Annotated in this window: 43 protein-coding genes (1 of these 43 running past the window's edge); 26 read left to right on the forward strand and 17 right to left on the reverse strand. The window is 41.3% G+C overall.

Going from position 1 to position 57671, the window contains the following annotated elements; genetic code table 11:
• Positions 1–117: the start of a hypothetical protein gene (locus NSTC745_RS25585; protein WP_445633484.1), read on the reverse strand. The gene continues 489 nt to the left of window position 1, outside the view; only the first 117 of its 606 coding nucleotides appear in the window; it begins with the start codon at positions 115–117; the stop codon falls past the left edge of the window.
• Between the two features lie 479 nt (positions 118–596).
• On the opposite strand from NSTC745_RS25585, the gene NSTC745_RS25590 reads away from it, so the two are divergent.
• The 8 genes from NSTC745_RS25590 (at position 597) to NSTC745_RS25625 (ending at position 14160) form a co-directional block, all read left to right on the forward strand.
• A complete protein-coding gene (locus NSTC745_RS25590) occupies positions 597–1730 on the forward strand; it encodes a substrate-binding domain-containing protein (RefSeq protein WP_445633485.1) in 1134 nt (377 codons plus the stop codon).
• 419 nt (positions 1731–2149) lie between these two features.
• Complete coding sequence (nifH, locus tag NSTC745_RS25595; protein WP_445633486.1) at positions 2150–3118, forward strand: nitrogenase iron protein; 969 nt, start codon at positions 2150–2152, stop codon at positions 3116–3118.
• 403 nt (positions 3119–3521) lie between these two features.
• The gene (gene nifE, locus NSTC745_RS25600; protein WP_445633487.1) at positions 3522–4904 is read left to right on the forward strand and encodes a nitrogenase iron-molybdenum cofactor biosynthesis protein NifE; all 1383 of its coding nucleotides are present in this window, start codon (positions 3522–3524) and stop codon (positions 4902–4904) included.
• On the forward strand, positions 4904–6199 hold the full coding sequence (gene nifN, locus NSTC745_RS25605; RefSeq protein WP_445633488.1) for a nitrogenase iron-molybdenum cofactor biosynthesis protein NifN: 1296 nt from the start codon (positions 4904–4906) through the stop codon (positions 6197–6199). Before nifE ends, nifN begins: the two co-directional genes overlap by 1 nt.
• The gene (locus NSTC745_RS25610; RefSeq protein WP_445633489.1) at positions 6192–6326 is read left to right on the forward strand and encodes a hypothetical protein; all 135 of its coding nucleotides are present in this window, start codon (positions 6192–6194) and stop codon (positions 6324–6326) included. The genes nifN and NSTC745_RS25610 overlap by 8 nt, the downstream gene beginning before the upstream one ends.
• A gap of 447 nt (positions 6327–6773) precedes the next feature.
• Positions 6774–9149 (forward strand): two-partner secretion domain-containing protein, encoded by a 2376-nt coding sequence (locus NSTC745_RS25615; RefSeq protein ID WP_445633490.1) that lies wholly within the window; start codon positions 6774–6776, stop codon positions 9147–9149.
• Between the two features lie 86 nt (positions 9150–9235).
• Positions 9236–11728, forward strand: coding sequence for a CHAT domain-containing protein (locus NSTC745_RS25620; RefSeq protein WP_445633491.1), 2493 nt, complete (start codon positions 9236–9238; stop codon positions 11726–11728).
• 278 nt (positions 11729–12006) lie between these two features.
• Positions 12007–14160, forward strand: coding sequence for a beta strand repeat-containing protein (locus NSTC745_RS25625; RefSeq protein WP_445633492.1), 2154 nt, complete (start codon positions 12007–12009; stop codon positions 14158–14160).
• A gap of 592 nt (positions 14161–14752) precedes the next feature.
• On the opposite strand, the gene NSTC745_RS25630 is transcribed toward NSTC745_RS25625, so the two are convergent.
• The 4 genes from NSTC745_RS25630 to NSTC745_RS25645 all read right to left on the reverse strand — a co-directional run bounded on the left by NSTC745_RS25630 (position 14753) and on the right by NSTC745_RS25645 (position 20460).
• Complete coding sequence (locus NSTC745_RS25630) at positions 14753–15535, reverse strand: DUF928 domain-containing protein (RefSeq protein WP_445633493.1); 783 nt, start codon at positions 15533–15535, stop codon at positions 14753–14755.
• Positions 15536–15626: 91 nt separating this feature from the next.
• The gene (locus NSTC745_RS25635; protein ID WP_445633494.1) at positions 15627–17963 is read right to left on the reverse strand and encodes a CHASE2 domain-containing protein; all 2337 of its coding nucleotides are present in this window, start codon (positions 17961–17963) and stop codon (positions 15627–15629) included.
• A 137-nt stretch (positions 17964–18100) separates the two neighbouring features.
• Complete coding sequence (locus tag NSTC745_RS25640; RefSeq protein WP_445633495.1) at positions 18101–19240, reverse strand: DUF1822 family protein; 1140 nt, start codon at positions 19238–19240, stop codon at positions 18101–18103.
• A 2-nt stretch (positions 19241–19242) separates the two neighbouring features.
• Positions 19243–20460 (reverse strand): sigma-70 family RNA polymerase sigma factor, encoded by a 1218-nt coding sequence (locus tag NSTC745_RS25645; protein ID WP_445633496.1) that lies wholly within the window; start codon positions 20458–20460, stop codon positions 19243–19245.
• A gap of 293 nt (positions 20461–20753) precedes the next feature.
• On the opposite strand from NSTC745_RS25645, the gene NSTC745_RS25650 reads away from it, so the two are divergent.
• The gene (locus tag NSTC745_RS25650) at positions 20754–21338 is read left to right on the forward strand and encodes an endonuclease dU (RefSeq protein ID WP_445633497.1); all 585 of its coding nucleotides are present in this window, start codon (positions 20754–20756) and stop codon (positions 21336–21338) included.
• Between the two features lie 161 nt (positions 21339–21499).
• Here NSTC745_RS25650 and NSTC745_RS25655 read toward each other — a convergent pair whose 3' ends face one another.
• The 5 genes from NSTC745_RS25655 to NSTC745_RS25675 all read right to left on the reverse strand — a co-directional run bounded on the left by NSTC745_RS25655 (position 21500) and on the right by NSTC745_RS25675 (position 28957).
• Positions 21500–23116 carry an ABC transporter ATP-binding protein gene (locus NSTC745_RS25655; RefSeq protein ID WP_445633498.1) on the reverse strand — a complete coding sequence of 539 codons (1617 nt, stop codon included), beginning with the start codon at positions 23114–23116 and terminating at the stop codon, positions 21500–21502.
• A gap of 276 nt (positions 23117–23392) precedes the next feature.
• Positions 23393–23647, reverse strand: coding sequence for a hypothetical protein (locus tag NSTC745_RS25660; protein WP_445633499.1), 255 nt, complete (start codon positions 23645–23647; stop codon positions 23393–23395).
• 34 nt (positions 23648–23681) lie between these two features.
• Entirely contained in the window at positions 23682–23960 is a 279-nt protein-coding gene (locus NSTC745_RS25665; protein WP_445633500.1) for a hypothetical protein, read from the reverse strand.
• Between the two features lie 477 nt (positions 23961–24437).
• Positions 24438–27632, reverse strand: coding sequence for an efflux RND transporter permease subunit (locus NSTC745_RS25670; RefSeq protein ID WP_445633501.1), 3195 nt, complete (start codon positions 27630–27632; stop codon positions 24438–24440).
• A gap of 17 nt (positions 27633–27649) precedes the next feature.
• Positions 27650–28957 (reverse strand): efflux RND transporter periplasmic adaptor subunit, encoded by a 1308-nt coding sequence (locus NSTC745_RS25675; RefSeq protein ID WP_445633502.1) that lies wholly within the window; start codon positions 28955–28957, stop codon positions 27650–27652.
• 928 nt (positions 28958–29885) lie between these two features.
• Here NSTC745_RS25675 and NSTC745_RS25680 point away from each other — a divergent pair.
• From NSTC745_RS25680 to NSTC745_RS25725, 10 genes are all read left to right on the forward strand, one after another.
• On the forward strand, positions 29886–30398 hold the full coding sequence (locus NSTC745_RS25680) for a hypothetical protein (RefSeq protein WP_445633503.1): 513 nt from the start codon (positions 29886–29888) through the stop codon (positions 30396–30398).
• A 621-nt stretch (positions 30399–31019) separates the two neighbouring features.
• The gene (locus tag NSTC745_RS25685) at positions 31020–31439 is read left to right on the forward strand and encodes a COG3650 family protein (protein ID WP_445633504.1); all 420 of its coding nucleotides are present in this window, start codon (positions 31020–31022) and stop codon (positions 31437–31439) included.
• A gap of 1060 nt (positions 31440–32499) precedes the next feature.
• Positions 32500–32697: a hypothetical protein gene (locus NSTC745_RS25690; RefSeq protein WP_341529309.1), complete on the forward strand. Its 198-nt coding sequence runs from the start codon at positions 32500–32502 to the stop codon at positions 32695–32697.
• Between the two features lie 70 nt (positions 32698–32767).
• Positions 32768–32965, forward strand: coding sequence for a hypothetical protein (locus NSTC745_RS25695; protein ID WP_341529309.1), 198 nt, complete (start codon positions 32768–32770; stop codon positions 32963–32965).
• Between the two features lie 70 nt (positions 32966–33035).
• Positions 33036–33233, forward strand: a complete 198-nt coding sequence (locus NSTC745_RS25700; RefSeq protein ID WP_341529310.1) for a hypothetical protein — start codon at positions 33036–33038, stop codon at positions 33231–33233.
• Between the two features lie 70 nt (positions 33234–33303).
• Positions 33304–33501, forward strand: a complete 198-nt coding sequence (locus tag NSTC745_RS25705) for a hypothetical protein (protein ID WP_445633505.1) — start codon at positions 33304–33306, stop codon at positions 33499–33501.
• A gap of 353 nt (positions 33502–33854) precedes the next feature.
• Positions 33855–35018 carry a phosphotransferase gene (locus NSTC745_RS25710; protein ID WP_445633506.1) on the forward strand — a complete coding sequence of 388 codons (1164 nt, stop codon included), beginning with the start codon at positions 33855–33857 and terminating at the stop codon, positions 35016–35018.
• Positions 35019–35083: 65 nt separating this feature from the next.
• Positions 35084–36184, forward strand: a complete 1101-nt coding sequence (locus NSTC745_RS25715) for a T3SS effector HopA1 family protein (protein WP_445633507.1) — start codon at positions 35084–35086, stop codon at positions 36182–36184.
• The gene (locus tag NSTC745_RS25720) at positions 36181–37218 is read left to right on the forward strand and encodes an aldo/keto reductase (RefSeq protein ID WP_445633508.1); all 1038 of its coding nucleotides are present in this window, start codon (positions 36181–36183) and stop codon (positions 37216–37218) included. Before NSTC745_RS25715 ends, NSTC745_RS25720 begins: the two co-directional genes overlap by 4 nt.
• Before the next feature lie 263 nt (positions 37219–37481).
• Entirely contained in the window at positions 37482–38264 is a 783-nt protein-coding gene (locus NSTC745_RS25725; RefSeq protein WP_445633509.1) for a peptidylprolyl isomerase, read from the forward strand.
• A gap of 146 nt (positions 38265–38410) precedes the next feature.
• Here the strand turns inward: NSTC745_RS25725 and NSTC745_RS25730 are convergent, their stop codons facing one another.
• The 5 genes from NSTC745_RS25730 to NSTC745_RS25750 form a co-directional block, all read right to left on the reverse strand.
• A complete protein-coding gene (locus NSTC745_RS25730) occupies positions 38411–39199 on the reverse strand; it encodes a peptidylprolyl isomerase (RefSeq protein WP_445633510.1) in 789 nt (262 codons plus the stop codon).
• 41 nt (positions 39200–39240) lie between these two features.
• Positions 39241–40752: an HlyD family efflux transporter periplasmic adaptor subunit gene (locus tag NSTC745_RS25735; RefSeq protein ID WP_445633511.1), complete on the reverse strand. Its 1512-nt coding sequence runs from the start codon at positions 40750–40752 to the stop codon at positions 39241–39243.
• 58 nt (positions 40753–40810) lie between these two features.
• Positions 40811–43885 carry a peptidase domain-containing ABC transporter gene (locus tag NSTC745_RS25740; RefSeq protein WP_445633512.1) on the reverse strand — a complete coding sequence of 1025 codons (3075 nt, stop codon included), beginning with the start codon at positions 43883–43885 and terminating at the stop codon, positions 40811–40813.
• Between the two features lie 25 nt (positions 43886–43910).
• On the reverse strand, positions 43911–44504 hold the full coding sequence (locus NSTC745_RS25745) for a helix-turn-helix domain-containing protein (RefSeq protein ID WP_445633513.1): 594 nt from the start codon (positions 44502–44504) through the stop codon (positions 43911–43913).
• 237 nt (positions 44505–44741) lie between these two features.
• A complete protein-coding gene (locus NSTC745_RS25750; protein ID WP_445633514.1) occupies positions 44742–44927 on the reverse strand; it encodes a hypothetical protein in 186 nt (61 codons plus the stop codon).
• 687 nt (positions 44928–45614) lie between these two features.
• On the opposite strand from NSTC745_RS25750, the gene NSTC745_RS25755 reads away from it, so the two are divergent.
• From NSTC745_RS25755 to NSTC745_RS25780, 6 genes are all read left to right on the forward strand, one after another.
• A complete protein-coding gene (locus NSTC745_RS25755) occupies positions 45615–46844 on the forward strand; it encodes a zinc-dependent alcohol dehydrogenase (RefSeq protein WP_445633515.1) in 1230 nt (409 codons plus the stop codon).
• Positions 46845–47016: 172 nt separating this feature from the next.
• Positions 47017–48654 carry an alpha/beta hydrolase gene (locus NSTC745_RS25760; protein WP_445633516.1) on the forward strand — a complete coding sequence of 546 codons (1638 nt, stop codon included), beginning with the start codon at positions 47017–47019 and terminating at the stop codon, positions 48652–48654.
• An 857-nt stretch (positions 48655–49511) separates the two neighbouring features.
• Positions 49512–51242, forward strand: coding sequence for an ATP-binding protein (locus tag NSTC745_RS25765; RefSeq protein ID WP_445633517.1), 1731 nt, complete (start codon positions 49512–49514; stop codon positions 51240–51242).
• 194 nt (positions 51243–51436) lie between these two features.
• Complete coding sequence (locus NSTC745_RS25770) at positions 51437–51958, forward strand: DUF937 domain-containing protein (protein WP_445633518.1); 522 nt, start codon at positions 51437–51439, stop codon at positions 51956–51958.
• A gap of 231 nt (positions 51959–52189) precedes the next feature.
• On the forward strand, positions 52190–52744 hold the full coding sequence (locus tag NSTC745_RS25775) for a pyridoxamine 5'-phosphate oxidase family protein (RefSeq protein ID WP_445633519.1): 555 nt from the start codon (positions 52190–52192) through the stop codon (positions 52742–52744).
• Positions 52745–52960: 216 nt separating this feature from the next.
• Positions 52961–53470 (forward strand): GNAT family N-acetyltransferase, encoded by a 510-nt coding sequence (locus NSTC745_RS25780; RefSeq protein ID WP_445633520.1) that lies wholly within the window; start codon positions 52961–52963, stop codon positions 53468–53470.
• 264 nt (positions 53471–53734) lie between these two features.
• Here the strand turns inward: NSTC745_RS25780 and NSTC745_RS25785 are convergent, their stop codons facing one another.
• Positions 53735–54544 carry a DUF928 domain-containing protein gene (locus tag NSTC745_RS25785; protein ID WP_445633521.1) on the reverse strand — a complete coding sequence of 270 codons (810 nt, stop codon included), beginning with the start codon at positions 54542–54544 and terminating at the stop codon, positions 53735–53737.
• 447 nt (positions 54545–54991) lie between these two features.
• On the opposite strand from NSTC745_RS25785, the gene NSTC745_RS25790 reads away from it, so the two are divergent.
• On the forward strand, positions 54992–55204 hold the full coding sequence (locus tag NSTC745_RS25790) for a hypothetical protein (RefSeq protein ID WP_445633522.1): 213 nt from the start codon (positions 54992–54994) through the stop codon (positions 55202–55204).
• A gap of 30 nt (positions 55205–55234) precedes the next feature.
• On the opposite strand, the gene NSTC745_RS25795 is transcribed toward NSTC745_RS25790, so the two are convergent.
• Complete coding sequence (locus tag NSTC745_RS25795) at positions 55235–57634, reverse strand: CHASE2 domain-containing protein (RefSeq protein ID WP_445633523.1); 2400 nt, start codon at positions 57632–57634, stop codon at positions 55235–55237.
• Positions 57635–57671: the final 37 nt, after the last annotated feature.

The raw sequence follows: 57671 nt of genomic DNA on the forward strand, positions 1-57671 counted from the left end.
CAAGGTACGCTCGATTTTTGCGTAGCCGAAGTGCAGAAGGCAAGAGGAAAGAGCTTTTTGAGCAACTTTACTTTCCGTACATCCCGCACTTTCCGGTTTGACTCTCAAAAGTTGCACCCTTGGTAGATACCCAATTGTGCAATAGATGTCTGCATATGACTCTAAGTAAAAGCAGTATTTTTAGTGAGAGCAAAATTTATCTCACATAGTTCTCATTGGTTGGTGGTATAGGTATATTTGTTACGGCTTGTATAACTCGCCTATCAAGCATCAAAGCCCAAATCAATTTACAAAACTGTATTGCGAGCTACTTTTTACCAATTTATTTGGTAAATACCAAAGCGATAAAAATCCTTTGTTATTGATGATTAGCGAGTTCTGAGGCATAACTATCAGCTAAAAAACAATCTTCAGCAAAAAAAATTGCGCTTTGCAAGGAAAATTGCGAATTGTGTGATATTCTTTGAATATAGGGAATCAAAACAGCGAAAGCACAATTATCTTCTCCAAGAGGAATGGTATAGATATGCTTTCGCCTTGGCAGATACAAGTTAAATCCGCGCTCGGCTTTTTGAAACTGAGAATAACTCAAGCCAATGAAGCAGGATAACGATCTCCGTAACAACTTGAAGTCAATTAGAACCCGCTTAGGCATGAGCCAACAGGATTTGGCAAACCTCGCTGGTGTGACTCGTCAGACTATTAGTGGTGTAGAGTCGGGATTATACGCTCCCTCGGTGGCCATTACACTCCGCCTAGCAAAAGCACTTGGCTGTCAAGTAGAGGATCTATTCTGGCTAGAGCGAGATTTACCTGAAATCGAAGCACTACTTTCCAAACCCGTCCCAACTGGGCAACAGACGCGAGTTAGTGTGGCTCGTGTGGGGGGACAATGGGTAGCTTATCCGTTAATTGGTAAGGATGCGTTTCGCCAAGATATGATTCCAGCTGATGGAGAGAGCCAGACGCTTACAGGTACAGATAAAGTTCGAGTTCGCCTGTTGGATGATAATCTCGAAGCACTCCACAATACCGTTGTGATTGCTGGTTGTGCGCCTGTGATTTCGCTATGGGCAAGAGCAACCGAACGCTGGCATCCGCAATTAAGAGTGCAATTTAACTTTGCCAACAGCATGTCTGCATTGCACAGCCTATACAAAGGTGAGGCACACATCGCTGGGATGCACCTCTACGATCCTGAAACTGGTGAGTATAATACTCCTTTTGTTCGTGATGTTCTTGGAGGGAGAGAAGCAGTTTTGATTACCTTGGGTGTTTGGGAAGAGGGACTTTTAGTCAAACCTGGCAACCCAATGGGAATCACAACAGTTAATGATTTAGTCCAACGGGGAGCGACTATTGTTAACCGCGAAATCGGTGCTGGTACTCGTTTACTTTTGGAACAAAAACTCCAAGAGCAACAAATACCGTTCCATGATGTCCGAGGTTTTGACTATATTGTTCAAAGCCACCAAGATGTTGCCCAAGCAGTAGCATTAGGAGCTGCTGATGCAGGAATGGGTACTGCATCTGTAGCTACCGCTTTCGGGCTGGGATTTATCCCGTTACATCAATCGAGATATGATTTAGTGATTCTCAAGGAATATCTAGAAGAAGCGCCAGTACAGCAGTTACTCAGTACCTTGGGACATCGGATGGTTCACTCACAATTTGAAATTCTTGGTGGCTACGATATCAGCAAAATTGGGGAAGTGGTAGCAACTGTTTAGAGTCAATTGCTTTTCTTTGATTGGTTGTGTGGTTTCGGGAAAAACTCTGCGTAAATTTTAATTCCTGCTGCGATCGCTTTACAACTGAGAGTCTAGAAATACTTGCAATATCTATTGAAGATTCAACAAGAAGTATATCTCAACTTTTTGCGATCGCAAATGTACCGTAACGCATCATCTCAAACCGTACATTTGATCCAATCTTATCGTTAATTGAACAAACCAAATATTTTACAACGGCTCGTATGTATTCAATAGTAAATGTTTCTGCGCTACAGCGTTGGCGCAGCCCGCCTTCGGCATCGCCGCCGATGCGTACAACGCCGACAACAACGTTCTCAACGAGGTTACATCTGTAACTTCACAGTGTGAACGCAAAACCTAAGACCCACCAAACAACAATTGCAGGAAAAATCATCATGTCCGACGACAAAATTAGACAAATTGCTTTCTACGGTAAAGGCGGTATTGGTAAATCTACCACCTCCCAAAATACCCTAGCTGCTATGGCAGAAGTAGGCCAACGCATCTTGATTGTCGGATGTGACCCCAAAGCTGACTCTACCCGTTTGATTTTGCACACTAAAGCTCAAACCACCGTGCTGCACTTAGCTGCTGAAAGAGGCGCAGTCGAAGACTTAGAACTTGATGAAGTGGTACTAGAAGGCTTCCGAGGTATCAGATGCGTAGAATCTGGCGGCCCGGAACCTGGTGTAGGTTGCGCCGGTCGGGGTATCATCACCGCCATCAACTTCCTGGAAGAAAACGGCGCATATAGTGGTGTAGATTTCGTATCCTACGACGTATTGGGTGACGTTGTGTGCGGTGGTTTCGCGATGCCAATTCGGGAGGGCAAAGCGCAAGAAATTTACATCGTGACCTCTGGGGAAATGATGGCGATGTTTGCTGCTAATAACATTGCTCGTGGCGTTCTCAAGTATGCTCACACGGGTGGTGTGCGCTTGGGTGGTCTGATTTGTAATAGCCGCAAAACTGACCGAGAAGACGAACTGATTACCACGCTAGCATCTCGATTAAGCACCCAGATGATTCACTTCGTCCCCCGCGACAACATCGTGCAACACGCAGAATTACGTCGGATGACAGTTAACGAGTATGCACCTGATAGCAATCAAGCTAATGAATACCGTACACTAGCGGACAAGATTATCAACAATACAAATCTTGCCATTCCCACACCCATTGAAATGGACGAGTTAGAAGAGTTGTTGATTGAGTTCGGTATTCTCGAAAGTGAAGAAAACGCTGCAAAACTAGCTGGTGTCACTAAAGCACAAGAAGAAGCCGATAAAAAGCAAGAAGATGCCCAAGGCGAAGCACTAGAAGCATTGGCAAAAGGCAATGTGGAAATAGTTTCTGGTAGCTGAAAAAGTGAGACTTTAGTTCTTACTTAATAAATAGCAGAACTTGCGGAATAACGGAGCAATTAAGTGGGTAATTAGTCTACTTTTTCTCACCATCAAAACGATATGGAGGTTCAAGAAGTCAATCAACATTAATTCTGTGTAGGTAACAGATTAATCAATCCCAAGTGTCTTATCGAAGTTTTCCTTAGAGGCATTAATCTGTTAATATTTATGCGGTCAAACCGCTGTTATGGTTTTTGTTTACTCCTTCTATTAATTGGTTGGTCATTGTTTAGGGAATGAGGAATTCTCTTTCTCATTCCCTTTTTTTACATCTGAAAAATAACCAAGCAATTAAAATTTTTCTTCAATTGATTAGAATTCAGTTAGCACCTCTTCACTTCTATCTTATTTCAATAAAAAAATGAATCCTCAACCCAGAGAAATCAATGATTCACTGAGTGAATCGAATGGCGAAAACCAACAGCAACGCCAGAAAAAAAAGCCTTCTACACAATTACCCCAGCCTGGAACTGCTCAAGGAAGTTGTGCATTTGATAGTGCAATGATTACTTTAGTGCCAATTACTGATGCTGCTCATGTAGTCCACGGGCCGAGTGGCTGTGCTGCTAGCATTTGGGGAAGCAACACCAGTCTTTCTTCTGGTTCGATGCTCTATAAAATACGCTTTACTACTGATATAGATGAGAGCGATATTATCTTCGGTGGAGCGAAAAAGCTCTACAAAGGTATTCTAGAATTACAAAGACGATACAAACCAAGTGCAGTATTCGTCTACTCAACTTGTATCACTGCTTTAATTGGTGATGATATAGAAGGAATATGCAAAGATATTACCGAAGCAACAGGAATACCAACTATTCCCGTGCATTGTCCTGGGTTCATTGGTAGTCAAAATTTAGGTAACCGCGTTGCTGGTGAAGCGTTGCTGGAACACGTTATTGGAACAGCCGAACCAGATGTTATTACACGATTCGATATTAACCTGATTGGTGAGTACAATATCGCGGGTGCAATATGGAACTTTGTACCCTTGTTAGAGAAATTAGGTATCCGAGTTTTATCAAAAATTACAGGGGATGCTCTCTATAAAGAAGTTTGTTATGCTCATCATGCCAAGCTTAACGTTGTATTGTCTTCAAAAGCGTTAATTAATGTAGCGAAAAAAATGGAGAAAGTCTATAGAATTCCTTATATAGAAGAGTCCATTTATGGTATAGAGCAAATTAATCAGTGTTTAAGAAATATTGCTGCCAAGTTAGGAGATACTGATTTAGTAGAACGTACTGAAAAGTTAATTGCAGAAGAAACTAGTGCTTTAGAATCAAAACTTACTCTTTATCGTAACCAGTTGCAAGGAAAACGTATGGTTCTTGATATTAAAAATTTCAAGAGTTGGTTAATTATCTTTGCAGCCCAAAAATTAGGAATGGAAGTTATTGCTCTGTGTAGTCAAAGTAATACAGAGGATGAATTAGTTAGACTTAAAAACTTACTAGGCAGAGATAGCATAGTTTTAGAATCAGGAACGCCTCAAGAAATATTGCAGGTAATCAACGATAATCAAGCTGATATTCTAATTAGTCTTAGCCGATATTTGGATACTGCTTTAATAGCTAATATTCCGTTCTTAGATATTAATAGACAAGGCGATCGCGCCTATACAGGTTATACAGGAATATTAGAATTGGCACGAGAATTATATGCCAGTTTTTATAATCCTGTGTGGAAGCAAATATGCCAGCCTGCTCCGTGGGAAATACAAAATTCATTGGAGGAAATCTAATGGCAATTGTTAGTATTACGAGTACATCAGTAGCAGTTAATCCTCTCAAGCAAAGTCAAGCTATAGGTGCAACCTTGGCCTTTTTGGGAGTGAAGGGAATGATGCCTTTATTACACGGTTCTCAAGGTTGCACAGCTTTGACAAAGACAGTGCTAGTACAACATTTTCGTCAGACGATTCCTCTTTCTACTACCGCGATGACGGAAGTTGCAACTATATTGGGTGGTGAGGAGAGAGTTGAACAAGCAATTCTGACTTTGGTAAAGAAATCAAAACCAGAAATTATCGGTCTTTGTACTACTGGACTTGTGGAAACTAGAGGCGATGACATGAAACGCTTTGTCAAGGAGATTCGCCAGCGCCATCCAGAATTAGATTATTTACCAATTGTGCTTGTCTCTACACCAGATTTTAAGGGTACATTGCAGGATGGTTTTGCTAGTGCAGTGGAGAGTATAGTTAGGGAAATTCCACAAAAATGCTCAACGCAAAACCCCAGCCCCACACAAATCACAATTTTGGCGAGTTCTGCTTTCACTCCTGGGGATGTACGAGAAATTAAAGAGATTGTCGCCTCCTTTGGACTTGTACCGATTGTTGTACCAGATCTTTCTGGCGTTCTAGATGCTCGCATAGAAGATTCTTCTGGTGTTATGGTAGCCAATGGTACGACTTTAGAACAGTTGCACTCAATTGCTAGTTCTGCATTCACTTTGGTATTAGGTGAAAGTATGCGCGGTGCTGCACAAATTTTAGAGAAGAGATTCAACATCCCTTATGAGATGTTTAGCGAACTCACGGGACTAGTAGCAGTAGATAAATTCTTGCAAGCATTGGCGGATATCAGTGGTGTTAGCGTGCCAGAGAAATATCAAAACCAGCGCCGTCAGTTGCAATATTTGATGTTAGAGAATCATTTTTATTTTGGTTGCAAGCGAGTTGCTTTAGCTCTGGAACCAGATTTATTTTGGTTAATAGTTTATTTCTTGCAATCGCTGGGAGTCCAAATTCACGCCGCAGTCACGACAACGCGTTCTCCTGTGTTAGAAAAACTGCCGATTCCTAGTATTACTATTGGCGATTTGGAGGACTTTGAACAACTGGCAGTAGGATCTGATTTGCTCATTACTAATTCTCATGCAGTTGCTCTTGCTCAACGTTTAAAAATTCCTCTCTATCGTCAAGGTATTCCCATTTTTGACCGTTTAGATGCTAATCACTTTACCAAAGTTGGCTATCGAGGTACTATGCAGCTTTTGTTTGATATTGGCAATCTGTTTTTAAAACATGGATAAGTATTGGATAGGACGTAAAAGGCAGGGGGCAAGAGAATTTGACTTGTTTGTTCCATTCGTAGCGCGTGGAAGTGCCGTTTCGATCGCCATTCAACATTTATGGGCGAAATTACTTGGCATCGCCTAAAAAAACACGGTCAACGCCAACAGGGTTTTTCCATGTTCTCACAACTCTTCCATCCCTAAGCCTCATGATTGGATGAGAATCGATCGAATCTCTGTGGTGTGCGCGAGTCTTGCCGGGGACGCTAGACTTCTTGCACAAGTCGAGGAAAGGGGGAAAGGTTTGGTATTTTCACTTTGACATGAGTCGCTAAGAGTGCAAAAAGCAATTGATTGCAAGAGGTCTACTTTCTAAAATAGCGATCGCTTGATTTGCATCATCTGTTGTACTACAATGCACTACGACGTGTTTTGGCAACAATGCAGCTAAGCGTATGGAGTTTAGCAATTCCTGAGGTAGCTTTTATCTGCTAAACACAACTTTGAATCATAATTTAGGATTGTTGTAGTATGATTTATAACAATAAATTAGTAATCCTTGACAAAAAAATTGTTTAAAATTTTCAACAAATTGTTACTTTTTAGATTAGCACTTTCGGCGTCCTGTTTTTTAATTTTTGAAGAAAACCATGTCCTAGCTGAAATTGAAGCTGATGGGACATTGGGTAGTGAATCATCAATCTTAATCCAAGGCGTTGAAGTAAAAGGAGCAATAGGGAATCGCATTGATGGTGGTGCAATCCGAGCAGCAAATCTATTTCACAGTTTTAGCGAATTTAGTATTGGTGATGGGCAACGGGTTTACTTTTCCAACCCTACAGGAATAGAGAATATTCTCACACGAGTTACAGGTAATAATCCCTCGAATATTTTAGGAACATTGGGGGTTTTGGGTAACGCCAATCTATTTTTTATTAACCCCAACGGCATCTTGTTTGGTAAAAATGCAAGGTTAGATATTGGGGGTTCTTTTCTAGTAAGTACAGCTGATAGTTTGGTGTTTGACAATGCTTTGGTATTTAGTGCCAAGAATCCTAAAGGAGTGCCGCTTTTAGCTATTAATGTACCTTTGGGATTACAATTTGGCCCATTGCCAGGAACTATTTTTAATCGCTCCATCGCCACTGATACAACCAGCAAAACAGTTGGTTTACAAGTACCCCTTGGCAAAACTCTAGCACTTGTAGGTGGCGATATTACCTTTGAGGGAGGATACCTGACAGCAGAAACCGGACGCATTGAATTGGGCAGTGTTGCCGGAAACAGCTTTGTAAATATTACCCCAAATGTTGATGGTTGGGCTTTAAATTACTCTGATTTAACAAATTTCCGCGATATTAACCTCTCCCAAGGTGCGCGAGCCAGTATTGCCGGCAATGGAGGTAATGCTATCCAAGTGCAAGCACGAAACTTGTTTTTAAGTACAGACGCCCAACTTGATGCCAATACTACAGGGTCAGCAAAAGGGGGAAATTTAACAGTGAATACCTCTGAGTCCGTTGAACTGATTGGTAGGTTAGCAGATAGTATGTTTACCACTGGTTTAATAGCTAGAACTGGTGGTGCTGGCAATGCTGGAAATATTAAGATTACTACCCAGCGATTAAAAGTTAAAGACACAGCAAATATTTCCACCTCTACTTTTGATGCCGGAAACGCAGGTAATATAACAATCAATGCCTCTGAGTCTGTGGAAGTGTCTGGAAGCAACGATACTGCAAGTTCTTTAGGTGCTGATGCCCAACCCAACTCTACAGGCAATGCTGGCAACCTTACTATCACCACAGGAAAGTTAATTGTGCGTGATGGCGGTCAAGTAGGCTCTAGCACTTTTGGTTCGGGAAATGGCGGAAATCTCACCGTCATCGCCGATGATTCAGTGGAAGTTAGTGGAGTAAACCCCAGCGATGTTTTCAGCAGCGTTTTGACTACGCAAAGCGACCAAACAGCCACGGGATTCGGTGGTAATTTAAAAATCCAAACCCAAAGCTTGGTAATTAAAGATGGAGGATTTGTCTCAGCCTCCAATCGCGGACAAGGACAGGGAGGAAAATTAGAAATAATTGCCACAAAATCTGTGGTAGTGACGGGTGTTTCATTTTTAGTTGATTACCCTACTTATCTGCAAATCGATGGACTAGGAAAAGGAGGGGCTGGTGACTTAATAATTACAACTCCTTTGCTTTTAGTTGATGATAGAGCCAGGATTAGTGTGTCTAGCATATCGGGGCAGGGTGGCAATATCATTATTAATGCTGGAACAGTGCTTTTAAACCACAATGCTGTCATAGAGAGTGACGCTGACCCTAGTGCCAATGCTTTTCCAAAACCTGATATTACTATTGACAGCACTGCCAACGGCGGTAATACGACTATCAATGCAGATAACTTAGTGCTTGCAAATAATAGCTCCATTAGTGCCAATGCTGTCAAAGGTCAAGGAGGAAAGATCGATATCCGCGTGCAAGGATTTTTTATATCTCCAGACAGTGTAATCTCTGCCAGTTCCCAACTCGGCATTAATGGAGTTGTAGAAATCAATCAACCGGATGCTAACCCCAGTAGCGGCTTAGTAGCATTGCCCACAAATGTAATTGATGCTGCAAAATTAATTACCCAAACCTGTAGCAATGGTGGAGAAACAACAGCCAATCAACAAAGTGAATTTATAGTCACTGGAAGGGGTGGTTTGCCACCTAACCCCATTGAGCCACTTAGCAGTGATGCCATCTGGCAAGATTTACAACCCCATGCTTTGGTCAATGAAAAGGTAACCGGCTCTCAAAAAGAGGTAAATTTAGTTTCAGAAACATCAAGTGCGATCGCTGAAGCTCAAGGATGGGTAACTAACCCTGATGGTACCATTACCCTTGTAGCTCAAGCTCCCACTACTACCCCTCACAGCTCCTCACTCACACCTGTTAGTTGTCCCGTTGCCCAAAATTAATGTTGCACTCTCGCATAGCAAAAAAACTGCCCAGATTTTGGCGTCAAACTCTAGCTTTTGTGCTTTGTGTGTTGCTAGGGGTAAGTATGACTCTAACGCTGGAATTGAGGCAAGTTATAGCTTCTTCAGCTCAACCTCTAGTTATCAAAGAGAAAATTGCACAAGAATCAAATTTAATTCAACAAGGTAGAGAACTTTACCAAGCACAACGATATGCTGAAGCGATAAATATTTGGCAGTTAGCACTCAAAGCCGAAAAAAATCCATCGTCTAAAGCTATGGTGCTAAATTATCTCTCCTTAGCTTATCAGCAGTTGGGAAACTGGCAGCAAGCAAGCGAGACAATTAGCTCTAGCTTGAATTTAATCCAAAACTCACAACAGGCAACACCACAAACAAAACTCATCCTTGCCCAAGCACTCAACACTCAAGGAAGTTTGCAATTAGCCCAAGGTAAGGCAGAACAAGCTCTCAATACTTGGCAACAGGCAACTACTATCTACACCGCAGCAGGCTATACGCAAGGCAGAATTGGCAGTTTAATTAATCAAGCTCAAGCCCAACAAGCTCTAGGGCTTTACCTCCAAGCTCGTAAAACCTTAGCGCAAGTAGAACAAACATTAGAAAATCAACCAGACGAACAGTTAAAAACTACAGGATTGCGTAGCTTAGGCAATGTTCTCAAATCAGTGGGCGCTTTTGCTGATTCTCGCAGAGTTTTGCAACAAAGTTTGGAGTTGTCACAAAACGCGAGTAAATCACAACCAGAATTGAGCGCCACCTTTCTCAGCCTGGGTAACACAGCTTATGCCCAAGGGGATACAGACGCAGCATTGGCATACTACGAACAGGCTGCAAATATTGTCTCTGCAAAGAGCATGACGCAGATTCAAGCTCAAATCAATCAACTTCAACTATTAATAGCAACTGGACAAACGAAAAAAGCGGAAAATCTCTCGCTAGAACTGCAACCAAAGTTTAATAATTTATCTCCCAGTCGCTCAACAATTTACTCTCGCATCAACCTTGCTAAAAGTTTGGTGAAACTGGGAACTAAAGAATATACTACATCTGCTAAACTATTGGCGATCGCAATTCAAGAAGCTGAAAATTTAAGCGATCGCCAAGCACAGTCTTATGCTTTGGGTTATTTAGGCGGACTCTACGAACAAACCGAGCAGTGGTCAAATGCTGAAAATTTCACCTACAAGGCTTTGCAAATAGCTCAAGCCATTAATGCTCCACATATTGCCTATCAATGGCAATGGCAATTAGGACGCATTTTAAAAGCCCAAGGTGAAATTAAGCAAGCAACATCAGCTTATGAAGTTGCCTTTACAACATTAAAATCTCTGCGTGGCGATTTAGTAGCTATTAACAGTGACATTCAATTTTCCTTCCGGGAAGCTGTAGAGCCTGTGTATCGTGAATACGTACAATTATTGTTAAATCCAGAACCTAGTCAGGAACAGCTAAAACAAGCCCGTCAAGTCATTGAATCGCTACAACTAGCGGAACTTGACAATTTCCTTCGTTCAGCTTGTCTACAAGGACAGATAGTACCGATAGAGCAAATTCAACAGTCGGCAGCAGCAGTCATTTATCCGATAATTCTGGAAGACCGACTAGAAGTAATTCTGAGTTTACCTCAGCAGGGACTACGCCACTATGGGACGAAAATAAGTCAACCTGAAGTAGAAGAAGTCATACAGCAACTCAGAGAAAATTTAGAAAAACCCTTCACAACTCCAGAGGGGAAATTATTATCTGCAAAAGTTTACGACTGGTTAATTCGCCCTGTAGAAGCAGAACTGGCTCAAAGCCAGGTGAAAACATTGGTTTTCGTTTTAGATGGTGCATTGCGGAATGTACCAATAGCTGCTTTATATGATGGTAATCAGTATTTAGTAGAAAAATACAGTATTGCCCTGACACCTGGGTTAGAGCTACTAGGGCCGCGTCCTTTGCGCCAAAGCAAGCTAAAAACTTTGGTTGCTGGACTCACAGAAGCACGACATGGATTTAGTTCTTTACCAAATGTTAGCGACGAATTAAAAACAATTGAGTCAGAAGTTCCTAGCGAAGTTCTCCTGAATCGGACATTCACTAGTTCAGCGCTACGAAAACAGATTGACTCAGTACCGTTTTCTGTAGTGCATTTAGCAACTCACGGTCAATTTAGTTCCAATGCTGATGAAACCTTTGTGTTGGCTTGGGATAAACCAATAAAACTCAACGAATTAAAAGACTTGCTTGGCAGCAGAGAGCAAACTACGCTTGAACCAATTGAATTACTCGTTCTCAGTGCTTGCGAAACTGCTGAAGGAGACAAACGCGCCGCTTTAGGACTGGCTGGCGTAGCAATTCAAGCAGGCGCACGCAGTACTTTAGCTTCCCTTTGGAGTTTAGATGACGAATCGGGGGCGCGTCTAGTTGGTGAATTTTATAAAGAGCTAGCGACTAAGCAAGTGACAAAAGCAGAAGCCTTGCGACAAGCGCAACTCTCATTGTTAAAAGACCCAGATTATCGCCATCCCGTGCATTGGGCGGCTTACGTTTTGCTGGGAAATTGGCTGTAGTAAAATAATTTACTTTGTTAACCAAAGTGCTTGCCTTGTTAACCAACCATCGCACATATTGTCTGTTAGCTCAAAATTGCAGCATCGCCCCTATAAATTTCTGTACCTCATTTGCTTGGGAACCGCTGTAAACTCCAGTAAATGGGTTGCTAAAAAATTTTTTTGGCTTTTTTCTAATTTGAGTGCATAAACCTCAAAAGTGCAACGTGTAACTCAGCAAGAAGTTCAAAGGCTAACGCCAGACTTCATTACACACATAAAACGAGGTTTAAAGTAATATGGAAACTTATACTGGCAACGACAATAATAACACCTTCTTGGGACTTAATGGTGAATCTTGGATACTCAACGGACTAGGCGGTGATGACTACCTAGCTGGTGCAGATCAAAATGACACTATTAATGGTGGAACTGGGAACGACAATTTGCTTGGTGCTGCTGGTAACGACATAATTTATGGCGATGATGGAAATGATAACTTGTATGGCGGTGCTGGAAATGACAACTTGTATGGCGGTGCCGGAAATAACAACCTGTATGGTAATGACGGCGATGATACGTTAAATAATATATCTGGTTCAGTAGATGGTGGTGCAGGTGTTGACACACTAGTAGCCAACTACAGTCAGTTGAATAATGGTGCTGGTATAGATGTAGGATACAACCAGCAAAGTGTCATCTTCGCTCGCCTAACTGGTACTGGCGTACTTGGTTATAGTAATATTGAAAAATTTAATATCACAGGCACACAATACGCAGATGTCCTGCGCGGTGGTGCTAACAGCGATAGTCTGTTTGGTGGTGCTGGTAACGATCAAATTGAGGGTGGTGCTGGCTTTGATTATCTTTATGGTGAGGCTGGTGATGATACTGTAATCGATACAGATGGTTCTGTAGATGGTGGTACTGGCACTGATACGCTAGTGGCCAACTACAGTCAGTTGAATAATGGTGCTGGTATAGATGTAGGATACAACCAGCAAAGTGTCATCTTCGCTCGCCTAACTGGTACTGGCGTACTTGGTTATAGTAACATTGAAAAATTCAACATCACAGGCACACAATACGCAGATGTCCTGCGTGGTGGTGCTAACAGCGATAGTCTGTTTGGTGGTGCTGGTAACGATCAAATTGAGGGTGGTGCCGGCTTTGATTATCTTTATGGTGAGGCTGGTGATGATACTGTAATCGATACAGATGGTTCTGTAGATGGTGGTGCAGGTGTTGATACGCTAGTAGCCAACTACAGTCAGTTCAATAATGGTGCTGGTATAGATATAGGATATTTGGGGCAAAGTGTCATCTTTGCTCGCCTCACTGGTACTGGCGTACTTGGTTATAGTAACATTGAAAAATTCAACGTCACAGGCACACAATACGCAGATGTCCTGCGCGGTGGTGCTAACAGCGATAGCCTGTATGGTGGTGCTGGCAACGATCAAATTGAAGGTCGCGCTGGTTATGATTATCTTTATGGTGAGGCTGGGGATGATACTTTTATTGATTCAGATGGTTTTGTAGATGGTGGTGCAGGTGTTGATACGTTAATAGCCGACTACACTGATTTGAATAATGGTGCTGGTGTAGATGTAGGATACAACCAGCAAAATGCCATCTTCAGCCGCCTGAATGGCAGTCAATTACTCAACTACAGTGGTATTGAAAAATTTGACATCACAGGCACACAATATGCAGATATCCTGCGTGGTGGTGCTGGTAATGATGCCCTCAGAGGCGGTGCTGGCAATGATACACTCAATGGTGATGCTGGCAATGATACTCTCAAAGGGGGTATTGGCAATGATATCCTCAACGGCGGTAGCGGCTATGATACCGTTAACTATGAAGGAAATTATACAGACTATACAATCTCTTTCTTAAACAATGGCGATTTACAGGTTATTGATAATGTCACTACCAATGGTAACGAAGGTATCGACATCCTCACTGGTGTAGAATTCATTACTGCACAAGGCGGAAATTTTGCAGTCCTCACGGGTGGTGCAGGCAATGATGTGTTAACAGCATCGAACTCCTGGACTTTCCTGTTCGGTGGTGACGGAGCCGATAACCTAACTGGTGGAACTGGCTATGATAACCTCGTCGGTGGTACTGGTAATGATACTTTAACCGGTAATGCTGGCAATGATACTTTAGTAGGCGGTGCTGGCAACGATATCCTCACTGGTGGTGTTGGTGCAGATAAATTTGTGTTGAACTCGAAGTTAGAAGGCTTGGACATTATTAAAGACTTCAGTAGGGTTGAAGGTGACAAGATCCAGATTTCTAAAATTGGTTTTGGTGCAAGTGACTTCAGCAATTTCAGCTACAACGATGCTACTGGTGCTTTGTTCTTCCAAGGAACTCAATTCGCCACCATTGAGAATAAACCTGCTGGTTTTGCAATTAGTACAGATGTGCAGCTTGTTTAAAATTCTGTAGAAATTATTCTGACAAGTTCATTATGTTAGTTAACAGCCCTTCACCGAAGTAAGGGCTGGTTTTTACATTTAGGCAAAAGGGGCTGGCATATCGATACGGTTCAGTTAAGGAATTTATCTGTTAAGGCAGGCTGTTCTTGAGCAAAGGAAGCAGAGGAAGCAAGGGAGGAGAAAAAAGCTTTACTGAACGGTATTAAACCATAGACCTGTAGAGACTAGCAATTGCAACGTCTCTACATTGTTTGCAGGATAAAGGTTTTAGTCTTATCTTAACCGTATTGTGTTAAAAGCGATAAATCGCTGACTGCGAAGAAAGCTCCAATCTTACATTTAATTATGTCTACCTACTTAGCTTCTTCGGAAGTTGAATTAATGGAAATGTAAAAATATTTCTAAAACAAGATACCCAACTTTTTTAAGTCGGGTATCTTTTTTCAGGAATATAGGACAATACGCTTGCGTTAAGGTTTATTGGTAAAAAACTGGCCTTTTAGACGCGATGAATCGCGTCTCTACATGAATAATTATATGGTTACTAAATTGCATTATAATATTAGGATTTATGCATCAAGTGGACATCATATTATTTAGCAATACAACAAGATCCGAGCGCATCTGTACCAACCTGAGATAAATCAACTTGTTTTAGTAGCTCGCTCCAAGCCGATACAATTTTTGGATCTTTGTCTTTGGTATTTTGTAAACTTTCTCCTAAAGTGGTTAAAGCATCATACCAAACACCATGTTGTGCAAAAAAACTAGCTTTTTCTAATGGTGTTTTAGCTGCTGTAAGTTGTTGTTGCCATGATGGATTAAGAGCAACTTGTGTCATTGAACCTTGCACGTAAACAGCAGAAGATGGCTTATTAGGATCGCAATAAATCGAAAAAGTCCAACGATAAGATTTCCCAGCTACTAAAGGTTTTGTAGGTTGTACGGGTACGCGAAAAATTCCCGATCGCGTTTCTTGTGGATTAAATTTTGTATGATAAACGTAATTATCTGCTTCGTCTTGAATTACAAACTCAACAGGGACTTTTGGCGTTAACTTATCGGGTACAAAAAACCAAAATGTTGGGGTTTGAGATGTTGATTGTCCCCATACTAAATCTTTATTTCCTATCTTATTTATGGGTACTAAAGCTGTAAGAGTTTCATACTGCTTACAGGAACCACGGCTACCTCCACCTCTACGCCTTCCTGTGGGTTCTCCTGGCTTTTCCTGTGCTGTTGGTGCAACATAGGTGATTTTGCTTGTAGGTGTTACGGTTTGAGCTTGTACATGCCAATTAGCAGATGTGCTAAAAATACTCAGGGTAAGCGCAAAGATCGGGGTGGTAGTGTGAAACCAAAGTACCTTTTTCATAGTAGAAATTAATTAGCGATCGCCAAAGTAACTTATTAGGATTTTTAATTTTTGAAGATTAACACCTAATTTATCACTACACTTCGCTTGCCTATAATTTCTGGAATTTTTTGCTAATAAAGATGAATATAGTACTACTAAGTAGCAAAGAAATCATCGGTGGTACTAAAGGTATCCAGACGCCTTGAGTCAATACGATTAAGCAAAGTCCAAACAGAATAACCGATGCTGCGGTTATAGCAATACTGAGATAAGCTGTTTTGCGAACATACCAAGCCAGCAAACCACCTGTCAAAGACCAACCCAAAATCCAGCAGATATCAGCCCATTGGCTCCAAGCCCATAACAAGGGTCTTTGGTCTAAAGCAGCACTGAGTATTTCGCTGACCATCTGTGCCTGAATAATTACGCCTGGGATAATTTCTGAAGGGTTTTTTCCATCTGGTGTATACCAGTAATCGCTACTACTGTTACTGGTGACGCCAATCAGAATAATCCGGTTTTTTAGGGCATTTGGGTTAACTTGTCCGTTCAAGACTTGGCTGAGGGTAACTTGAGGTGCGATCGCTTGCACGGAAGGCGAAAAACGGTAATTTAGTAAGATCTGACTACCTTGGCCATCTATGGACTGATAACCGCCAGTTCGATTTTGTAAGCGTGGAAAAATTTTATTTCCCAGCTGCAAATCCCAGTTTTCGGTAAATTTGGCTGTAATTCCCTGTTTTTTCAAATAAACAAATGCTAGCTGCACGCTAAAGGCAGAAGCCGCAGTACAACTTGACGAAATCGGGTTGGGAGTCATCGCCAACAAATGGCGACGGAGTACGCCATCGTTGTCTTCAACAAAATCGCTAAAACCTAGCCGTGCTTCTGGTATTTCCGGCGGAGGTGAAATACCTGCGGGGTCGTATTTGGGGTCAGCACGTTTACAAATTGCAATTAAGCGATCGCTTTTTTGCATCCGCTTGGCTAGTTCTGGGCGATCGTTACTTACTGGAAAATCTCGGTATATATCTAGACCAATAGCCACTGGCTGATATTGTTCTAGTTTGGTTAATAAGAGATTCAGATACTTGTCAGATAAAGAGCCTTGGCGCGGTTCGTGTCCCTGTGCTTGAATATCTTGGTCGGTAATAGTTATTACTAAAAGCCGGGAGTCTGGCTGTTCTTTGGGTCGCAGTTGCATTAACTTGTCGAAGGCTTCTAGTTCTAGGGTTTGCAGCCCACCGAATAACCGTATTAATACGATAATTAAAGTAACGCTGAAGCTATTTAAAAAAACTGCTGGTAATTGCTTGAAATTGGGACGCGGCAGATATAAACCCAACCGACCACCGCAGAGATCCTGCCAGGTGGGGGAAATTTCTGCTGGATTTTGACAAATTACAGGTAGCCAAGTAGCGCAGGGAAAATCATCTTCTAGAGATTGTAATCTTTCCCTTGCCTCCCTGACGGCTGCATATAAAGTTTTGCCTCTTGAAAAAAGTGTCAAAAAGTGCTTCAAAAATTCCTGCGCCACCCGGTCTGGTACGGGTTCGCGCATGACAATTACCTGGGGTAAATGCAAATCGGCTAAATCTTCGGCTAATCCCAAACCATCACAAGAGTTAAAAATTGCCAGCTGCAACCCTTGAGCGATCGCCTTTTGTAAACCATACTTTAATTGGTCAATGGTTAAACTTTCTCCAGAATTGAGCAGCATTCGCCCTTTTCCTTGGCTGGAACTATGTCCTGCAAAAAAAAGAATGTCCCAGCCTGACTCCCATAACTGTTCTGTAAGTTGGGAACGGTTGGGTTCAACTAAAAACTTGAGTTCGGCATTAGGTAATTGTCGCAGTAAATTTTGGTCTTTTTCGAGATCGATGCCTTGGCGATCGCCTAAAATTGCTAAAATCCTGACTTTACCTTTACTCTTTTGAGGATTTGTCTTCACACGAGCATACTCTGGCGGACTCAGAGCAATTTCAGCCTGTGGATAATCGCTAAAAAAATGCCACAGACACCAAGGAAGCTTTAAAACCTGCGGCAATTCGGCAGTAATTATGCAACGAATTTCTTCTTTTGGTGAGAGTTGAGTACGTAGTTTCCGGTCAATATTGAGAAACAGCGAACTATTTAGCCATGTATTTAGACTGTCTTGTAATTCTTGGCAGAGGTTGTCAAACTCTGTTTGGGAAATATGGGTAACATCTTCCTCATCAATTTCAAAATCTGCAATGTTGCCGCTGCGCCAACCCAAACTAGCATACAAAGCTGTATACATTTGTTGCCAACGTTGATAAAGATGCTCCAATTGTGGTGCAGCAGGCAATCCACCTGTAAATTGCATGGGAGTAGGAGTGTCCGTTTGCCAAAGTTGAGCAATAACCGCGGGAAAGCCTTGGTGTAAGTTTCCTTTTCCTAAGTTGAGGACAATCAGTTTGCTCATAGGTGGAGACTGGGGTAGGGGAGGTAGGGGAAAAGGTTAAAGGTTAAAGGGAAAAGGAATAAATTTAATCTCTCCCCTTTTCCCCTTTCCCTTTCCCAATGCCCCATGCCCAATGCCCAATGCTCAATACCCAACTATTAACTTTCAAACTCCTCAATAAAATTAAAATCATCTAAAACAACCTGAAGACTAAACCGTGTATTTTGCGGACATTTAAAGCGTTTGAGTTGAATTGAGTTATCTGCTTCCCTTGCTTGCACTGATTGGACAATTTCTCCGGAAGCAGAAATCAACGCCAAACTAATATTTCTACGTAAAAATAAATTGCGTTCTTTAGGATATAGTTGACCGCGAATTCCTACTCTACCATCTATTTCTGCTGTCAATGTCAACATTAAAACTACAGCTTGATTATTTGGTAACTCAATTTCCTTAACTCGTTGGATCGATCGCTCTGCTGCATCAGCAACTTGACGAAAGCTAAAGGCGAAATCTGGCTGCGTACCCAAGTAGGTTTCTATTGTTTGCCAGCTATCTGCAACTATATTTTGGAACCACTGGCGCAAGTTAATAAGTGCTGGCTTGTGTGTGAATCTTTGCCGCCAGTCTTCGCTGTTTAACAAGGCTCCCCAGATTTCAAAGGGTAATTCCAAGCGAGGATTAGTAATTGTTGGACTTGTTAATCTTTGCCAGAGATTTTCTACTTGAGTCGCTGATAAAACAGGCAAAGGAGCGATTCCTGTTTGTGTTTGTTCTTCAGGATATAGTTGACGTACCACCCAAAGTACATTTAAATCCTCAATCATTTGAGTAGCATCTAAAGAGTAAGTGCGTTCTTGGGAATCGTAGTTACCTTGATTTTTTAATTGCTCGTGGGTAGTATAACCCCAAATTCTCATCCACTCCCCATCGGGATTAACTTGTACAGCTAAATAATAATCTCCTGCCCATTGAGGAATATCTATCCATTCTTGGGGTACAGAAAATTCTCTAGTTTCTAGACTTTTATCTGGAATTAAAATCAAGCGTTTTGTATCAAGATTTATAGCAGTGCCATTGACTAGTTCCCACGTTATTGGCAATGTATCAATAGTAGCTTCTGGCACGTATTCTGCTTGTAACCAAGGCAAAAAAGTACTAACGCATACTTGATTGAGAAAAACATTCCAACGGCTACGGGGACTAACGCTAGATTGGCTTTGCTGCCAAGATTGATTTTGAACTTCAGGAGATACCTCTAACCACAGCTGAGTCGGCGGAACACAAAATGATGACATAGCTATTGCTCCTTTGAGGATTGAGGTTCTAAATTACTGAAATAATTTTGTAACCATTCCTCTAATACTGCACTAATATGTTTAACCACGTTGGAAGTCGGAGAAATATGCATTGTTTCTTGACTCCATTTGGCGATCGCCAGCAATAAAGATTCTCTAGCTTTCGCTAATTGCCGCGATACTTGATATTGCTGGACTTGCTGTTGTTTGGCAATTTGTTGTTGAGTCAGTCCTTGTTGATAGTATAATTTCAGCAATTCTTGGGATCGCAGAGGCAGTTTTGCCAACGTAGTAATTAATAAATTTTGGATTTCTTGTTGTTGATTTTTTTGAATATCTGCTTCTTCTGTGGCGATTAAATCTGCTAATAAAGATTCATTTTGAGTAGTGTCTGGTAAATCGTCTTGTAATTCGCTATCTGCTTGACCTATTTTCGGCGCGTTGAGTGAAGAAACCACAGGATATAAATAAGAACGTGCGTATTTTGCAGATAACAGCAGCCATTTTTCTAGAGTTTGGGCGTTGGCTTCTGCGCCTGGGGGGTTAAGTTGCGTTAAGCGATCGCGGTTGTAGAGTTGAGCAATTGCTTCCCAAGTATCTCCATCGGGTCTTTGCAACTTCCGCACTCCTGGCGATTTGCCCAGGATATAACCATCTGTAAAAGATTTCCAAGCTAACAGGTAACAAGCAATAGTTTCATCTGTTAGCCCAGCATTGTGTAAAGATTCCTGTAGTCGCTTGCGGCTCAATTTTAGTAGCAACGCCCAATCGTTACAAAAATCTATTTCTTGTTTTTGGCGCAAAGCATCACGAATTACATTGCCAAAAGCCACATTGCTGTAGCTTTTCAGGGTAGCTTTTTGGTCGGGATCGCAAGCTTTGAGGATTTTTGGTACTTCTGCGATCGCTATTTGAAAACAGTCAAACAAGGTACACTGGACGCTACGAATTTGAGGAATTGTCCTTTGTGCTGACCAATAACAAGTTTCTTGCAGATAAGCCGATAGATGTGCCTCAGCTAGAGAGTTGGGCTGATTTTGCCAGTTCTTATGCCAGTAAATTGCCCAAAAATTTTCTGAGTTTTTTGTTTCTGATATCTGTACCAAGCGATTTTGGATACTGCGCCGTAGTTTGGCATCATATATCCAACAGTTGAAGCGATCGGCTTCAAATTGGATGAAAGTCGAAAATATTTCCGAGATGTTCTGGCGAGGACGCATGGATTCAAAGCGATGAACCTTCAAAAATAAGTATAGTTGTTACTTTTTAAGAAAGAACCAACCCATCGATGGCATAGTGTAATTTAATCAGAAATTTTGAAAGAACTCTTGCTCATACCATCACCAGGGTTAATTTTTTGGGCGTTGCTGATTTCATATATGAAAACGATTGTGCATAATATCAAAATCCTGTAGAGACTAGCAATTGCAACGTCTCTACATCTGGATTGATACCGCAATTGAGCAACGCCATTTTTTGTTTTGTTCGCCTGATGCTCAAAAGACGTAGCTTAATGAAACTTGAATCTCTACTGAAACTCAATCGTACTATTCGCGTTATTGGCTTCGATGATGCCCCTTTTATTCGGGGTGCTGGTGGCAATGTATCTATAGCTGGGATAGTGTGTGCAGGAACTCGATTTGAAGGTATGGTGTGGGGTGAAGTACAACAAGATGGTTTCGATGCGACGGAAGTCATCTGCAAGTTGTTGATAGGAAGGAAATTTTTACCACAACTACATATCTTACTATTAGATGGAATTGCATTTGGCGGGTTTAACCTCGTCAATCTTCCAGAATTAGCCAATCGCCTGCAATTACCCTGCGTTACTGTGATGCGCCGCCAACCCGATTTAGTTGCTGTTGAAGAAGCGATGAGTCGTCTGCCAGACTTCCAACAGCGACAGAAACTTTTACAGTTTGCTGGGGCGATTTATGATTATTCACCGTTTTTCTTTCAAGTTGTCGGCGAACAACCTGCTGTAGTAGCTAAGGTGCTTCAGAGCTTAACTGACTGTGGCAAAGTGCCAGAAGCTTTACGTTTGGCACATTTAATTACATCTGCTGTCATAACTGGAGAAAGCAGCAGCTCTGCATAAGTGGGTTGGTGTTAAAAATTGTCGTTATAAGAAGGCAGGAGGCAGAAGGCAGGGAGCAGAGGAGACAAGGAAGTGTGGGGAGTGTGGGGAGAGAGGGGGGAAAAATTTCTTCCTCATCCTCCCACACCTCCCACACCTCCCACACCTGCCCCCTGCCCCCTTCAATTAAAGCCAATTCCTCCCATCCAACTACCAATTTCATCGCGGTTAGTATGTGCAATTGGCTTGAGAGGAGAAAGTTGTCCTTTATAGATTGCACCGATGCGATCGCACAATGCAAACAATTCGTCCAAATCTTCAGAAATTATTAGCACTGCTGCGCCTGTATCTCGCATTTCAATCAATGCTTCATGAATTTTAGCAGTGGCCTTCACATCTACGCCCCAACTTGGATGCGCTGCAATCAATACTGCTGGATTTTGGGATATCTCCCGCCCCATAATAAACTTTTGCAAGTTCCCCCCCGATAAAGTAGCAGCAACAGAATTTACCCCTGCTCTATCGACATTGAAAGCATCGCAAATTCGTTGAGTCCAGGTTTTTAACTTGCCAAAGCGAATTATCCCCCGACGTAACAACCCCTGCCCGTGGGCTGTGAGCAAAGCATTTTCGACTAAACTTAAACTCGGCACTACACTTTTTTCTAAACGTTCTTCTGGAACATATCCCAATCCCAAGCGGCGACGTTGAGTAACATTACTTTTGCCTATGGGCATTTCACCTAGCATAATCATTTCTGCCTGAGGAGAGATGATTTCACCACTCAAAGCTGATAATAATTCTGTCTGTCCGTTCCCTGCCACTCCAGCAATACCAACGATTTCACCAGTGTGAATTTCCATATTAATGTTGTGCAAGATTGTACCGTAAGGATTTTGGGGTTTAAGATGTAAATCCTTAACCAGCAAGCAAACCGGCCCTGGTGGTTGTTGTGAGGGAAAGGAGGGAGATGGGGAGGTGGGAAGATGGGGAGATGAGGAAGAAAGTAATTCTTCTTTCCTACCATGCCCGATGCCCAATGCCCGATGCCCGATGCCCAATGCCCCATTCCCTAACACATCACCAATCATCATCCTGACCAGATTCGCTGGTGTTTCTGCTTTGAGGTTACAATTGGCAACGACTCGACCTTGACGCAGAACTGTAGCATGGCTGCACAGAGATTGCATTTCTAATAACTTGTGACTGCTGAATAAAATACTGCAACCATCGGAGGCGATTTGCCTTAAAGTAGCGAAGAGTCTTTGTGTTTCTTGAGGAGTGAGAACTGCCGTTGGTTCATCTAAAATCAGCAGTTTTGCACGGTGGTATAAACACCGGAGAATTTCTAGGCGCTGTTTTTCACCAACTGAAAGAGTATGAACGGGGCGATCGCAGTCTATATTTAGTTCGTATGCTGCCGATAGAGTGATAATTCTTTTAGCAACTCGTGATAAATCCCATTTTTCGCTACGAGGTAGCGTCAGAGCGATATTTTCTGTAACAGTCAGCGTTTCAAATAAATTAAAGTGCTGAAATACCATTCCGATTAACAGAGATATGGCCGACTCTGGACTATTAATATTAACCTGTCGGCCTTCCCAAAAAATTTCGCCGCTATCCGCACGCACCAAGCCATAGATAATTTTCATTAAAGTAGTCTTACCGGCTCCATTTTCCCCTAAAAGTCCATGAATTTCTCCCGGCTGAATTGCTAAGTTTACCTGATGATTTGCCACAAAACCAGAATACGATTTACTAATATTTCTAACCTCTAACCGAGAAACCGATTTATTCATTTATGACTTTCTCTTACTTGTTGTAGCTTTCTTACTCACTGTACAAATTAGAGCGTTTTTCAGGTAAATGAAGTACGCGGGTAGGAGCTTTACAGCTGTGCATACGTGTCAACTTAAGCTCAAAGGCTTATTTCATTAGCGTTTTACCCCACCTCCAACCCCTCCCCTTTCTAAGGGGAGGGGCAGTTTTGGCTTTAGACAAAACCGGGGTGGGGTAACGCGGATCTTGATGCTAAGTCAAAGTACTGAATATCACATCTTTACAAGGGTTTGACGTTAAGTTGACACAATGACATCTGTAAAGCCCCTAGTGCGATCGCACGCAAGTCTCTTGACTTGCACCTTTGTTGCATCGACCTGCACCTTTGTTGCATCGCCTTGCACCTTTGTTGCATCGACCTGCACCTTTGTTGCATCGGCTTGCACCTTTGTTGCATCGACTTGCACCTTTGTTGCATCGACTTGCACCTTTGTTGCATCGACCTGCACCTTTGTTGCATCGACCTGCACCTTTGTTGCATCAAAGAGCAAAAATTAACCTTCTCCGTTGGGGCTGGTAAGAGAATTAGCGATTTTCTTTGTTAGTATTTGAGCGAATGGCTTTATCAAGATCCCGCAACAAGTCTTCTTCTGCGTCGCGTTCTTGCTTGAGTTCTCGAATCATTTCCTGGCTTGAACCAATCAGCAAGCCAGCAACTGCACCAACAATGGCGTATTTTCGATCCAAATCTTTATACATTTGGCTTGTGTACGGACAAGGAAGTAAATGAGCAACAACAAAACCTATTCCTGCACCTAAAAATGCCGTGACGATGCCAGAAAAAGCGATCAGTTTGGCGTTCATTTGCTTTGCTCCGATGCTTAATATTCCCGCTAGATTCATGCGGGTATACTTTGATTATCTTTGTAACTTACAAACTCGCGCCTTAATTTTTACCTCTTGTAATATCAAAGTCTCATTCACCAAAATTTGGTTAAGGGGAAAGAAAACCTTTAACTTTTCCCTTAACCAAATTCTGAGTTCAAAATTATTAACCGAGCAATCTATTGTGAATTTTGCATTCTTTATTCAATGCTTTGAATCATTAGATGCGTTATCGTCGTTATTTTGCGTTATGGTCACAGGTGATTTAAGTAGAAGGACTAAATTAAACCTAACTTGAGGTTGCCGGGTTTCGACTTCGCGGAAGTTGAATCTCGACTTCTCTACGAGACGCTACGCGAACGCTCGATTACCGCGTAGTCGAAACTCAACCCTCGTCTTCTCAAGGATCGAGCATTGAGCGCAGTCGAAATGCGTCTTCTAAATAATTGTGTCCACTTACTTAGCTTGTGGATTTGTCGTAGATATCGCTGTTGCTCGTCCATCTGGGGAAGGCGACTCAGAGCGAGTAGAAGGTTTGCGCTTTAAGAAGCGTTCTTCTAAGTTTTTGATGATTACGTACAGCACTGGAACGATGAGCAAACTTAAGATTGTGGACACGAGTAGCCCCCCAAACAACGCCGTTCCCAACGACCAGCGCGAAGCAGAACCAGCTCCTGAGGCGATGACAAGGGGGAAAAATCCCAGCAATGAGGCACTTGATGTCATGACAATCGGTCTAAATCGCTCTTGGGCGGCGGTTAAAGCTGCCTTTGGAATTGTCATCCCTTGTTCAAGGGCTTGGTTAGCAAATTCGACAATCAAAATCGCGTTTTTCGAGGCAAGTCCGATCAACATTACTAATGCTACGTTTGCGTAGACATCGTTCACTAAACCCCGCAAAGACAAGGCACTCAACGCACCTAACAATGCTAACGGTACGGTTAACAAAATAATCGCAGGGTCAACATAACTTTCATACTGAGCCGAAAGGGTGAGAAATACCATCACGATTCCGAAGCCAAAAATTAGAATCCCCAAGTTACCTGCGGCTAATTCTTCGCGGGCAGTTCCTATCCAGTCACTACCAACGCCTGGTATTGTTGCTGCGTTCACCGCTTGCTGCATTGCTTGAATTGCTTGTCCGCTACTGTAACCTTGGGCTTCTCTACCCTGGATGCTGATGGCGCGGAAGCCGTTGTAGTGGGAAATGACGGCTGGCCCTGTAATGGGCGTAAGTGTTGCCACTTCACTCAATCGCACCATTTGGTTGTTTGCCGATCGCACATACAATTGACGAATATCATTTGGCGATTGCCGATAGTCGCCCTCTGCCTGGACATAAACGCGATAGCTTTGCTGTCCAAGGGTAAAATCATTCACATACTGCGAACCAATGGCAGCTGAGAGTGTGTTCACAGCTTGCTGAAAATCCACGTTGAGTGCTTGTAGGCGATTGCGATCGAAGTCGATTTGAAACTGGGGTGTGCTGGCGGTAAACTGGGTAAACACGCCGCCGTTCAGGGCTGGTTGTTGGTTGGCTTGGGCGATTACGGCTTGGGCAGTTGCAAAAAAATCGTCTATTGTCAATCGCCCGTTGGTGCGGTCTTCTAGTTGTAACTCAAATCCGCCTAAGGTACTAAAGCCTTGAATCGGTGGTGGACTGACTGCGGTGATAATGGCTTCTGGAATCGCTGCAAATGCGCCATTAATTCGCCCTAAGATTGCCGTCGCACTTTGCTCTGGTTTGGTACGTTCTTCCCAAGGTTTGAGCTTGGCAAAAAACACGCCGCGATTCGAGCCACTACCTGCAAAGCCAAATCCTGAAGTTGCGAAAACGTTATCAATTTCTGGTTCTTTTGCCAGAATTTGTTCGAGTTTTGCGATCGCTCCATCGGTGTAAGCCAGGGAAACCCCATCGGGAGCTTGAATAATCCCTAACACAATACCTTGGTCTTCACTGGGAACAAATCCTGTGGGCACCTGGGTAAACATGAAGTAAGTTGCGGCTAAACCCACCACAAACAATGCCACGACAGCGTAACGCAGGCGAATCAGAAATTTGACGATCGCAATAAACCGTTGAATAATCCATTGCTGTATCTGATTAAATTTGTTGAAAAACCAGCCCAAGGGGCCGCGTTTGGGTTGTGGCGGACGCAGTAAAATCGCAGCCATACTAGGACTGAAGGAAAGCGCGTTAAAGGTCGAGATGGCGATGGAGAATGCAATTACTAAGGCGAATTGTTGATACATTTTTCCGGTGGAACCTGGAAAAAATGCCACCGGAATAAACACCGCCATCAACACCAGCGACGTTGCAACTACGGCTCCCGTCAGTTCCTCCATTGCTTCAAAGGAGGCTTGCAGGGGTCTAACTCCCTGTTCAATTTTGGCGGCGATGGCTTCGACAACGATAATCGCGTCATCAACCACTAATCCGGTGGCTAAGATCAACCCAAATAAAGTTAAATTATTGAGTGAAAATCCAAATGCGTAAGCAAATGCTAATGCGCCGATCAGCGAAACCGGAATCGCAACGATGGGAATAATTGTGGCTCGCCAGTCTTGGAGAAACAGAAAAATCACTAACACAACCAAAGCGATCGCTTCGACTAAAGTTTTCACCACTTCTTCGAGCGATGCTTGCACAAACCCAACGGTATCGTAAACAATCTGGGTTTTCAATCCCGGCGGAAACTCTTTCACCAGCTCGTCCATCTGCGCTTCAATGTTTCTCGCCACATCGAGGGCATTACTTCCTGGCGACTGATAAATTGCCAGACCAATGGCAGGCTTACCATTATTTCTCGCATTACTAGCGTAAGTCTCCGAGCCGAGTTCGGCACGGCCTACATCTTGAAGTTTGATTAAATCCCCATTACTCCCGGCTTTAATAACGAGATTGCCAAACTCAGAAGCATCTTTGAACTGGCCGTTGACTCGCAGCGGAATTTCATAGCTTTGGCCGGGGGGTATGGGCGCTTGACCCAAGGTTCCTGCCCCTGCCAGAATGTTCTGCGATCGCAATGCCGTCGCTACATCTGCTACGGTTAATTGCCGACTCGCCAAGGCATTGGGATCGAGCCACAGCCGCATGGCGTAGCGTTTTTCACCAAAAATCGTTAAATCGCCCACTCCCGGCGTTCGCAGGAGTTGATCGCGTAAATTCAGGTCAATATAGTTACTGATAAACAGCGGGTCGTATTCATTATTTTCTGCATAAAACGTATACACCAACAAAATACTGGTGGAAGCCGTTTGCGCGGTCACCCCAAGTTGTTGCACGCTCGTAGGTAAGCGGGGTGTGGCACGGGCAATCCGATTTTGCACGTTTACTTGATCGATATTTTTATCAGTTTCTGACCCGAAATATACTGAGATTTGGCTGCTACCTGCGGAACTGTTTGAGGTCATGTACTGCATACCCTCGACACCGTTAATCTGTCGCTCTAGGGTTGTCGTCACTGCACTTTCGACCGTTAAAACATCCGCGCCAGTGTAGTTTGCAGAGATTTGAACTCGGATCGGTGCAATATCTGGCAAATAATTGAGTGGGAGTAGCGGAATACACACGCCTCCCAAAAGCAGAATCACTAAAGAACAAACGGTAGTTAAAACCGGGCGTTTGATAAAGTTGTTCGCGATCGACATGAGCGAGTGTCCTGGATTTAGGATTGCGGTTGAATGGGCGTGCCTTCTCTAAGTTTGAGAATGCCAGAGGTGACAATGGTTTCACCGGGTTTGAGTCCGTCGAGGACTTGATAATTTGTGCCTTGAATCTCACCCAGGCGCACTAAACGCTGATGTACAATTTGCTGCGGTTTGCCGTTGACAGTTGTGTTTTCTGTGACGAAGACAAAACTTTGCCCGCCGATGCGAGAAATGGCAACGGTAGGAATTAATACACCCGGTTGTCGATTCCAAATTATGCGAGCTTGAACGTATTGCCCATCGCGCAATCGCCCTTGGGAATTGCTAAAGCGTGCTTTACTTAAAATCGATTGCTGGTTAGAACTTACCGTTGGAGAAATATAGTTAATCGCACCCGTGCCGATTACTTGTTGGCTGGTGGGATTGAGTAGCTGCACGGGCAATCCAACTCTCAGTTGCTGCGATCTATTTGAGGGTACAGAAAGATTTAAATCCAGTGCATCGTTTTGGGTGATTGTGGTAATTGTTTGTCCGGTGTTGACATAATCTCCAAGTTTTACAGGAAATTCACCGACTATGCCAGCGATCGGCGATACTACTCGTTTGAGGTTAACATTCACTTGGGCGGCGGCCGTACCTGCTTGGGCTTCGCGTATATTGGCCTGTGCTTGCCGCACTGCCGCATTAGCAGCGGCAACTTCTTTTTCTGCGGCTTGTAAATCGGCGATCGCAGCTTGTAAATTATTTCTGCCAATATCTAATTCTTGTCTGGCTTGCGCCCCCTCGCTGACTAATTGTTGGGTGCGATTGAATTGTGTCTGCTGAAGTTGAACATTTGCAGCTACTTTAGTACGCTGCGCCTCGGCTTGTTGTAGCTGTGCTTGAGCCGTTTTTAACCCCGCTTGCGCGGCATTGACGGTGGCAATAGAACTGGCCACATTTGCCTGAGTCTGATCTAAACTCAAAGATGCGATGGGTGTTCCCTTCTGGACTCGCTGACCGCTAGAGACGAGAATCGCTTCAATTCGCCCTTGAGTTTGCGGCTGTAGCGTGACTTTTTGCTGAGCTTCTAAGGCTCCGACAAAATCAGAACTTTGTTCGGTCGTAGCAGTACCAACTTGCTGAACTTTCACCGGCAATGCAGAGTTTTTAGCATTTGCAGCCGGGGCATTTTGAGTGGGGGTAGCCGATTGCTGAGTTTCAAAACGCGAAAACACAGCCATCCCACCAATAGCTAAAACCAAACCCAGCCCCAAACCTACCAACAACCCTTGTTTTCCTGAAAGCTTTCCCAGAACAGAATTATTAATTTTAGAAGTTTCCAATGACTTACCCTCCAACTGCCTAAGCACAACAACTAGAATTAGTCAGCGATCGGCCTAGTAGTCACAAAATTATCAGGCTGAAAGCGAGGTGATAGCAATTCAAAATTCACGCATTAATAAAACTAGATATCACAAGGCTTTGAGCGTGTGTATCTGTAATAGAATTCTTTTTTCAAATTGCAATAATCTAACATCAAAATTTAAACGCTTTTTCCAGAATAGTTATCGAAGAAGAATTGATAATTCAGATTTGAGAACAACAAAGTGGGGGATTCAAGTCTGGGACTTCTTTACTAATTTGAGGCAGCCCCTTGGATGAGAGAACTTCAGCGGGGGTTCCACTGCTTAAAGGAAATGCCATCAAAGGGTAGGTTTGCCCTGCTAGTAAAGAAAGCGCTAACTGCTAGACTCGTAAATCTTCCATTTAGCCTGAGTCTTAAACCCATTTCTTCATCTGCAAATCTGACTCAAATTCATACTTAATTCTGGCTCATTAGTCTTGAATTATATTGAAATAAAGTAATCTTTCAGAACGATAAAATATATCTTTGACAATTGCTTCTGTCAAAAGTGTAATAACAAAGAAAAAGAGAGTTACTTCTAAAGTATTAAAAGTATTTCTTCCAAGTGGTTCTCTAGAAAGATGTTTTATTGCTTGGGGTTTGGTGTCCTAGTTCATATGTGCGTGCAATTTAAGTTGCTCAGATTCAAAAAGGGAAATTGTTATGTAAGATTTTCATATATAAAATACTAAATAACATAAATTGAAAATCAGTGACTATCAGCTTAGACAAATTCTGAAAAATTCAGCAACACATCCAAACCCCAAAAGCCTTTTGAAGTATGGCTTTAATAATTTTGAATTTGTATTAGAAGATAGCCGATTTTTAATATAAATTTTGCAAACAATATAATTGGATTTTGTCCTATGAATTACCTGATTGCGGTTTTACCAGATAAGTCACAAGCAGAAGCAGCTTATTCTGCGTTAACAAAGGAAGGTTTATCTCCAAACCAAGTAGATATTTTGGGAAATGGCTATAAAAGTGCTGATGATTACAAGCTCATCGATCCAAATCAACAAGCTCGCAAAGGAGCAAAGCGATTATTATATTGGCTAATACCTTTTGGATTTATTGCCGGTTATGCGTTTAATTATCTAACTGGGATTAAAATTTTAGCGATCGCTGATATCGGCAATCATATTATTGGTGGACTTTTAGGAGCAGCTTCTGGTGTTTTAGGTGCTTATTTCGTTGGTGGTGCAGTTGGTTTAACCGTAGGTAGTGGCGATGCTTTGACATATCGCAATCGTTTAGATGCAGGCAAGTATTTAATAGTGGTTAGAGGAACAGAGGAGTTAACCCGCCAAGCTACGCGTATCCTACGCTCCTTTGAGCCAGAAAATATTCAAGGTTATGTAGAGCCAACTAGCGCTTAAAAGAAACAGCTTTTGAAAATAAGCTATGGCGCATTTACAGCAATTTGCAGTTGAATAGACCACAGTAGGGGCTTTAGCATTGTTGTGCCCTTACGATAATTTAGTATTCAAGCATGTATTCCATCCAAATGAAAAGCGCTGTAAGTTACACATTTTTTCATATTGGCTGTTACAACGTTTTTCATCTATTTAAACCACAATCCTCGGTAGGGGCGGACAGCTGTTATTGGTGTCAACTTAACGCGAAACCCTGATGAAAACGCGATCGGCGAGTTCTACTCACTTACCATAAAGATCCGCGTTACCCCACCCCGGCTTTGCTGACGCAAAACCTCCCCTCCCCTTGGCAAGGGGAGGGGTTGGGGGTGGGGTAAAACGTATGTGGGATAAGCGTTTGAGCTTAAGTTGACACCAAGGGACAGCTGTGCGTCCCTACAACGTCGTCTATTTACGTGAAAATTGCTGTAACTGTTGACGGTTGACGGTTAACATTCAACAGTCTTTCGTGTTATCCCATCCCCTTTTAGCGCTGGGATTAGCGTAACTATTTTTATTAGTTGCAAAAATTATAATTGAAATAATGCAGAACTGCTGCACTTAATAGCTATAAATTCTCGATACATGAAAAATTTCATTTGTTGTGTTGCTTTGCTTGGATTTGGTGCTAACTTACTGGTTAACAGCCCTAGTACTGCTAATGAATTCTTAATTAATAGTGAAATTGCACAAACTATTAAAAGCGAAGAATTCATCGCTAGGGGTACAGAACCATTCTGGAGTGTGATTGTCACCAAGAAGGGAATTGTCTATTCTTCACCAGATGTACAAAAGCAAACCTTCTCTTATGTTCCACCCCTAAAAGCAGAGGCACGTCCCGCAGATTTGGTGCGAGTCTACCGACTTCAGGGTAAAGGCAACAATGTCTTAATCCTCAAAAAAATTGATTCCTGTAGCGACGGTATGTCAGATAGAGAGTATCCTTACTCGGCAATTTTTATCCTGGGAAATAAAGTTTTAGAAGGTTGCGCTGATAAAAAATAAGGTACTGGTGCAGCAATAGTTTGCAGTAGTTGACAGGGCGATCGCTCACCTATAGCAATCGTACTATATGGCTGTTATTTGACTACTGTTGACAGTCAACAGTCAACAAACCTTTACCAATTTTGGATTTTGGATTTTGGATTCTATGTGCATAGGGCTATCACTCAGGCTCTCAACTAAAAATTTTTCCCAAGTAATTTTTAAGCTAGTTTGCTTAGAGGATGTCTGAAAAGTAAGGAAGCTATATAGGCTAGCAAGGATGCATAGGAGAGAACTCGCTGTAGTTCTGTCTCTCAACTCCTCTGTGCTACCTCAAAGAAGAGATCTCTTAACCGAAGCGTTTTGAGTGACAAACTGTTCACTTTTGGCATTGAGCCGAGATAGCGATACCGTTTTACCCCATTTAGACGAATGCTAGAGGTAGTGCAATCAAATATGGAACCCAGGATAAAACAAAAACAAAATTCCTGACAAAACTCCTTTAATAATGGCTGTACTAAAAGTTCTCACAAAATCTTACCTTAAATAATTAATCTTATAACTATAGGAAGATGAATTCTATTCAATCTCTATTGAAGTTCTTCCCAATAAACTACTTTTAAAAAATACAAGGCTAATATCAAAATCCCAAAAGTACATTGAGTACTGTTTAACACTTATAAAGTGCTGCTATATCCTTCATTAACAAACTGATACTGTGAGAAATAATGCAGATGTCAAGACTTTCAAGATTGTTAAAATTATATTATTAACTATTTAATATCAAGTTATTTGCTGCCGTATATATCAAATATTCTACAACTTTGGATATATTAATACCCCGTTAAACTTAATTCCCACTAGTATCGTTCATATAAAACTACTATCTTTTTACATATTTTTTAGTTGATATAAAACTAATTGTTTTATGACATAAAAACAATAGTTATGACAAAAACAATCTAGAAAAAACCTTTGTTATTGCTGAATTTTTGAGTAAAAATGAAATCAAGGATTAAGGCAATAGCAAATTTAATCCTGAACAAAGATAACTGCAAAACTTCTTTTTAGGGATAAGAAAATGGCTGAAATCAAAATTACCGAACTGCGTCCTACTGGTTCTGAATTGTTTGAAGATTCTGAAACCTTTCTTAAAGAACTCAACGATGACGAAATGACTGTAACTTTAGGCGGTAGCGACAGTCTCCTCTCCATTTCTGCCGACACAGTTGATAAGTCTTTCATTAGTGTTGGTGGCGATGTCTCCATCTCCAAGTAGGGTCTTGAAATATTTGACTTTAATTGCAAACCAGAAAATCAAACACAAGATTATTTAAGGAGAAAACATCATGGCTGAAATCAAAATTACCGAACTGCGTCCTACTGGTTCTGAATTGTTTGAAGATTCTGAAACCTTTCTTAAAGAACTCAACGATGATGAAATGACTGTAACTTTAGGCGGTAGCGACAGTCTCCTCTCCATTTCTGCCGACACAGTTGATAAGTCTTTCATTAGTGTTGGTGGCGATGTCTCCATCTCCAAGTAGGGTCTTGAAATATTTGACTTTAATTGCAAACCAGAAAATCAAACACAAGATTATTTAAGGAGAAAACATCATGGCTGAAATCAAAATTACCGAACTGCGTCCTACTGGTTCTGAATTGTTTGAAGATTCTGAAACCTTTCTTAAAGAACTCAACGACGACGAAATGACTGTAACTTTAGGCGGTAGCGACAGCTTAGTTTCAATTTCTGCCGATACAGTTGATAAGTCTTTCATCAGTGTTGGTGGCGATGTCTCTATTTCCAAGTAGGGTCTTGAAGTATTTGACTCTAATTGCAAACCAGAAAATCAAACACAAGATTGTTTAAGGAGAAAACATCATGGCTGAAATCAAAATTACCGAACTGCGTCCCACTGGTTCTGAATTGTTTGAAGATTCTGAAACCTTTCTTAAAGAACTCAACGATGACGAAATGACTGTAACTTTAGGCGGTAGCGACAGCCTCTTATCTATTTCTCTAGACACAGTTGATAAGTCTTTCATCAGTGTTGGTGGCGATGTCTCCATCTCTAAGTAGGGTTATTCAATGTTTGAACCCTTATCGGTAAAGACTGCTGTTATTTGTCCAACCGTATGGGACAAATAAGCTCAATCGGAGTTATTCAAACTCCGACTGAGGATCAATTCTTAAATCTAATTATAGCGGTTCTCAGTTAACTGAGACCCGCTCGCTAAAATTTCTTACTTCCTATTTAACTTTTTCCTAGCTTTCATACCATAAAAGGGCGATCGCCAGGAATAAAGTTTTAGTTGGTAACGCTAAAAACCTCTCTTCTAATAAAGAAGAGAGGTTGAGACGAATATTCTGCACACTTGTCAAGTCTCTATTGAAGTAAAAATGTAAATTGATTGAAATTAAAGTTTTGTATCATGACATTTGTATTAGGTTCTCAAAATGTTTTCAATTTTTTGGTTGAGCAGGGTATATGTAACGTAGAAGATAAAGCTCAATGTGAAATCGAACACAAATCTGCTAAAAATTTTAACTTATTACTGACTTTGGCGGGCGATCGCCAACTCCTTGTTAAACAAGAACGTCGTAACCGAGACGGAAATACATCTGGCGAATTTTTGCGTGAGTGGCAGATTCAGGAATTTTTACATCGATTCCCCGAACTAAGCGAAATGCGCTTTTGGCTGTCAGAGGGGATCTACTTTCATCCTGAATATTCAATTATTGTTTTAAATTACTTAAATAATTATCATGACTTGATGGACTTCTACGCTAGGGAAAATCTCTTTCCTCCGCAGATTGCTACTTCCATCGGCACGATTCTCGCTAAAATTCATCGATTGAGTTTCAATAACCAAGATTATCAAGACTTTTTTTCGCAAAACCAGGATAATCAATCCCCCGATATAGTTACCCATTTGGTGCGGAACTTAGAACGGATTGGCCCGGAAATTTTTGGTTCAGTCCCCGCCGATGGTTTAAAATTCTTTAGTCTTTATCAACGTTATGAAAGCTTAAGCCAAGCAATTGCCGAACTTGGTTCTTCTTTAGCTCCTTGTTGTTTGACCCATAATGACCTGAAGCTAAACAATATCTTATTGTCTAATGATTGGCAGCAAGCTAAATCTCCTCTGGTGCGTTTTATTGATTGGGAACGATGCGGTTGGGGAGATCCAGCGTTTGATTTAGGTACACTCATCGGTAGCTATCTACTGATGTGGATGAAAAGCTTGATTACAAGTAAGACGATGAGTATTGATGAGTCTTTACGAATGGCGACTACGCCATTGGAACTACTGCAACCTTCGCTTGCTGCTTTGGCGATCGCTTATATTGCTGAGTTCCCTCAAATTTTACAGCGTCGTTCTGATTTCATGCGGCGAGTCGTGCAATATTCTGGCTGGATGTTGATTACTGCTATTCAATCAAGGCTTCAATATCAAAAGTCCTTTGGGAATATGGATATTTGTATGCTTCAGGTTGCTAAATCTTTGTTATGTCGTCCAGAACAATCTATTTCCACAATCTTTGGTATGGAAGCATCAGCTTTAGGTATAGAGTCTAGGGCTATAGCCGTTTAAGAGTGAATGAGAATAATTAATTCTGGATTCTCTATATTTTTGTATTTGTAGTGAAAAAAAATATTATGCAACTATTAGATTCGCCACAAATTAACACAAAAGCTATTCCAGAGTCATTGCAGGCTTCACTGCTTGACATTGTTAATCAAGTGCAAATTCACTCACACTTTTGTATTAGCCACCCATGCTATAAATCTTTAGAATTACCACCTGAAGTAGTTTCCCGCTTTCAAAATTTACCCTTAACTATGCAAAGTAAATTTCTTAACCAGCGATTGTCTACTTTTCTCTACGGTATATATTACAATGCTTCTTTAAAACTTGCCTTAGCAAATGATAGTAATGTAAATGATTCAGATATAAACCAAAATTTAGAAAACAACACTTACTTAGGTGTGGACGTGGCGTTTTACGATCGCCTCCACGAAAGTAACACTACAGAGGGTTACTTTAGCCCTGGTTGGCAAGTAATTAAACAAGAAAATGATGGCGTGTTAGCTGTACAACAAGGAGGTTTGACACTACATATCAATCCAGCAAAGCATCTCCAACTGGATGTACAAAGTCCTTCTATTGGTGATGTAGTTGCCATCAAAATGCCGAAGAATTTAGTCCAAAATGGCTTTTATATGGCGGTTGGCAATGCAGGGCCATGTAAATCAGAAGATGTTGTACGTGTCTATTTTAACTTAACTCCCGCCGGGGCAGTTACCATCATGGGTAGCTTAACTACCCAATTAAATAACATTTCCGTTCCCTTCAAATTTAAAGCGTTATATAACCCAAAAGACTACGGGCGTTATGATTCGGCGGTACTTTACTTTAATAAAAATAACTACCAAGCTGTTCAATCAGTATTACAAAAGGTGTATATAGAACACCAATCTGATTTTAAACCTGAAGTACCTTTGTTTACTAAGCAGTTAGCACCAGGATTGGCGATCGCCGAAGAACCAAACCATAAATTTGCCCAAAAAGAAAGTTTTGGCACAAATCGCTGTCAAATAGTCGCCAAGGGATTGTTAGAAGCTTGGAGTAAAGGAGATAATTCGCCGTCAGTGCGGCTACAAGAGATTTTGCAACAATTTTCTCTATTGAAAATTGAATTGCAGCGTCCTTATCTCAATGCTAAGTCTGAAGATATATATACAGCTTTAGAATTATGAAAATTACTAATCTTTCACCTATAGTTGAACCACAACCTGTAAATTTAGAAGCTGAAATTGCCCAAGCTAACAGTAAATTTCCTGAGTCGGACTTGCCTTTTTACCGTAAACTTGGACGGACTGACTTAACAGTTAGTTGTTTAGGATTAGGCGGTGGTGGTCGTATTTCTAGCGAAGATACTCTTTACGCCTTTGAGCAAGGAATTAACTACTTTTTTTACTCTAGCGATTTGCATCAATATTTTTACAGCACGATGGCTGATACGCTACGTAAATTATGTGGGCGTAAATCTTCGGTGCGAGAAAAGGTAGTTTTAGCAACTGTCACTTATATTGTTAGGTCTCCAGAGACAATATTTAGTTATTTGTTCGATCAGTTCTCAGACTTGGGAATTGATTATATTGATGTGTTCTTCTGGGGTTGGATTGACCAACATAATGCTAGTGCTTTTGAAAGGTGTGTGAGTGCTTCTGATGATATTCGCGGGCCAAATACAGTTTGTCAACGGACTATAGAAAGAGTGTTTGGTATCTCAGAACGCCTCAAAAAAATGGGTGCTGTGCGTTACATTGGTGCTTCTTTCCATGACCACGATTTAGCAAAACAATGGTTAAATAGCCCTTGGTTGGATGTTGCTATGGTCAGACACAACGTTGCCCACCGTACCGCCCAGACTAAGGTTTTTCCTCATTTAGATGCCAACGACCCCCATCGCCCTGGTATTGTCACCTTTAAATCTGCTGGTATGTCTGGCCCGGCATTGTGGAATCCTCCCGTTGGGCTACCCTCTGGATGCTGGATACCTTCAGTTCCCGATTTATATCGCTATTCTTTAAGCCAGAACTGTGTGGATGTGGCATTAACAGGTTTACGAAATCGTCAGGAGGTTGATGCAGCAGTTGCGAGTGTCCAAAAGGGGAAACTAACGCCTGAAGAATTGGACTATCTAAATCTGTATGGAGATTTGCATCGCCGACGGGTGAAGATTCAAGATATTTCACCAGAAAGGCTATTAGTTAGCAGTTCTAAGTAGTAATAAGTAGGCGGACACAATTATTTATAAGACGCATTTCGACTACGCTCAATGCTCGATCCTAAAGAAGACGAGGGTTGAGCGCAGTCGAAACCCGGCAACCTCTTTTTTAGTTTAATTTAGTCCTTCTACTTAAGCTGTTCTACATTTAACTTGCATAATTAGGGCGGGCAAGATGCCCACCCCACAAGAAGATAATGTCATTTCAATATGCAAACTAAATGTTTTTTAGCTGAAAAACACATCTATATAAAACAACAGCCATGCAAAAACATTTGTCAGAAAGTACTCTTAATGGATATGCACAAGAATTGGCTCCATTATCCATCCCTACAGCGACGGATGCAGATGTAATTGCATATCTGCGCCGTTCGGCTAAGTTTGCGGAATTTTTGGCTTTGGCTGAAAGGGAAGCACAAATTTTAGCCGCTTGCGAAGAGTTTGGTATTACTGTCTCGGAAGAGGAAATACAAGCTGCTGGAGATGATTTTCGCCAAAAACATAAGTTATGGGGAATGCAGGAAACGATCGCTTGGTTAGACCAGCAGCGTATTAGTATGGAAGACTGGGTACAAGGAATTAAAATAGGGCTTTTAGAGAAACAACTGAAAGAATATTTATTTGGGCCGAGTGTAGATGGTGAATATATGAGAAACCGCGATCGCTACAAACGAGTGGCGATATCGCAGATTCTTGTTGTAGACTTAGCAACAGCTTGGAAAATTGTCCAGTTACTACGCGAGGGACACGCTTCATTCTGTGCCTTAGCGTTGGAATACTCAAAAGGTAAGACATCACAAGAAAAAGGTGGGTTTGTCGGGACTCGCTTTTTGATAGAACTAATGCCAGATGTGGCTGAAGCTATTAAAAATGTGGAAGAAGGCGAAATTTTAGGGCCTATTCAAACTAAATTAGGTTATCAAGTTGTCAAGGTTGAAAAGTGGTTTCCTCTGCAATTAACTCTAGCAGTTAGAGAGCAAATAATGGAATCTCTATTTAAATCTTGGTTGCAGAATAAGTTGAACAATATCGTATATCAAGATTAACATTACAGCATTTTTCTTTTAGATGCAGTACAAGTTGACAGAGGCTAGAGACTAGAGACTAAGGGTTAAGATGTTCTCATCCAGATGAAAAAGCTGGATGTCTTGATAGGGTGAGAGTTTCTCACCCTATTATTTGTTAAACTTTCTTAATTGGCGTTTGCTAGTTTAGGCTTATCAACCTCAGTTTGAATATTCTTATCTTCCATTTGAATCAAAATTTTCAGTTCGGCTATTTGTTGCTTTAACCAATTCGTAAATAATTCACCTAATATCTTCACGCGCAGTTGCTCATCTAATTGTGGTTGAATTATTTCTTCAACTCGAATTAAATGCACGCCTTTTTGGGTCATAATTGGCTTCAAAATTTGTGGTGGTGTGGCAGCAAAAACTGCTGCGGCAATTTCTGGCTTCATTTCAGCCCGACGCTGGATTCCTAAATATCCTCCAGCCCGGCGGATTTCTGGTTCTTGAATGTATTGTCGAGCCAGTTCTTGAAAAGTTATTTCACCTTCTTGTAGGGCATAAAATAGTTCTAAAGCCAAGTCTCGATCGTCTAAAATTACTTGATAAATAACTGCTCCGGTATAATCAAGTTGGTGTTCGTAAAATATGCGTTCAACTTCATTGCCAAATAAATGTATTGCTAACTTCTTAGAAAGTAGGTTGGTAGATGCTAACTCTTCAAAATCATCCAGAGAAAGATGATGTTTTTCTAGCCATGCCCAAGTATCTTCTGCTTTGACGAGTTTATTAGATATACGCAAACCATTCGCAGCTTGTTGGAGTTCTTCAGCCTCAGTTTTAATTCCTACTTGATTAGCCGCCGCTTTAATAATTTTACGAGTAGCGATCGCTTCCACAACAGTAGGAATTTGACATGATAATTTTACTTGTTCAAGAATGTCTTTGCTCAAGATAGTTAAATCTTTTTCCATTAGGCAATTCTCCAAATATTAACTTGTGTAATACTAATAATCTAAAGTTCTAAGCCCCCAGTTTGCAACTTTTTAAATGGATCTAAAATATAGTCAATCAGGTGACGCTGGCGGATAATTACTTCTGCTGTTGCTGTTTGCCCTGGAGTTAGGAGAATACGTTTATTTCCAGATTGAATATAATGACGATCCAGAGATATTTTTAATTCAAAACTTTGGGTATTGCCTTGATTACTTTGAGTAACTTTAGAGTCTGGTGAAACCCAATTTACCCGCCCTCGTACTACTCCATAATCTTGGAAAGGATAAGCATCGAACTTAATTTTTACTGGCATCCCTTCCTTTAAGAAACCGCTTTGAGTGCTGGGCATTTCGGCTTTGAGGATTAAAGGAGTATTTTCAGGCGCAATTTGAGCAATCCTTTGTCCTGGTTGGACTACAGAACCAGGTTTGTCAATGGGCAGGTCAAAAATCATACCATCAACAGGCGATCGCACTATTCTCTGTTGTAACTGAAGCTTTAACGATACAATTTGGCTTTTAGTTTGAGCAATTTGAGAATCTAAACCAGCAATTTTTGTTTGCAAGTCTTTGAGTTGTTGCTGATTTCTTAGCAGCGCCAGTGTTCCTGCTTGCTGCAAACTCCGATAACTATTTTCCTCTTCTTGCAGTCGGAGTCTGGCTTGTTTAATATCAGACTCTAACTGATTCATAGTTGTTTGATAACGATTTTGTTCTTCAGTTAATTGCAGTTGCGATTGTTTAATATCTGATGTAGCTTTTTCGTAAAGTTGTTTGCTTTCTTCTTGTTGTTTTTGGAGTTGATCGACTTGGGTGGCGGAAACTGCACCCTCATTTATCAGTTTGCTAAAGCGTTCAACTTGTCTTGAATCTATACTTAAACGACTTTTAGCAGATTTTTGAGTATCTTGAGATGCTTTAATTTGTTGCTGTGCTTGATTAACTAATGCTTGTTTTTCTAATTTCTGTAGGTTATATGTACTTTGTTTTGCATCCAAGTCTTGTTTCGCCTGGTTGACTTGAGACATCTTTTCTAAAGCTTGAGATTGGTTTTGCTGCTCTTGAACATTAAGCGATAACTGTATTTGGTTTTTGAGGACATCAAATTGCGATCGCTGATTTTGTAGTCCAGATAGTTTTGCTTCAGCTTGCTGGAGTTGCGTTTGCAAAATATTAGATTCGATATTCAAGAGAATTTGTCCCGCTTTTACTTTGTCTCCCTCTTTCACCCTCACAGATGTGACTCTCCCATCTGCTTGAGAGTCTAATTTTAGGGTTGCACCTTGCGGCTCGATACTACCCCTTGCACTACCCGTCTCATCTACTTTTGATAACATCGCCCAAGGTAAAGCGATCGCTGTAAAACCTACTAGGGCATACAATAAAGAGCGCGTCCAAGCTTTGGGTAAAGCATCTAAGAGTTCTTCGGTACTGTATGACCAATTGTTAGTATCATCAGTTTGAGTGACTGTAGTTTTTTCATCTTCAATTTTGGCGATCGCCGATGATGAATTGCGATATTGGTTTGGCATAAGCAATTCTTAATCCATTGTCAATAGTGATTAATAGTTAAGCTAATCAGCTAAACAATCAACTAGCTGGTGTTAATTGTTGTTGGTTGAGGTAGTAATAATGTCCTTTTTTGGCAATTAGTTCGTCATGAGTACCACTCTCAACTAAAACGCCGCGATCGAAAACTAAAATTAAATCAGCGTTGCGGACAGTAGACAGACGATGGGCAATGATCAGGCTGGTACGTCCTTTGAGAATAGTTTTCAAGTTTTTCTGAATGATGCGTTCCGATTCAGAATCTAGATGGCTGGTTGCTTCATCAAAAATCAATAACCGGGGATTACCCAACAAAGCACGGGCAATTGCTAGGCGTTGGCGTTGTCCCCCAGAAAGCATACCGCCGCCTTCACCAATTTGGGTTTCGTAACCCAAAGGTAATTGCTGAATAAATTCATCTGCCCCAGCCAAACGTGCCGCCTCGATAATTTCTTCAAGACTGGCTTCTGGGTGAGCAATACTAATATTCTCTCGAATCGTACCACCAAACAAAAAAGTATCTTGATCGACTACCCCTATTTGCTCCCGGAGCGATCGCAAGGCAATACTACTCACATCATGACCGTCAATTAATATGTTGCCTTCTGTTGCTGGATATAAGCCTAAGATTAGCTTGGAAAGTGTAGTTTTTCCCGAACCACTCCGCCCTACAACTGCTACTGCTTGTTCGGGCTTAATTTCAAAGCTCAAGTTTTCTAGCACATTAGTTTCACTTTCTGGGTGATAGCGAAAAGTGACATTTTCAAAACGGATATTACCTCGTAACTTAGATAAAAACTGGCGTGGTTGATGTTGTAAATCTTCTTCTGGTTCTGCTTCTAAAACATCATTGATGCGTTCTGTGGAAACAATAACTTCTTGTACCTGATTCCACAATGCGGTTAGTCGCTGAAAAGGTTGAATAATGTTGCCTAACAACATATTAAAAGCGACTAGTTGTCCTATGGTGAGTTGATTTTGAATTACTAACCATGCTCCATACCAAAGTAAACCAGTAGTTATTAACGATTGGATTGTAGAACTAAAAATTTGAAATTGGTTGCCAATTACCTGGGCACTAAACATTTTTTTAATGAAATTGTTTAGCAACTCTTCCCAATGCCAACGTACTGTCTGTTCTACTGCCATTGAGCGAATTGAGCGAATCCCATTCAAAGATTGAATCAAATAACTACTTTCATTGGCTAAAGCATTAAAAATTTCTTGGTTAATGCGGCGAAAGAAAGGCGTAGCAAACAACGCTAGTAGAACAAATGGTGGCACAATTAAAAGTGCTAACAAAGCCATTTGCCAACTGTACCAAAACATCAATCCCACATAGATAAATACTGTCAACAAATCTAGAATTATTGACAGTGCTTCACCAGTAAGAAAACGTTGAATTTTTTGATTTTCTTGGACGCGAGAAACAATATCGCCAACATAACGCGACTCAAAAAAGGATAAAGGTAGGCGGTAGGTATGTTTAATAAAACCTACCATTAGCGCCACTCCTACGCGGTTAGCAGTGTGATCTAATAGATATTGCCGCAGTCCAGTCATGGCTACGCGGAATAAACCAAATATCACCAACCCTAACCCCACGGCATTTAAAGTTAGGATACTACCTTGGACAATTACTCGGTCTAAAAGTAGCTGAGTAAATAGCGGTGTTATTAATCCAAAAAGTTGAATAAATACACTAGCGATAAATACTTCTAACAATACTTTCCAGTGGGGTTTAACTAACTCTAGAAACTGCCACAATGGCGTTCTTTCTTCTAGAGTTTCTTCAAGTAAAGCTGTAGGTTGCAATAATAAAGCATTACCTGTCCAACCAGCTTTAAATTCAGCATGAGTGAGGCTACGTTGACCGATCGCCGGATCGCCGACAATTACCTTTTTGGGTGTAATTTCATATACAACTATATAATGTTTGCCTTCCCAATGCGCGATCGCAGGTAGAGGTTGTTGTGCTAACTTATCAAGACTGGCTTTAACTGGTCGGGTAGTAAAACCGATGCTTTCTGCTGCTGCTGTTAAACCTCGTAGTGATGCACCACTGCGACCAACATTAGCTGTATCCCGCAAGCGATTAACGCTAAAGTGCTTACCCCAATAGCGACCAATCATTACTAGGCAAGCTGCCCCACAGTCAGAAGCACTTTGTTGAGCAAAGTATGGATAACGCTTGCTGAAGTGTCCCCATAGTTGCCCTACTTTTACCTTGGGACTAGGAAAATAAGCTCGTCGTAATTCCTGCTTTTGTTTTGTTGGCGAAGTTCGCGGGCGAAATGGAATAGTTTTTCTTTCGTTAACGAATTTTCTTTGAGAAGACTTTTTATGCTGAGTCTTAAAGCCTTCATGTGCAATCACTTTTGAGTCTGATTCTGAACCAAGAAATTCTGTCAATAGAGGCCAGAATTGTCTTGCTGCTGACCAATTAGAAGTTCGCAGACAGTAGACAATTGTTGGTTGTGTCGCTTGCCAACTACCTCGTTTTCTTGCAGGATAGATGTTGCCTGGAGTCAGTTTGTGACCGTCCGAATCTAATAATTCACCTCGATGCAGCAACCACAGCTTAGACTCTTTGCATAGTGTTGTAGGGACAGAGCCAATATCTAGATAGTGCCGCTCAAATAGTGATAAGGCTTTAAGTATGGGCTGGGTACTAGTATTGGGAGGTAATTGAGAATGGAAACACAGCAATAAGTCAAAAACTTCTGCTTGATGATATAAGCGATCGCGGATTGTCGGATATTTATTAATTAACGGTTGTAATATTTCTTGCTTGAGAAAACAAAGCTTTAAATTTGTAGAAGCTCTAGCAGTGTAATATCCGAAGTCATCTTCTGGAAACAACGTTACTTCACCAAATGATGACCCTGCTGTAATGGTGGCAATTAAGTTGTCATTATCCAACAGTCTGACTTTACCTTCTAGGATGATATAGATGCCCCTTTCTGCTTCTACTGCTTGCCAAAACTGCTTGGCAGTTGGTGGTTCTACTATTTCTGTTGCTGTTAGACAAGTTTGCAGTTCCTCTGATGAAAGTCTCTCTCCCAAGGTCTGGGTAATAAATTCACCGACCTGTTGCTTTGAAAACACCGATACCATTGCTTCTCCTCCACCCAACAGTTAATTATTTAGTTAGGTTCAAATCAAATGACCAATCAAAACTAGCCTCATTAGATTGCAAATCACAAATGGTAATGGCTGTATCTTTATCCTTAGTTGATTGTTTACTAGAGGAATGTTTTTGTTTTGTCGAAAGTCCCAGTTGTTTGAGTAACCGGTACATATGGCGAACGCTGATTTCTACACCAAATTCTTTGGCTAAATGTTTGCTTAACCATTGAGCTGTCCAACACCGAAAAGGATAGCCGTACTCATGAGGATGATGACTTACCAATTGTTGCAAACGTTCAATATATTCAGCATTAACAGTCTTGGGTCTGCCTATAGCCCGTTCATTCCATGTGTGTGCTATACCAGCTTGTGCTACAGCAATCCAATACCGTGCCATTTCTTGAGAACAACCTAATATTTGACAGATTTGAGTTTGAGATTTACCCATATCTGCTAGTAGCATTATTTCTAATCTGCGACGATACTCTGGTTGCAAATCTTCTTGTAGATGCTTCAATAGCACCTTCCTCTGAAACGATGTTAAATACTTACTACAACTAAAGTCGTACTTTTCAAATTCTTGAGGCTTACTGACATGCTTTGACATTCTTTTTATCACCTATACCTTTTATTCAATTTATAATGTTAGGTAAAGCAAAAAAGTTACCATTTCTATAACAGTTGCAAATTTCATTAAATAAAGAAAATTTAGTCAAATATCAATATAAGTTGACATGTACCTCAGCCCATCTCCTTATAGAGAGAGTTAATATGCTTACTTATCCTCCGTAAGTAAGGTAAAGAAAAAGTTAACTTTTATAAAATATAGTTTTATATACTGAGTTTATCCACTACCTAGATATAAAATTGTTACACTCAGCAGAGCAAAGATTTCTGCGATCGCTATGTTATAGCGACCTGTAATAGGGTGACCGCCGAGATACGGATACCGTTGGCGAATTCCCCAAACAGCTAAACTAAGGGAACTCCAAAAAATAAACAACAGCTTCAAGTTGTTGACTGTAAACAATCAACGGTCAACAGCCAACAATCTTCTATGGAATATTTTTTTACTTGGAAGTCCCTAAAGGAATATTTTCATACCGAGTTGCGGTCAAAAATATTAGTTTTGGCAGGCAGGGGAAGCAGGGGAGGTAGGGGGAGAAATACTATATCTGATTGCAACTTAGTATCATCAAAAATCATCTGCCTGGTGAATAACAGAATTTCTGGTAAAGCAAATTGTCAATGACTGGTATGGAAAGTAGCGATCGCACTCACGGCTACTATCTAATTAACAAGTGGGCTATTAAGTAGGTATAGCGATCCTAAATTGTTTGTGAACACCTTCTTTCCCATCTTTCTTTGTGTACTTAGCGTACTTTGCGGTTCGTTATCATAATTTTTGTTCGCAAGCTATCTGGGATGGCTGTAGGTGTTGAAAATTATCGTTAATTCACACTTTTGAAAATTTATATCTTTCTAGAGGTCGATAGGAAACCATAGCCATATCGATACTATAGTGTCTAAGTGCATATTTCATTTAGCTAGAAATAAACTTAATTATCTTTATAAATATATTTATTAAAAAGTTTAATTCTGGTAAAAGTATTCCGACTCTAGTGCAGAAATATTTATCGATTTTTTGTAGTAGCTAAACTTGCCAGCTACCAGTTTTGTTGTGAGATATAAACTCTAAAACTTAGGAGTATTGACAATGAAAGCAGTAGTTTTTCACGGAATTGGAGACATTCGATTAGATAACGTACCAGAACCAAAAATTCAAGAGCCAACGGATGCCATTATTAGACTAACTTCTAGTGCAATTTGTGGCACAGATTTACACATGATCCGGGGAACATTTACAGGTATGAAACCCGGTACGATTTTAGGACATGAAGGTGTTGGTATTGTTGAAGAAATTGGTTCTAATGTGCGGAATTTGAAAGTAGGCGATCGCGTTGTCGTTCCCTCGACAATTGCCTGCGGCTATTGTTCTTACTGCCGCACAGGATATCAGGCTCAATGTGATAACGCTAATCCTCAGGGACATACCGCCGGGACAGCTTTTTTTGGCGGCCCAGATGCTTCTGGCCCCTTTGATGGATTGCAAGCTGAATACGCTCGGATTCCTTATGCAAATGCAGGGTTAGTCAAACTACCAAAAGAAGTCACAGACGACCAAGCAATTCTTTTATCTGACATCTTCCCGACGGCATATTTTGGAGCGGATATTGCAGAGATTACACCAGGAGATACAGTCGCCATATTTGGTTGCGGTCCTGTCGGACAGTTTGCGATCGTCAGCGCTAGATTGTTCGGTGCAGGACGCATTATTGCCGTGGATACGATTCCCTCGCGCTTAGAAATGGCACGCGATTTAGGTGCAGAAGTCATTGATTACAATGCCGAAGATCCAATTGAAGCTATCCGCGAACTGACTGGAGGAATTGGTGTAGATAGGGTAATTGAAGCTGTTGGCGTAGATGCTAATGCTCCTGATAGCGGCCCGGCTGCCGAAAAAGCTCGGCAAGAAGCACAACAATTTCAGCAGCAGTTACAACAAATTGCCCCTAAAACTAATCCGCAAAACGGCAACTGGCATCCAGGAAATGCTCCTTCTCAAGCATTAGAGTGGGCAGTTCAAGCATTAGCAAAAGCTGGTACGCTCTCAATTATTGGAGTTTATCCTCCAACCCATAATTTCTTCCCCATCGGCACGGCGATGAACAAGAATTTAACAATTAACATGGGTAATTGTAATCACCGCAAATATATTCCTAGATTGGTAGATTTGGTTCGGAATGGTACAGTAGATCCGACAAAAGTTTTAACGCAAGTTGAACCGCTAATGTCAGTTATTGATGCATATAAGGCGTTCGATAAAAGACAACCAGGTTGGGTGAAGGTGGAGTTGGTGCCAGGAGCAACTTTGGCTAATGTCTAGAGCCATACTCAAGGCTATCTTATGAACCGAACATTTTATATCAGCAAGTTACCTGACTTGCTGAGGTTTTTCCATGTTAGTGGGAGCTTGAACTCGCCACTAATTTTATTTAATTTTGAATACTTCGACAAGCTCAGTACAAGTTTTGAATTTTGAATTGGAGCAAAGCGACTTGACTCACCTTTTAGATCGACAAATTGTTTGGCGAAAAATAGCTTTGAGAGTTTTTAGCATCGGGTTACTGCCTACCCTAACAGCTTATCCTGCTTTGGGTGCAGAACGGCTCAAATTTAACTACGGTCTTTTAGAAGAGTCTATTCCAATTAGTTCGCTTGAAACTTATGTGAGAACTGGTAAAGTAGACCAAGATTTGGCTGCATATAGAAAGTATGTTGGACAAAAGCAGCTAACTCAACTACGAAAAGCTTTAACAACTCCAATTCCTTTAAGTCAAGTACAAGTTTCGCAGTTTCTTTATACACCAATTGGTGAAAGATTATTAGATAATTTAGGAAAAGTTATTCAGACAGAATCTAATATATCAGGGTTTTATGCAATTCGCGCCTCATTGATTTTATCAGCTGCAAATCAAAAAGATTTTACACTTTTAAATATATTACGCAAGTTTCCGGCCAGATCGATTTCAATTAACTTAAACCGCAGTTTGGCAATAGCAGAAGCACTACAAAATTTAGTTAATCACACCCAAAATGCAGTAGCACTAATTAACCAAGAATCCCAACAAAAAACAACTAACGCTTCTACACTGAATACTGTTCCATTGGACTTAGGAAAAACTGGTAGTTTTGCTTTTTCAAAGCAAACTATTATTTTGAATGACTTATCGCGTATTAGGCAATTTCCGGCTGATATTTACTTACCAATTGCTCCAACTCCTCGTCCAATAATTGTGATTTCCCACGGACTTGGTTCTGATAGGACAAGCTTTGCCTATCTAGCCGAACATCTTGCTTCTTATGGTTTTGTGGTTGCTGTTCCAGAACATCCTGGCAGTGATTCCAAACAACTGCAAGCCTTATTTGCAGGTACAGCAGATAGAGTAACTAATCCGAGAGAACTAATCGATAGACCTTTAGATGTTAAATTATTACTGGATGAACTCACTACTTTATCAAAGTCTAATCCAACATTTCAGGGACGTTTAAATTTAGAACAAGTTGGTGTAATTGGGCAATCATTTGGTGGGTATACAGCATTAGCGTTAGCAGGCGCACCAATTAATTTTGAGCAACTTCAAGCTGATTGTCCAGCTTTAGAAAATACGTTAAATATTTCGCTTTTACTTCAGTGTTTAGCACTGAATTTACCAAATGCTAAATATAATTTATCAGATGCTAGGATAAAAGCTGCGATCGCCATTAACCCAATTGACAGCAGTATTTTTGGAAAAGCTAGTCTCAGCCAAATAAAAATTCCGGTAATGATTGTATCTGGTAGTGCTGATACGGTTGCTCCGGCTTTAGTAGAACAAATTCAGCCTTTTACTTGGTTAACAACTCCAAACAAGTATTTAGCACTCATCAATGGCGCTACACACTTTTCAACTATTGTAGAACCATCAAATCCAACTGTGCCTATACCTACGCAAGTAATCGGTTATGGTCAAGCCGTAGCACGTCGTTATGTTAATGTTTTGAGTGTTTCCTTTTTTGAAACTTATATTGCCCAACAATCGAGTTACGTATCATATTTGAGTACAGATTACACTAATACAATTAGTCAGCAACCGCTACCTTTAAGTTTAATTAAATCTCTCACTCCCGAACAATTAGAACAAACATTTGAATAAGAAACCATTACTCAAGTAAATTTTAAGTAGGGTGATTTAAGCAAAGTTTTCCTACCAAGAAGAGGGCTTTTCAAACATCCTCAGAAGCTCAACTTTGACCTTCTGAGGCTCAACTTTGACCTTTTGAGGTTCAACGTTGACCTTCTGAGGCTCAACTTTGATCTTCTGAGGTTCAACGTTGACCTTCTGAGGTTCAACTTTGACCTTCTGAGGTTCAACTTTGACCTTCTGAGGCTCAACTTTGACCTTCTGAGGTTCAACGTTGACCTTCTGAGGTTCAACTTTGACCTTCTGAGGTTCAACTTTGACCTTCTAATGTAAGAGCTTATTTATAAAGTAAATATTAAGGTAGAGTGTGTTACTGCGGGAGCAAAGATTTGAGAGTTTAAGAGAGTAAGAATCAGCCGTAAGGCACCGAGAAACATGGTGCGTTAAGCGTTGCTATAACGCACCCTAAAATTTAAGGTTTACTTTATAAATTACCTCTAAAATACAAAAGTTTAAAACCGTCAGGACTTACGCAAAAATAGCCAACTTCGCTTAATTTATCGTAGACGCTTTGCGGCTTGCGGTTCGCGCAGCGTCTCCGTTAGGAGAAGGGTAGGCTACCGTCAAGACGCCTTTCGTGCGGAACGCTTCGCGAACGCGCATGACACCTATAACAGTTATACATCTATACTTTATAGTTTCAGTATTTTTAACCAGGGTACAAAAAAGCAACCTCTGATAAACTAAGAGCGCATTTTGTATAAATTTTGCTTTCAGTCACTGCATTCCTCTGCAAAAGCCGACGCTTATATTTTTCTTTTTGGCTTCCTAGTCCTTAGTTCTAAGTTAATTCAACAGCGAGTTATACCATGACTGCCACACCTAAATTAAAATACTCTAACTGGGTTAAACAAGTATTTCACCAGCTGAGTATTCGACAAAAAATTGTTTGTGGGTACGGACTAGCTTTAGGAATTGCAGTTTTGGGAACAACAGCAGGATTGGTAATAGGCGATCGCTATTTTCAACAAGCTAGACAAAAAATGGTCTTGGCAAATGAGGAAAGAAGCTTGTTAAGTAGTTTGCAAGGAGAACTGTTAGAAATACAGATTCACCAAAAAGAAATAGTGCCTTTTTTACAGCAGCCACAAGCTTTACTAAGAGGAATATCTAGTTTTAAGACCGATTTGGCCGAAGCTGAAACATTGGTTTCTCAGGCAGAAGAATTTAGTCAGACTCATTCACAAGCAAATTTACACCTGCTGCTGCTCAAGCATGACAACTCAATAAATGTATATTTTGAGCAATTGAGGTCGCTAATTCGACAAATTTTGCCATTAAGTTCGCAGCCACAGGGAGCATTAAAAGCCCAGCAATTAATCTCGAAATTCAGTCAAAGTCAGGATGCTTTGAAGTTTTATCAATTTGCTCATGAATTAACTGAGTTTGCCACAACAGTGCAAGAAGATCAAAAGCACGCTGACATAGCTCAAGAAAAGGCTGCGTTAATCCAAGCTCAGATTATTATTGGTAGTATGCTGTTGTCAGTGGCGATCGCAGCTATCCTTGCTTTCTATACCAGTAATATCATCGCCCGTCCCATTAACGCAGTTACAAATATTGCCCAAAGAGTTACCCAAGAAGCCAATTTTGATTTGCAAGCGCCTATAACTACAGAGGATGAAGTTGGTGCATTAGCTAACTCTCTTAATCAGTTGATTCAACAGGTAAAGCACCTGTTAGCAGAACAACAAGCCGAGAATCAAGTACGACTAATTCAAAGTGAGAAAATGTCTAGTTTAGGGCGGATGTTGGCTGGTGTCGCTCACGAAATTAATAATCCGATAAATTTCATTTCTGGCAATCTCGTACATGCAAAAACTTATACTGACGATTTATTAACCCTACTGCAAACATATCAAGCCGAGGTAGCTCAACCTTCACCTACTTTGCAAACTTTAGCAGAAGAAATTGATTTAGAGTTTCTATTAGAAGATTTACCAAAACTCTTTAACTCCATGAAAGTTGGCGCTGAACGCACGCGAGAAATTGTTCGTAGTTTAAAAGATTTCTCTCGCTTAGACGAAGGCGAAGCACAGTTATTAGATTTACACGCTTGTCTAGATAGTACATTATTAATTTTGAACAATCGCCTGAAAAATGGTATTAGCCTTGTTCGTAAATATGGAGAAATTCCCACAATTCCAGGCTATACAGGTTTACTTTATCAGGTATTCATGAATCTTTTAAGCAATGCCATTGATGCTGTGGAGGAAAAAGTAGCCCAGAATCCACAATTTTTACCTGAAATTACTATTATCACAGAATGCTGTCAAAATAATTGGGCGATCGTAAGAATTGCAGACAACGGTTCTGGTATTTCACCAGAAAATTTACACAAAATATTTGAAACCTTTTTCACCACTAAACCACGAGGGATTGGTACTGGTTTGGGGCTAGCGATCGCATATCAGATCGTGGTAGAAAAACATCAAGGTAAAATTAGCTGCGAGTCTGAGTTGGAAATAGGTACAGAATTTGCTATTAGTCTGCCAATTTCTCAAGCTTCACTTAATAGCACAGCAGCGCCTACTGCATAATATTCAAAATCTGGTGAAACTAATTGTGTGTTACCCGAAATTTTTGTAGAGACGTAGCAGTGCTACGTCTTTACATTTTTCCGCCTTGGGGTACTAGCATTTGAAAGTTGGTTTTTTCATAATAATCAACTACAAGTAGAGATGTAGCACTGCTACGTCTCTGGCTTTTTGAGAACAAACGGAAAAACAAACTTATGGGACTTTTCGATCAAATTCTCGGTGCTGTCGCTAATCCCAATCAACAGGGCAGCTTAGGTCAACTAGGAAGTATTATTAACACTGTAAATCAACTGAGCGATCGTACTGGCACAGATCCTTCTACCATTCAATCAGTTTTGTCAATTGTAGGCGGCCAAGTTCGTTCGGCTTTACAAAACAAGCAAGCCACAGATGGTAATGAAGCCGCACAAACTCTAGTCAATCAATACGCTGGTACTTCTCCTAACCCCCAAGCAGTCGATTCGTTATTTTCTGCTGGTATACAACAGCAAGTAGCTGAAATTGCTGCCCAGCGCACAGGATTAGATGCTGGTATGGTTCGACAATTGCTGCCTTTAGCAGTACCTTTAGTATTGAATTTTCTCAAATCAGGCGCCAATGCTCAAAATCCCCAAACTGGGGGTAATCCCGTACTCAATTCCTTCTTAGATGCTGACGGCGATGGTGATGTGGATATCGCCGACGCCCTGCAAATGGCCAGTCGTTACATAAAATAATAATACTTATCCCCCCTACTCTTCACTTTTTATAGACGCGATTAATCGCGTCTCTACAGACTTCCTACTCCCCACCTCCTTTGTCCCCCCCCGTGGGAAGCTAAAGCTACATCTTCCCACTCCCACAAAAACCCCCTTATCATCAGATATTGGCAAATAGGCCTTGCTAGATTCTTAGGTTGGACATAGGCTGAGAAGATGAGGAATTTGCAAATAGAAATCACACATTCTATGGCTAAATTTTTTGAGTGTATTACTGGAGAACTGCAAGACTTCATTAGCGCCCAACACATTTTTTTTGTTGGTTCTGCACCCTTAAGTCCTACAGGTCATGTTAACCTGTCTCCTAAAGGTTTGGATTGCTTTCGCATCCTTTCTCCCAAGCGAGTAGCTTATATAGATCTTACAGGGAGTAGTAACGAAACTTCCGCGCATTTAGAAGAAAATGGGCGAATTACTTTCATGTTTTGCGCTTTTGAAGAACCTGCTTCTATTTTGCGTCTTTACGGTCAAGGAAATACAATTTTACCGACTTCTCCTGACTGGAACTCGCTGTATTGTCTATTTCCAGAAATACCTGGAACTCGTCAAATTATCGTCGCCGATATCCAACGAGTACAGACCTCTTGTGGTTTTGGTGTACCACTGTATGAGTATCGAGGTCAGCGCCAAACTCTAGTAAACTGGGCTAGTAAAAAAGGCGAAGAGGGAATTAGAGAATATCAACAGCAGAAAAATCTCATCAGTCTTGATGGTTTATCGGCTCCACTGAGTAAAATATTTTAATGTTGGTAAAAGCAGGTTTGAACCAGGATTTGATACTAGGTTAACTGAGATAATATTATTGACTTTGTAAGCACTAATACCATTTTGGATTTTTATTTTGGTTAGAGAAAAAGTTACAGGGCAAGCTTTCAGAATTTTAATCATTATTCAAATTGGTATTAGGTGGTTACTTTGATTGTAAATAAAATTAACTTCGGCAACTTGGTACGATAAGAGATGATGAATTATTCTATTTGCCCACTCACAAAAAAAGATGAGCCTTTTCTGTGGCAAATGCTTTACGAAGCAGCGCATCTGAGGAAGGAAGGTAATTTGAAAGTGCAGGATGCTATGAATCATCCCGATCTAGCAAAATATGTGAAAAATTGGGGAGAGAAAGATGATAGTGGCTTTGTTGCTATTTTAGAAAATATTAATCAGCCAGTAGGAGCAGCATGGCTGCGTTTATTGACAGGTGAAAATAAAGGATATGGTTATATTAGCGATCGCATTCCCGAATTAGCAATAGCAGTTCTCCCCGAATATCGCAATCAAGGCATAGGAACACAGTTACTCAAGCATGTATTATCAGCAGCCAAAACATCTTACCCATCAGTATCTCTCAGCATTAGAGCGACAAATCCCGCCTTGGCATTATATAAAAGGTTAGGTTTTGAAGTCGTCCCTGACAGCGAGACAATTAACCGAGTTGGCGAAATCTCTTTCAAGATGAAAATTGATTTGTGAAAACAGAATTCAGGAGTCAGAATTCAGAATTCAGAAGAAATTGCAGTTTCATTAGTGAGAAATTTAACCTAAATTTACAGCAGATTACAACTTCGCGGTTTACTCCCTCCCCTTGTAAAGGGGGGGGTTGGGGTGGGGTTTTGAGGATTCATGTAAGAGGCCTATTGTGCCCCTACCCATGTACTTTGTAAATAAAGCTTTTTTAATTTTTAATACTTCGACTTACCTCGACTTCGCTCGGCACAAGTCGCTCAGTACAAGTTTTTAATTTGGAATTGATATTAGCGGCTGTTGCGCTAATTTTTCTAGACCTACTGACTTGAGCAAACTTGTCCAGTCAGCCATCACAGATGCATCTTTTGGCTTGTCTAAACGAAGTTTTGCCATACTATTTAAAGCATCGTGCCAAATGCCATTTTCTGCATACAGGGCTACTTGCTGCTGAGGTGTCGCCTGCTTGATAGCCTCTGCAAGGCTAGAAGTAGGCTTAACTCTTTCCACCCATCCCTCAACATATTCTAATTCTGCTGGTTGTTGGTTGTTGCAATTGACTTTGACTTTGAAGAACCAGTGGTACATTTTGCCCACCTCCAAAGCTGTAGTGGTTTCTGGCAAACTAACGCTAACAATTCCTGGATTGGATGGGGAATTTATCGCCGTTCGGTATATAGTTTGACTTGGTTTATTAGACTCATCTTTAATGACAAACTCGATCGCTGCGATCGATGATTTGTTATATGGAACAAAAAACCAAAATGTCGGATGTGTAACAGTTGTTAAACCCCAAACTTTGGTAACAGAAATTGCTTGTTTTTGCTCTTGTTTTACAGTCTGCTCGTAAACGGGAACTAGTGCCATGAGAGATTCATTGCCGCTAGCGCATCCACGACTAGCTGCTCCTCCGCGATCGCCTGCGGCTCCTCGGTCGGGTGGTGGCGGTGGTGAGGTAAACTGGATCGAGGCGGTGTTTAAGCCAGCTGGCAATGCCCAAAGCGCTGGACAATAGACGATGCTACTCAAGAAAGTTACACCCAATGCAGCAGTTAATTGGATTTTTTGCCAATAGTTTTTCATTTGTCAAAAGTCAAGCGTTAATAGTTAAAACATTTCCTAACTTGAAGTTTCCTGAAAATTCTAAATCGTAGATGAGCCTATTTTTCAATTAACGTGAGTTCGATGAGTACTGTTTTGACCTCACCCCCAGCCCCTCTCCTTGTAGGCTAGGGTGTAGACACAAGTCAAATTACCCCCCTTAATCCCCCCTTATAAAGGGGGGAAACCGGAAAATCTAGTTCCCTATAAACGGTGGAAACCAAAAAATATAGTTCCCTCCCCTTTATAAGGGGAGGGTTAGGGAGGGGTAATTGAATGACTGGTAGTGATTCCATAACTTATGTGTACACCGTAGCCTTGTAGGCGAGAGGGGCAAAACCCTGATTTTTCCTTGTTCCCTCGCCTTTTAGGCTACCGCGTATACACAAGTCTTTGAAAGTTGTTGTGTAAGACACACAAGTTTAATTTTTGCTCTTGGATGCAACAAAGGTGCAGGTCGATGCAACAAAGGTGCAGGTCGATGCAACAAAGGTGCAAGCCGATGCAACAAAGGTGCAAGTCGATGCAACAAAGGTGCAAGCCGATGCAACAAAGGTGCAAGTCGATGCAACAAAGGTGCAAGTCGATGCAACGAAGGTGCAAGTTCAAGAGACTTGTTGTGTACACCGTAGCGCCTTTTAGGAGAGGGAGGTTTGTCGAACTCACGTTCAATTAGTGGCGGTCTGAATCTCCCAGTAATTGCCTTTTGCCTCCTGCCTCCTGCCTTCTGCCTTCTTCAATTCTCCTGGAGTTAGGATTTAAAAAAACTACTACACTAACAGCACTACTTCCTAAGCCTAGAGCTGCTGGAACTAGAGGAATCCAACCGCTAAATAAAATTAAAAATATTAGGCAACTACTATACAAAACAACGGATGCAATAAGCACTGTCACAACTAAATAACCTACTCTTGGAATATACCAGGCAAGCAAACACCCAATTACAGACCAAAACCAAATCCAAATCGCCTCGCCCCATATCGACCAACTCCAAAGTAGAGGTCGCCCATCTATGGCTGCACTTAGTAGTTGGCTGACCATTTGCGCTTGCAGAATAACTCCTGAGATAACTTGCGAGTTTCCTTGCAAGATGAAAGGAGTTTGCCACTCGTCATGAAAACTTTCTGCTGTTGTACCAATGAGGACTATTTTGCCTTTCACTGCTGCGGCATTGAGTTTACCTGCGATCGCATCTTGTAATGTAATCTGGGGTGCGATGGCGTTTATTGATGGAGATGAGCGGTAATTCAGTAAAATTTGATGCCCCAACGCATCAATTCCTTGGTAGCCTCCGGTATGCGCTTCTAGGGGCTTAAATCTCAGCTTTCCTAATTGCCACATCCCATCTGGAGTAAATTCTAATTTCATGCCTTTGTTATATAGATAACGCAATGCTAGCTGTACGCTTAAAGAATAAGATGCCTGACAAGGAGATACAGGAGGGGGAGTTAAGGCGAGATAATGGCGCCGCACTATATTATCTGCATCTGTGAGCGTATTGCTAAACCCCAAATTTTTGAGCGGGACTTGTTTGGGCGGTGCAATGCCAGATTTTCCGGTTTGAGGATCGCTAACTCGACAAACATTCACAAAGCGATCGCTTTCAACCATCCATTTCTGTAACTGGGGATAATCCTTATTTACCCCACTATCACGGTATATATCTAAACCAATAGCTTGCGGTTGATAAACTGCTAATTTTTCTAATAATTGAGCGAGTGACCTTTCAGATAAGGAACCGCGTCGTTCTGAGGCGGGCTGTGCCTCCACATCTTCTTCTGTAATAGTTATAACTAGTAGACGTGAATCGGGTTTTTCTTGAGGACGCGATCGCAATAATTGGTCAAAGGCACTAAGTTCTAAAGGTTGCAGTACGCCGAGATAGCGCACTCCGATGGACAGTCCAGCGATCGCCATACTCAAAAATAGCATGACTGAGAAACCTAGACGATGGGTTACAGTTCTCGCAGGCTTAGGGATATTAGCTGTATTCTTTAAAAATTCATGCCAAGTCAACGGCATCTCCGCGGGATTTTGGCAAATCACAGGTAACCAAGTCGCACAAGGAAATTGATTTTCTAGTGCTTGTAACCTTTCGCGTGCCTGTCTGACAGCCAAATACAAAGATTCACCCTCTGCGAAGGCTGCCAAAAAATACTTTAAAAACTGCTCTGCCACGCGATCGGGTACTGGTTCTCGCATGACAATAATTTGCGGAATCTGCAAATCTGCAAACTCCCAAGCCAATCCCAAGCCATCGCAGGAATTAAAAATCGCTAATTGTAGACCTCGTTGTACAGCTTTTTTCAAGGCATACTTTAACTGACTAACCGTTAAACTCTCAGTTTGATTGATGTAGATTTTCCCTGTGAGATTGGCTTCCACCGTCGAACTATGCCCGGCAAAAAATAGAATCTGCCAATGCTGCTCCCATAATCGATCCGTTAGGTCTTGGGATTGCGGTTCTACTAAAAAGGTGATATCTGCATTGGGTAATAACTCCAGCAATTTTTTGTCTGCTTGGGTATCTATTCCTTGACTGTTACCTAATATTGCTAAGATTTTAACGCGATCGCTCGTACTTGCAACTCGATTTACCTGTTCGTAAGCCGGCGCACTCAAAGCTATTTCCGCATCAGGATAACGCTCTAATAAATCCCAAAGATGCCAAGGAAGTTTTTGCAATCGCAAATCTTTGGTTTGTAAAAGCACGCGAATTTTATCCGTAGATATGAGTTTTTCTAAACATTTTTCGCGGATGGGACGAAAACCATCGGAGGATAGCCAAGTATTAAAACTAGCTTTTAATTCCTCCGTAACCTGTTGACAATCTTCTAGGCTAGGGGCTGGGATGATTTGTTTTGGTAAAGCAATAGGACGAGATGGCAACTTTAAATTACGATAAATCGATTGCCATCTGTGGTAGTTACGAGGGATTTCGGGACTAGGAGGAAGTTCGCCTGTTATTTCTACAATTGGTCTGGCATTTTCGTCACCAATTTGAATAGTGACAGGAAATCCCTGCTCAAAACTTCCTTCTCCTATCTTTAAAACGACTAATTTACCTACCATTTTGGGTTTTGGGGAAGGGGGAAAGGGGAATAGAAAA

Source organism: Nostoc sp. DSM 114161, from assembly GCF_052692665.1.

Bases quoted from the DNA above. Each gene is read 5' to 3' on its own strand.
- NSTC745_RS25700 (WP_341529310.1), top strand. From the start codon at position 33,036: ATGGCTGAAATCAAAATTACCGAACTGCGTCCTACTGGTTCTGAATTG.
- NSTC745_RS25690 (WP_341529309.1), top strand. From the start codon at position 32,500: ATGGCTGAAATCAAAATTACCGAACTGCGTCCTACTGGTTCTGAATTG.
- nifH (WP_445633486.1), top strand. From the start codon at position 2,150: ATGTCCGACGACAAAATTAGACAAATTGCTTTCTACGGTAAAGGCGGT.
- NSTC745_RS25770 (WP_445633518.1), top strand. From the start codon at position 51,437: ATGGGACTTTTCGATCAAATTCTCGGTGCTGTCGCTAATCCCAATCAA.
- NSTC745_RS25735 (WP_445633511.1), bottom strand. From the start codon at position 40,752: ATGCCAAACCAATATCGCAATTCATCATCGGCGATCGCCAAAATTGAA.
- NSTC745_RS25625 (WP_445633492.1), top strand. From the start codon at position 12,007: ATGGAAACTTATACTGGCAACGACAATAATAACACCTTCTTGGGACTT.
- NSTC745_RS25670 (WP_445633501.1), bottom strand. From the start codon at position 27,632: ATGTCGATCGCGAACAACTTTATCAAACGCCCGGTTTTAACTACCGTT.
- NSTC745_RS25680 (WP_445633503.1), top strand. From the start codon at position 29,886: ATGAATTACCTGATTGCGGTTTTACCAGATAAGTCACAAGCAGAAGCA.
- NSTC745_RS25645 (WP_445633496.1), bottom strand. From the start codon at position 20,460: ATGCGTCCTCGCCAGAACATCTCGGAAATATTTTCGACTTTCATCCAA.
- NSTC745_RS25610 (WP_445633489.1), top strand. From the start codon at position 6,192: ATGGATAAGTATTGGATAGGACGTAAAAGGCAGGGGGCAAGAGAATTT.
- NSTC745_RS25740 (WP_445633512.1), bottom strand. From the start codon at position 43,885: ATGGTATCGGTGTTTTCAAAGCAACAGGTCGGTGAATTTATTACCCAG.
- NSTC745_RS25765 (WP_445633517.1), top strand. From the start codon at position 49,512: ATGACTGCCACACCTAAATTAAAATACTCTAACTGGGTTAAACAAGTA.
- NSTC745_RS25705 (WP_445633505.1), top strand. From the start codon at position 33,304: ATGGCTGAAATCAAAATTACCGAACTGCGTCCCACTGGTTCTGAATTG.
- NSTC745_RS25650 (WP_445633497.1), top strand. From the start codon at position 20,754: ATGAAACTTGAATCTCTACTGAAACTCAATCGTACTATTCGCGTTATT.
- NSTC745_RS25755 (WP_445633515.1), top strand. From the start codon at position 45,615: ATGAAAGCAGTAGTTTTTCACGGAATTGGAGACATTCGATTAGATAAC.
- NSTC745_RS25710 (WP_445633506.1), top strand. From the start codon at position 33,855: ATGACATTTGTATTAGGTTCTCAAAATGTTTTCAATTTTTTGGTTGAG.
- NSTC745_RS25655 (WP_445633498.1), bottom strand. From the start codon at position 23,116: ATGAATAAATCGGTTTCTCGGTTAGAGGTTAGAAATATTAGTAAATCG.
- NSTC745_RS25775 (WP_445633519.1), top strand. From the start codon at position 52,190: ATGGCTAAATTTTTTGAGTGTATTACTGGAGAACTGCAAGACTTCATT.
- nifN (WP_445633488.1), top strand. From the start codon at position 4,904: ATGGCAATTGTTAGTATTACGAGTACATCAGTAGCAGTTAATCCTCTC.
- NSTC745_RS25630 (WP_445633493.1), bottom strand. From the start codon at position 15,535: ATGAAAAAGGTACTTTGGTTTCACACTACCACCCCGATCTTTGCGCTT.
- NSTC745_RS25795 (WP_445633523.1), bottom strand. From the start codon at position 57,634: ATGGTAGGTAAATTAGTCGTTTTAAAGATAGGAGAAGGAAGTTTTGAG.
- NSTC745_RS25730 (WP_445633510.1), bottom strand. From the start codon at position 39,199: ATGGAAAAAGATTTAACTATCTTGAGCAAAGACATTCTTGAACAAGTA.
- NSTC745_RS25685 (WP_445633504.1), top strand. From the start codon at position 31,020: ATGAAAAATTTCATTTGTTGTGTTGCTTTGCTTGGATTTGGTGCTAAC.
- NSTC745_RS25590 (WP_445633485.1), top strand. From the start codon at position 597: ATGAAGCAGGATAACGATCTCCGTAACAACTTGAAGTCAATTAGAACC.
- NSTC745_RS25620 (WP_445633491.1), top strand. From the start codon at position 9,236: ATGACTCTAACGCTGGAATTGAGGCAAGTTATAGCTTCTTCAGCTCAA.
- NSTC745_RS25745 (WP_445633513.1), bottom strand. From the start codon at position 44,504: ATGTCAAAGCATGTCAGTAAGCCTCAAGAATTTGAAAAGTACGACTTT.
- NSTC745_RS25780 (WP_445633520.1), top strand. From the start codon at position 52,961: ATGATGAATTATTCTATTTGCCCACTCACAAAAAAAGATGAGCCTTTT.
- NSTC745_RS25715 (WP_445633507.1), top strand. From the start codon at position 35,084: ATGCAACTATTAGATTCGCCACAAATTAACACAAAAGCTATTCCAGAG.
- NSTC745_RS25640 (WP_445633495.1), bottom strand. From the start codon at position 19,240: ATGTCATCATTTTGTGTTCCGCCGACTCAGCTGTGGTTAGAGGTATCT.
- NSTC745_RS25665 (WP_445633500.1), bottom strand. From the start codon at position 23,960: ATGAACGCCAAACTGATCGCTTTTTCTGGCATCGTCACGGCATTTTTA.
- nifE (WP_445633487.1), top strand. From the start codon at position 3,522: ATGAATCCTCAACCCAGAGAAATCAATGATTCACTGAGTGAATCGAAT.
- NSTC745_RS25695 (WP_341529309.1), top strand. From the start codon at position 32,768: ATGGCTGAAATCAAAATTACCGAACTGCGTCCTACTGGTTCTGAATTG.
- NSTC745_RS25785 (WP_445633521.1), bottom strand. From the start codon at position 54,544: ATGAAAAACTATTGGCAAAAAATCCAATTAACTGCTGCATTGGGTGTA.
- NSTC745_RS25635 (WP_445633494.1), bottom strand. From the start codon at position 17,963: ATGAGCAAACTGATTGTCCTCAACTTAGGAAAAGGAAACTTACACCAA.
- NSTC745_RS25725 (WP_445633509.1), top strand. From the start codon at position 37,482: ATGCAAAAACATTTGTCAGAAAGTACTCTTAATGGATATGCACAAGAA.
- NSTC745_RS25720 (WP_445633508.1), top strand. From the start codon at position 36,181: ATGAAAATTACTAATCTTTCACCTATAGTTGAACCACAACCTGTAAAT.